Annotated in this window: 42 protein-coding genes and 1 pseudogene (1 of these 43 running past the window's edge); 22 read left to right on the plus strand and 21 right to left on the minus strand. The window is 70.7% G+C overall.

All coding sequences use genetic code 11. The annotated features are described in order from the left end of the window. Positions 1-137 precede the first annotated feature (137 nt). Both ACFQV6_RS33035 and ACFQV6_RS33040 read left to right on the plus strand, forming a co-directional pair. Positions 138-863, plus strand: a complete 726-nt coding sequence (locus ACFQV6_RS33035) for an AzlC family ABC transporter permease (RefSeq protein WP_378031571.1) — start codon at positions 138-140, stop codon at positions 861-863. Continuing rightward, positions 860-1,171, plus strand: a complete 312-nt coding sequence (locus tag ACFQV6_RS33040) for an AzlD domain-containing protein (RefSeq protein WP_378031572.1) — start codon at positions 860-862, stop codon at positions 1,169-1,171. Before ACFQV6_RS33035 ends, ACFQV6_RS33040 begins: the two co-directional genes overlap by 4 nt. A gap of 7 nt (positions 1,172-1,178) precedes the next feature. Here ACFQV6_RS33040 and ACFQV6_RS33045 read toward each other — a convergent pair whose 3' ends face one another. From ACFQV6_RS33045 to ACFQV6_RS33055, 3 genes are read right to left on the minus strand one after another with little or no spacing between them, the layout of a single operon-like run. Beyond that, positions 1,179-3,053, minus strand: a complete 1,875-nt coding sequence (locus ACFQV6_RS33045) for a hypothetical protein (RefSeq protein WP_378031573.1) — start codon at positions 3,051-3,053, stop codon at positions 1,179-1,181. Then, on the minus strand, positions 3,038-3,799 hold the full coding sequence (locus ACFQV6_RS33050; protein WP_378031574.1) for an ABC transporter ATP-binding protein: 762 nt from the start codon (positions 3,797-3,799) through the stop codon (positions 3,038-3,040). The genes ACFQV6_RS33045 and ACFQV6_RS33050 overlap by 16 nt, the downstream gene beginning before the upstream one ends. Before the next feature lie 23 nt (positions 3,800-3,822). Further along, positions 3,823-6,651: a BTAD domain-containing putative transcriptional regulator gene (locus ACFQV6_RS33055; RefSeq protein ID WP_378031575.1), complete on the minus strand. Its 2,829-nt coding sequence runs from the start codon at positions 6,649-6,651 to the stop codon at positions 3,823-3,825. 134 nt (positions 6,652-6,785) lie between these two features. Between ACFQV6_RS33055 and ACFQV6_RS33060 the strand changes: the two genes are divergently transcribed. Then, positions 6,786-7,892 carry an acyltransferase family protein gene (locus ACFQV6_RS33060; RefSeq protein ID WP_378031659.1) on the plus strand — a complete coding sequence of 369 codons (1,107 nt, stop codon included), beginning with the start codon at positions 6,786-6,788 and terminating at the stop codon, positions 7,890-7,892. Here the strand turns inward: ACFQV6_RS33060 and ACFQV6_RS33065 are convergent. From ACFQV6_RS33065 to ACFQV6_RS33085, 5 genes and pseudogenes are all read right to left on the minus strand, one after another. Then, positions 7,880-9,445: pseudogene (locus tag ACFQV6_RS33065) on the minus strand (sensor histidine kinase); the annotation flags it as partial. The gene ACFQV6_RS33060 and the pseudogene ACFQV6_RS33065 overlap by 13 nt on opposite strands. After that, positions 9,442-10,119, minus strand: coding sequence for a response regulator transcription factor (locus ACFQV6_RS33070; protein WP_378031576.1), 678 nt, complete (start codon positions 10,117-10,119; stop codon positions 9,442-9,444). The gene ACFQV6_RS33070 and the pseudogene ACFQV6_RS33065, both read right to left, overlap by 4 nt. A gap of 153 nt (positions 10,120-10,272) precedes the next feature. Then, a complete protein-coding gene (locus ACFQV6_RS33075; protein WP_378031577.1) occupies positions 10,273-11,487 on the minus strand; it encodes a nitrogen regulation protein NR(II) in 1,215 nt (404 codons plus the stop codon). Between the two features lie 85 nt (positions 11,488-11,572). Further along, complete coding sequence (locus tag ACFQV6_RS33080; protein ID WP_378031578.1) at positions 11,573-13,351, minus strand: thiamine pyrophosphate-requiring protein; 1,779 nt, start codon at positions 13,349-13,351, stop codon at positions 11,573-11,575. A 2-nt stretch (positions 13,352-13,353) separates the two neighbouring features. Then, the gene (locus tag ACFQV6_RS33085; protein ID WP_378031579.1) at positions 13,354-13,521 is read right to left on the minus strand and encodes a hypothetical protein; all 168 of its coding nucleotides are present in this window, start codon (positions 13,519-13,521) and stop codon (positions 13,354-13,356) included. A 104-nt stretch (positions 13,522-13,625) separates the two neighbouring features. Here ACFQV6_RS33085 and ACFQV6_RS33090 point away from each other — a divergent pair, with 104 nt between their 5' ends. The 5 genes from ACFQV6_RS33090 (at position 13,626) to ACFQV6_RS33110 (ending at position 19,632) form a co-directional block, all read left to right on the plus strand. Further along, positions 13,626-14,582: an NAD(P)H-dependent flavin oxidoreductase gene (locus tag ACFQV6_RS33090; protein ID WP_378031580.1), complete on the plus strand. Its 957-nt coding sequence runs from the start codon at positions 13,626-13,628 to the stop codon at positions 14,580-14,582. A gap of 76 nt (positions 14,583-14,658) precedes the next feature. Further along, positions 14,659-16,251, plus strand: coding sequence for a methyl-accepting chemotaxis protein (locus tag ACFQV6_RS33095; RefSeq protein ID WP_378031581.1), 1,593 nt, complete (start codon positions 14,659-14,661; stop codon positions 16,249-16,251). Positions 16,252-16,432: 181 nt separating this feature from the next. Then, positions 16,433-16,822, plus strand: a complete 390-nt coding sequence (locus ACFQV6_RS33100; RefSeq protein ID WP_378031582.1) for a hypothetical protein — start codon at positions 16,433-16,435, stop codon at positions 16,820-16,822. After that, the gene (locus ACFQV6_RS33105) at positions 16,819-17,214 is read left to right on the plus strand and encodes a roadblock/LC7 domain-containing protein (RefSeq protein WP_378031583.1); all 396 of its coding nucleotides are present in this window, start codon (positions 16,819-16,821) and stop codon (positions 17,212-17,214) included. Before ACFQV6_RS33100 ends, ACFQV6_RS33105 begins: the two co-directional genes overlap by 4 nt. A gap of 135 nt (positions 17,215-17,349) precedes the next feature. After that, positions 17,350-19,632, plus strand: coding sequence for a putative bifunctional diguanylate cyclase/phosphodiesterase (locus tag ACFQV6_RS33110; RefSeq protein WP_378031584.1), 2,283 nt, complete (start codon positions 17,350-17,352; stop codon positions 19,630-19,632). Between the two features lie 106 nt (positions 19,633-19,738). Here the strand turns inward: ACFQV6_RS33110 and ACFQV6_RS33115 are convergent, their stop codons facing one another. Beyond that, positions 19,739-20,359, minus strand: coding sequence for an acyltransferase (locus ACFQV6_RS33115; protein ID WP_378031585.1), 621 nt, complete (start codon positions 20,357-20,359; stop codon positions 19,739-19,741). Between the two features lie 373 nt (positions 20,360-20,732). Between ACFQV6_RS33115 and ACFQV6_RS33120 the strand changes: the two genes are divergently transcribed. The 8 genes from ACFQV6_RS33120 (at position 20,733) to ACFQV6_RS33155 (ending at position 31,852) form a co-directional block, all read left to right on the plus strand. After that, on the plus strand, positions 20,733-21,812 hold the full coding sequence (locus tag ACFQV6_RS33120; RefSeq protein WP_378031586.1) for a Gfo/Idh/MocA family protein: 1,080 nt from the start codon (positions 20,733-20,735) through the stop codon (positions 21,810-21,812). After that, positions 21,809-22,774, plus strand: a complete 966-nt coding sequence (locus ACFQV6_RS33125; RefSeq protein WP_378031587.1) for an NAD-dependent epimerase/dehydratase family protein — start codon at positions 21,809-21,811, stop codon at positions 22,772-22,774. Before ACFQV6_RS33120 ends, ACFQV6_RS33125 begins: the two co-directional genes overlap by 4 nt. 8 nt (positions 22,775-22,782) lie before the next feature. Further along, positions 22,783-23,895 (plus strand): DegT/DnrJ/EryC1/StrS family aminotransferase, encoded by a 1,113-nt coding sequence (locus ACFQV6_RS33130; protein WP_378031588.1) that lies wholly within the window; start codon positions 22,783-22,785, stop codon positions 23,893-23,895. Beyond that, positions 23,892-24,521 (plus strand): acetyltransferase, encoded by a 630-nt coding sequence (locus ACFQV6_RS33135; RefSeq protein WP_378031589.1) that lies wholly within the window; start codon positions 23,892-23,894, stop codon positions 24,519-24,521. The genes ACFQV6_RS33130 and ACFQV6_RS33135 overlap by 4 nt, the downstream gene beginning before the upstream one ends. A gap of 10 nt (positions 24,522-24,531) precedes the next feature. After that, positions 24,532-25,629: a DegT/DnrJ/EryC1/StrS family aminotransferase gene (locus ACFQV6_RS33140; RefSeq protein WP_378031590.1), complete on the plus strand. Its 1,098-nt coding sequence runs from the start codon at positions 24,532-24,534 to the stop codon at positions 25,627-25,629. A 13-nt stretch (positions 25,630-25,642) separates the two neighbouring features. After that, positions 25,643-26,890 carry an MFS transporter gene (locus ACFQV6_RS33145; RefSeq protein WP_378031591.1) on the plus strand — a complete coding sequence of 416 codons (1,248 nt, stop codon included), beginning with the start codon at positions 25,643-25,645 and terminating at the stop codon, positions 26,888-26,890. Next, positions 26,887-27,906 (plus strand): TolB family protein, encoded by a 1,020-nt coding sequence (locus ACFQV6_RS33150; RefSeq protein WP_378031592.1) that lies wholly within the window; start codon positions 26,887-26,889, stop codon positions 27,904-27,906. Before ACFQV6_RS33145 ends, ACFQV6_RS33150 begins: the two co-directional genes overlap by 4 nt. Positions 27,907-28,165: 259 nt before the next feature. Next, positions 28,166-31,852: a DUF4082 domain-containing protein gene (locus ACFQV6_RS33155; RefSeq protein WP_378031593.1), complete on the plus strand. Its 3,687-nt coding sequence runs from the start codon at positions 28,166-28,168 to the stop codon at positions 31,850-31,852. Between the two features lie 64 nt (positions 31,853-31,916). On the opposite strand, the gene ACFQV6_RS33160 is transcribed toward ACFQV6_RS33155, so the two are convergent. Genes ACFQV6_RS33160 through ACFQV6_RS33175 form a run of 4 tightly spaced genes read right to left on the minus strand, consistent with a single transcriptional unit; the run spans position 31,917 to position 35,908 of the window. Further along, on the minus strand, positions 31,917-32,177 hold the full coding sequence (locus tag ACFQV6_RS33160; protein WP_378031594.1) for an acyl carrier protein: 261 nt from the start codon (positions 32,175-32,177) through the stop codon (positions 31,917-31,919). Positions 32,178-32,203: 26 nt separating this feature from the next. After that, a complete protein-coding gene (locus tag ACFQV6_RS33165) occupies positions 32,204-33,412 on the minus strand; it encodes a pyridoxal-dependent decarboxylase, exosortase A system-associated (RefSeq protein ID WP_378031595.1) in 1,209 nt (402 codons plus the stop codon). Next, complete coding sequence (locus tag ACFQV6_RS33170) at positions 33,409-34,986, minus strand: acyl-CoA ligase (AMP-forming), exosortase A system-associated (RefSeq protein ID WP_378031596.1); 1,578 nt, start codon at positions 34,984-34,986, stop codon at positions 33,409-33,411. Before ACFQV6_RS33170 ends, ACFQV6_RS33165 begins: the two co-directional genes overlap by 4 nt. Before the next feature lie 49 nt (positions 34,987-35,035). Further along, positions 35,036-35,908, minus strand: a complete 873-nt coding sequence (locus tag ACFQV6_RS33175) for a hypothetical protein (protein ID WP_378031597.1) — start codon at positions 35,906-35,908, stop codon at positions 35,036-35,038. 406 nt (positions 35,909-36,314) lie between these two features. On the opposite strand from ACFQV6_RS33175, the gene ACFQV6_RS33180 reads away from it, so the two are divergent. After that, positions 36,315-37,457: a hypothetical protein gene (locus ACFQV6_RS33180; protein ID WP_378031598.1), complete on the plus strand. Its 1,143-nt coding sequence runs from the start codon at positions 36,315-36,317 to the stop codon at positions 37,455-37,457. 227 nt (positions 37,458-37,684) lie between these two features. Here ACFQV6_RS33180 and ACFQV6_RS33185 read toward each other — a convergent pair whose 3' ends face one another. From ACFQV6_RS33185 to ACFQV6_RS33210, 6 genes are all read right to left on the minus strand, one after another. Beyond that, positions 37,685-38,521 carry an ABC transporter permease gene (locus tag ACFQV6_RS33185; protein WP_378031599.1) on the minus strand — a complete coding sequence of 279 codons (837 nt, stop codon included), beginning with the start codon at positions 38,519-38,521 and terminating at the stop codon, positions 37,685-37,687. Beyond that, the gene (locus ACFQV6_RS33190; protein WP_378031600.1) at positions 38,518-39,537 is read right to left on the minus strand and encodes an ABC transporter ATP-binding protein; all 1,020 of its coding nucleotides are present in this window, start codon (positions 39,535-39,537) and stop codon (positions 38,518-38,520) included. The genes ACFQV6_RS33185 and ACFQV6_RS33190 overlap by 4 nt, the downstream gene beginning before the upstream one ends. After that, a complete protein-coding gene (locus tag ACFQV6_RS33195; protein ID WP_378031601.1) occupies positions 39,534-40,580 on the minus strand; it encodes a glycosyltransferase family 2 protein in 1,047 nt (348 codons plus the stop codon). The genes ACFQV6_RS33190 and ACFQV6_RS33195 overlap by 4 nt, the downstream gene beginning before the upstream one ends. A gap of 81 nt (positions 40,581-40,661) precedes the next feature. Then, positions 40,662-42,029, minus strand: a complete 1,368-nt coding sequence (locus ACFQV6_RS33200) for an O-antigen ligase family protein (protein ID WP_378031602.1) — start codon at positions 42,027-42,029, stop codon at positions 40,662-40,664. Between the two features lie 37 nt (positions 42,030-42,066). Further along, the gene (locus ACFQV6_RS33205; RefSeq protein ID WP_378031603.1) at positions 42,067-43,143 is read right to left on the minus strand and encodes a glycosyltransferase; all 1,077 of its coding nucleotides are present in this window, start codon (positions 43,141-43,143) and stop codon (positions 42,067-42,069) included. A 206-nt stretch (positions 43,144-43,349) separates the two neighbouring features. Then, positions 43,350-44,294 carry a hypothetical protein gene (locus tag ACFQV6_RS33210; RefSeq protein WP_378031604.1) on the minus strand — a complete coding sequence of 315 codons (945 nt, stop codon included), beginning with the start codon at positions 44,292-44,294 and terminating at the stop codon, positions 43,350-43,352. A gap of 389 nt (positions 44,295-44,683) precedes the next feature. Here ACFQV6_RS33210 and ACFQV6_RS33215 point away from each other — a divergent pair, with 389 nt between their 5' ends. From ACFQV6_RS33215 to ACFQV6_RS33225, 3 genes are read left to right on the plus strand one after another with little or no spacing between them, the layout of a single operon-like run. Then, positions 44,684-45,964, plus strand: a complete 1,281-nt coding sequence (locus ACFQV6_RS33215) for a glycosyltransferase family 4 protein (protein WP_378031605.1) — start codon at positions 44,684-44,686, stop codon at positions 45,962-45,964. Then, on the plus strand, positions 45,961-46,815 hold the full coding sequence (locus ACFQV6_RS33220; RefSeq protein WP_378031606.1) for a glycosyltransferase: 855 nt from the start codon (positions 45,961-45,963) through the stop codon (positions 46,813-46,815). Before ACFQV6_RS33215 ends, ACFQV6_RS33220 begins: the two co-directional genes overlap by 4 nt. A 6-nt stretch (positions 46,816-46,821) precedes the next feature. Next, a complete protein-coding gene (locus ACFQV6_RS33225) occupies positions 46,822-47,490 on the plus strand; it encodes a polysaccharide deacetylase family protein (protein ID WP_378031607.1) in 669 nt (222 codons plus the stop codon). Positions 47,491-47,684: 194 nt separating this feature from the next. On the opposite strand, the gene ACFQV6_RS33230 is transcribed toward ACFQV6_RS33225, so the two are convergent. Next, a complete protein-coding gene (locus ACFQV6_RS33230; RefSeq protein ID WP_378031608.1) occupies positions 47,685-48,626 on the minus strand; it encodes a glycosyltransferase family 2 protein in 942 nt (313 codons plus the stop codon). Positions 48,627-48,971: 345 nt separating this feature from the next. On the opposite strand from ACFQV6_RS33230, the gene ACFQV6_RS33235 reads away from it, so the two are divergent. Continuing rightward, entirely contained in the window at positions 48,972-52,133 is a 3,162-nt protein-coding gene (locus ACFQV6_RS33235) for a N,N-dimethylformamidase beta subunit family domain-containing protein (RefSeq protein ID WP_378031609.1), read from the plus strand. A 10-nt stretch (positions 52,134-52,143) separates the two neighbouring features. Beyond that, entirely contained in the window at positions 52,144-56,601 is a 4,458-nt protein-coding gene (locus ACFQV6_RS33240; RefSeq protein WP_378031610.1) for a DUF4082 domain-containing protein, read from the plus strand. 225 nt (positions 56,602-56,826) lie between these two features. Here ACFQV6_RS33240 and ACFQV6_RS33245 read toward each other — a convergent pair whose 3' ends face one another. After that, positions 56,827-57,671 carry the 3' portion of a UDP-glucose dehydrogenase family protein gene (locus ACFQV6_RS33245; protein ID WP_378031611.1) on the minus strand. It continues 490 nt past the right edge of the window, so only the last 845 of its 1,335 coding nucleotides appear in the window; its start codon lies off the right edge, out of view; its stop codon occupies positions 56,827-56,829.

The raw sequence follows: 57,671 nt of genomic DNA on the forward strand, positions 1-57,671 counted from the left end.
GCCGAGCCAACCAGCTGGCGCTCAGCGGCGCCAAAACGACCGCCGGACCCCGCTGAGCGCCAGCTGGGCCCCAACCAGCGGGAGCAAGCCGGGCGGGAGCGGGGCGTTGGATGGGGAGGGGCGGGTAAGGGAGGGTCGTGCGGGAGGCGAATGTGGATGCGCCGGTGCGGGAGCGTTTCCTGGGCGGGATGCGGGTGGGGGCGGGGCTGGCTACGGCGGGGTTCGTGCTGGCCATCACGTTCGGGGCGACGGCCCGGGAGCAAGGGTGGAGTGCGCCGGCCGCGATCGTGGCGTCGGTGGTGATCTTCTCGGGGTCGGCGCAGTTTGCGGTGGTCACGGCGCTGGCGGGGAGCAGCGGTGTGGTGACGGCGGTGGCGGCGGCGATGCTGATCAACGCGCGGTTTCTGCCGATGGGGCTGGCGGTGGGGCCGAGTCTGTCCGGTGGGCGGGTTCGGAAGGCGTTGCAGGGGCAGGCGGTCGTCGACGGGTCGTGGGTGGCCGCGCATCTGGGTGGTGGGCGATTCGATCGGTGGCGGTTGTTCGGCGCGACGGTGGTGCAGTGGCCGGCGTGGGTGGCGGGGACCGCGGTGGGGGTGCTCGGTGCGCCGTCGGAGCATCTGGTGGAGAGCCTGGGGCTCGACGTGGTCTTTCCGGCGTTCTTTCTTGCGCTGTTGCTGGGTGAGGTTCGCTCGGCGCGGGCGGCTCTGATGGCGGCGCTGCTCGGGGCGGGGGTGGCGGCGGCGCTGGTGTGGTGGCTTCCGGCGGGCGTCGCGCTGATCGGTGCCACGGTGGGCGCCCTCGTCGGGTTGCGCAGCCGGGCACCAGAACCGGACATGGCCGGGGACGAGGAGATGCGGCGATGACACTCTGGATAGCGATCTTCACGGTGGCGCTGGGCAGTTTCCTGCTCAAGGCCGCTGGACCGGCCCTGCTCGGCGAGCGGGACCTCCCCGCCTGGAGCACCGGAGTCATCGCCCTGCTCGCTCCGACCCTGCTGGCCGCCCTGGTCGTGGTCGAGGTGCTCGGGCAAAGATGGGCCGACCTGGATTGGACCGTTCCAGCAGCACTCGCCGCGGTCGTCGGAGCAAGGATGCTCCGGGTGCCACTACTGCTTTCCGTGCTGATCGGCGTAGCGACAGCAGCTGGACTACGGGCGCTGCCGGGGCTGTGAACGCCAATCAGCGACCGGCGTACTGATCGGTGGTCGACGAAGAGGCGGGCACAGCGCGAGCCACCCGAAGCTGATGCCACCCGACACCCAGCAGTGCCACCCCCAGCAGAACCATCACACCGACAACCGGCCAATGCCACACCTCCGGAACATTCCGCGCGAGGAACCACGACCGCCGCCCCGGATCGGTGTACCGCAGGATCGCCGGAACCACCCCTTGCGCCACCATCGGCACCCAGCACAGCGTGAAACACGCGATCACCACAGCTCGCCGCCGGGACGACACCCCACCGATGCCCAGATCACCGAGGTCAACGGATCCGCGGAGGTCAACGGATCCGCCGAACTGCTGCGGCCGCGACGTCGTAGCCCGCATACCGGCCAGCAGATCCGGCCCGTACGCCTCCAGCCGCTTGGCAGCCACATCACCGAGCAGCCACGCCAACCCCACACCGGTGACCAGCCCGGCAACCGGCCCCGCCCAGGCCGGCCCGTACCGGACGGTGAGACAGGCCGGCGCAACAGCCACCCCGACCAGCACAAGCATCAGCATCACCTGCGTGAAGTCGGTCCCGTTCTCCAGCAGATTCCCGCTGCGCTTGTGCGGATCAGTCATCGGCACCGGCCGCAGCACCGAGATCAGCACGATCACCCCGGCCCCGCCCCCCAGCAGAGCCGGCACCAGCGCGGCAAGCCACGGCCACGCCCAGCTCCCCTGCCCGCTCAGCAGCGTAGGCACAACGCTGAGCACCACGACCACCGGCGCGGTGAGCAGCAGCCACGCCAACTGCCGCCCCCGGACATCCTTGCGGGCCGCCCCCGGGATCAGCACGGTCTGCCAGATCACCGTCCCGTCCTCGCCGTACAGGTTGGCGGACACAGCCGCCGCCCAGATGCCGAACGCCACCCCGATGAACGGCACGAAGATCGGCAGGCCGGCCAGGAGCGGGAGCAGGCAGAACGCCAGCGCGTACACGAGCGCGAACACCAGATAGTGGAACCGCATCAGGTCACGGGACGCGGTGCGCAGGTCACGGGCGACCACGGCCCGCACCCCGCCACGACTGACGAAGCCGCTCGAGGAGACACGACCGCCGGCGGCGCGACGGCCGAGGCGGCGGACCAGCAGCGCCGACCAGCCGAGCATGGCCAGCACGCTGAGCACGGCGAGGCCGCCCAGCGCACCACCGGCAGCCGGCCAGTCGCCACGCCCGGCGGCTTCGACAGCGACGATGCCCCAGCCGGACGGGAGACGGCGCACCCAGTCGGCGAGCATCGGGGGGAAGCCGGCCGTCAGGGCGTACGAAATGGTCGGTTTGAGGACCCACCCGGTGTGGGTGAGCGCCAGCACGCCACCGCTGATCACGGCGGCCAGCACCGCGCCGATCTTGGCGCGCATCAGCGTGCTGAGCGCGGCGGTCACCACCCGGGAGGCAAGGACCACGAAGAGCAGTTGCAACGGTACGGCCGACAGCGCGACAAGCACCGCGGCGGCACCACTCGGGCGGGCGGCGACGATCAGGGCGCTGAAGGCGACCAGGCTGACCACCGGCGCCACCCCGAGGAACGCGGTGGCGAGCAGCCCGCCGGTGAGCCGGCGCGGCGCGATCGGCAGCAGCGCGAAGTGTTCCGGGCGCAGGGTCTCGTCACCGCCGCCGAACAGGACCGGGCCGAAGAGCCAGCCGACCGTCCAGAGCGCGAAGACCGCACCGGCCAGGTCGAGCGGCAGGCTGCCGACCGGCCAGTCGTGCACGGCCAGCCAGATCGTCCCGCCGGCGAGTGCCAGGCCGAGCACGCCGCCACCGATCATGTCGGCGGCACGCCGGCCGGTCATCGAGTGCCGGAGCACGGCCAGCTTCATCCGGATCAGGACGCCAACCACGACAGCTCCCCCACACCGGTCACCGGGCCTGCGACCAGGTTGACGAATCGGTCTTCCAGGGTGCTGTTCCCGCGTACGGAAGCAAGGGGTCCGGAAGCGACCACCCGCCCGCCCGCAACGACCGCGACATGGTCGCAGAGCTGCTCCACGACCGGCATGACGTGGCTGGAGAAGACCACCGACCCGCCGCCGGCGACGAACCGCTGCAGGATCACCTTGATGGTCGCGGCCGAGACCGGGTCGACCGCTTCGAGCGGCTCGTCGAGCACGAGCAGCCGGGGCGCGTGCAGCAGCGCGGTGGCCAGGCCGATCTTCTTGCGCATGCCGGTCGAGTACTCGAGGACCAGGGTGCGTTCGGCACGGTCGAGTTCAAGGACCTCAAGAAGTTCTCGGGTACGGTGCGCGACGTCCGCCGGATCCATGCCGCGCAGCAGCCCCAGGTAGGTGAGCACCTCCCGCCCGGTCAGCCGTTCCGGCATGCCGAGCCCGTCGGGCAGCACCCCGATGAGTCCCTTGGCGCGCACCGGATCGGACCAGACGTCCACCCCGAAGATCTCGGCGCGCCCGGCGTCCGGGCGCAGCAGCCCGACCGCCATCGACAGCGACGTGGTCTTGCCCGCCCCGTTGGGGCCGACCAGACCGAAGAAGGAGCCGCCGGGCACCTCCAGGTCCACACGATCGACGGCGCGTTTGTCGCCGAACGCCTTGGACAGCCCGATGAGCCGCAGTGCCACTGTCGTCGTCACGTGGAGCATTGTGGACCGGACGGCTATCGGCGCACCTTCGCAGCGCTATCGAGCAGCGACAGCGCCTGCTCCTCGTACTTCGGCACACCGATGCCCCGGAACAGCTCCAGCGCCCGCCGCAGGTGGGCGCCGGCGGGCTCCGCGGTGGTCAGGGCCAATTCACCGAGGCTCAGCGAGACCAGTGCCTCGATCAGCCGCTCGTCGGCACCGCGGGCCAGGCTCAGCGCGGCGCGCAACACCGGGCCGGCTGCCGCCGGATCGCCCGCCCGCAGGTGGGCGACTCCCAGCCCGTGCAGGGTGTACGCCTCCCCCACCCGATCCCTGATGTCCCTCGCCACCGCCAGCGCCTCGCTGAACGCACCGGCCGCCGCGCGGGGATCGGCCAGGTGCAGGTGGGCCTCGCCGATGCGGTGCAGCACCTGGGCCTCCACCCGGCGGCTCCCGGTGTCGCGGGACATCGCCAGTGCTTCCGGCAGGATGCGCAGTGCCTCCGCCGGGTCGCCCTCCTCCATCCTCGCCCGCGCCAGGTTGTGCAGGGTGTACGCCGCCTCGCCCAGGTGCCCGCCGCGGCGGAAGATGCCGAGCGCCCGCTCGTAGCGCGCGGTCGCGGAGGGCAGGTCGCCGCGGATCCGTTCGGTGAGGGCGATGTTGCGGATGGCCAGCGCCTGGCCCTTCTCGTCGCCGATCTCGCCGAACATCCGCTCGGCCGCCTCCAGGTGGCGCCGTGCCTCGTCGAGACGCTGCTCCACGATGAACAGCGATCCGGTGGAGTAGTGCATCGCGGCCTGCCCCCGCAGGTTGCCCGCGCGCTGGACGGCGGCCGTCGCGGTCCGGTTGCTCTCCCGCCAGTCGTCGAGGCGGAAGCGCAGCTCGAACAGCGTCACGCCGGTCACCGCCAGGCTCCAGCACAGGTCGCTCAGGCCGGCCGCGGCGGCCTGAGCGATGCCGGCGACGAGCGTCTGGTCCTCGCGTTCCAACCAGCTCAGGGTGGGGTCGGGTGGCAGCCCGGGCAGCGGCCGGAGTTCGGCGTCGCTGCTGATCAGCATGTGACCGCCGCCGTAGACGCCGCGGCGGGCGGCCTCGGCGAGGAAGAGCAGGGACTCGAGGAAGCGTCGCAGCGCGGCCCGCTGCTCGGCGGCCGGCTCCTCGGCGGCGAGCCGTTCCCGGGCGAACACCCGGATCAGGTCGTGGAAGCGGTACCGCGGCCCGCCGGTCACCTCGATCAGCCGCGCCTCGACGAGATCGTCCAGGATGTCCTGCGCGTCGGTGACCGGCCGGTCGAGCAGCGCGGCGCTCACCCAGCCGGAGAACGACGGGACTTCGAGGATCGCGAGCCGGCGGAACAGCTGCCGGGCGGGCGGGCGGAGGCTGTCGTAGGTGAGCGACATACCGCCCCGGATCGCCATCCCGCTGTGGCTCAGCTCGTCGAGCCGGCGTGCCTCGTCCTCCAGCCGGCCGACCAGGTGCGCCACCGTCCAGTGCCGCCGGGCCGAGAGCCGGGCGCCGGCGATCCGCAGGGCCAGCGGCAGGTATCCGCACAGGTGGGCGAGCCGGTCGACCGCCTCGGGTTCGCGTTCGACCCGGTCCGGACCGGCGATCCGGGCGAGCAGTTCCCGCGAATGGGCGGGGTCGAGGACGCCGACGTCGAGGTGGGTCGCCCCGGGCAGCCCGGCGAGGCGGACCCGGCTGGTGACCAGCACGGCCGAGCTGGGCGTGCCGGGCAGCAGCGGGAGCACCTGGCTCTCCTGCGCGGCGTTGTCGAGCACGATCAGCATCCGGCGGCCGGAGAGCAGACTGCGGTAGGTTTCGGCGCGTTCCTCCAGGGTCTCCGGCATCGCGGTGCCGGACACGCCGAGCGTGCGCAGGAAACGCTCCAGCACCTGCGCCGGGTCGGCGCGCCGTGGTCCCCACCCGTGCAGGTCGGCGAAGAGCTGCCCGTCCGGGAAGCGTGCCGCCGCCCGGTGCGCCACGTGCACGGCGAGGGTGGTCTTGCCGATGCCGGGCGGGCCGGCCACCACCACGACCGGTACGGCCGGCCCGGCCGCCGCCAGTCGCCCGCCGATCGCGGCGGCCTGCTCGGCGCGGCCGGTGAAGTCGGCGATGTCGGTGGGCAGCAGGCACGGCACGTTTCCCGGCGCCGCGGGTGCGTCGAGGTCCGCAGCCGAGGTCAGGATCGACTGTTCCAGTTGCCGCAGCCCGGGGCCGGGTTCCAGGCCGAGCTCCTCGATCAGCGCCCGCCGGGCCTGCCGGTAGACCTCGAGCGCCTCGGCCTGGCGCCCGGAGCGGTAGAGGGCGAGCATCAGCTGCCCGCGGAGCCGTTCGCGCAGCGGGTGCCGCGCGACCAGCTCGATGAGCTCCGGGACGAGGTCGCGGTGGTGGCCGAGCTCGAGTTCCCACTCGGCGCAGTCCTCGTGCAGGCTGATCCGCCGCTCCTCCAGCCGGCCGGCGGCCGCTCGCAGCACCCGGCTGTCCAGCCCGTCGAGGGCAGGCCCGCGCCACAGTCCGAGCGCCGCACGGTGCAGCGACGGGTCGGTGCGGGCTCTGGCTGCCAGGTCCGTGAAGGCCGCGAGGTCGAGGCTGCCGGCGGGCAGCCGTAACTGGTAGCCCTGGGCCCGGGTGACGATCGCGTCCGGGAGCAGTCGCCGCAGGGCGGAGACGCAGATCTGCACCTGGGAGCGGGCGGTGCTGGGCGGATCGTCGCCGTAGAGGGCCTCGGCCAGCCGGCCGACCGGCACGACCTGGCCGGTCTCCAGCGCGAGCACCGCGAGCACGATCTGCTGCCGCTGCCCGCCGAGGTCCAGGCGTCGCCCGTCGATCAGGACTTCCAGCGGCCCCAGCACCCTCACCTGCACCCACCGAGATTACGCGGCCGGGCCATCGGGTAGGGCTCCGGATCACGATGACGATCACTGCATACGACGGAAGAGATCCGCACGACGTCTTCATCGATTCCGCACAGGCGCCTCCGACCCTGGCGGCCATGACGATGACCAGGACGACCCGGCTGCACGCCCTGGACGGCTTGCGCCTGGCCTGCGCGCTCGCGGTCGCCGGCTACCACTTCTCGGCGTCGTGGCGGCTGGACGGCGTGAACCCGCCGGAGCACTTCATGCCGGTCGGCAGCCACGTCCTGATCTACGGCTTCCTCGGCGTCGAGCTGTTCTTCCTGATCAGCGGCTTCGTGATCGGGATGAGTGCCTGGGGCCGGACACCGCGCCAGTTCACCGCCGCCCGGGTCGCCCGGCTGTACCCGGCGTTCTGGGTGTGCGTGCTGATCACCGCGGCGGTGGTGACGCTGGTGCCGGTCAGCACCGGCGTGCCGGTGACCGGCGCACCGGGTCTCACCCAGATCGCCGCCAACCTGACCATGCTGGCCGAGCCGGCCGGGATGCCGCTCGTCGACACCGTGTACTGGACACTGTGGGTGGAGCTGCGGTTCTACCTGCTGTTCGCGCTGCTGGTGATGTGGGGGCCGACCTACCGCCGGGTGGCGGGTTTCGCCACCGGGTGGCTGTTCGCCGCGGCCGCCGAACCGCTGCTGCCGCTCTGGACCCACCCGATCCTGATGCCGAAGTACGCGCCGTACTTCGTGATCGGCGTGGCGCTGTGCCTGATGCGCCGGCACGGACCGACACCGTGGCTGTGGGCGCTGGTGGTCGGCGGCTGGATGCTGGCCCTGCCGCGCGTGTCGGCACGGGTGGCCGACCTGCACCCCGGTTTCGCCGTACCCGCCACTCCCGCCCTGGTGATCGTGACGCTGGCCGTCGTGGCGCTGACCGCGATCGCCCTGGGCCGAACCGACCACTGGAACGTCGGCTGGCTGGCCACCGCGGGTGCGCTGACCTATCCGTTCTACCTGCTGCACCAGCGGATCGGGTACGCGCTGATCCGCACCGCGTACGACTACACCGGCCTGCCGGCCTGGGTGCTGCTGCCGGCCGCCATCGCGGTGCTGCTCGGTGCCGCCTGGCTGGTGCACCGGCTGGTGGAACGGCCGCTGGCGCCGCTGCTCAAGTCGCTGGTCCTGGGCAGGGTCACCTCGAAGGTGGTGCCCTCGCCGGGAGTGCTGCGCACCGAGACCTCACCGTCGTGATCACGGACGATCTGCCGGACGATGGCGAGGCCGAGCCCGCTGCCACCGCTGTCGCGCCCGCGCGCCGGGTCGGCACGCCACAACCTGTCGAAGACCAGCGGAAGGTGCTCGGCGGCGATGCCCTCTCCGGTGTCGCTGACGCGTAACACCGCACGATCGGCGGCGGTTCCCGCGTACAGAATGATCTGTCCTCCGGAAGGAGTCGCCCGCAGGGCGTTGCCCACCAGATTGCCCACCGCCTGCCGGATCCGGTCGGCGTCGGCCTCGGCGAGCACCGGCCCGGCGGATTCCACCACGAGCCGGACCCCGGCGGCCTCTGCCGCCGCACCGTGCGCGGTGCGCGCCGTCTCCATCAGCTCGGCCAGGTCGATCGGATGCCGGTGGTAGACCAGCGCACCGGCCTCGGCGAGCGCCAGTTCCTGCAGGTCGTCGACGATGCGCTGGTAGAGGATCACCTCGTCGTGCAGGCTGGCGAACAGCTCCGCCGACGGCTCGAGCACACCGTCCTGCATGGCCTCCAGATAGCCGCGCAGGTTCGCCAGCGGGGTACGCAACTCGTGCGCCACGTCCGCGATGAGCCGCCGCTGGTTCTCCTCCGCGGCGCGTACCGAATCGGTCATCTGGTTGAAGGCCCGCGCCAGCTCGGCCAGCTCGTCCCGGCCGCCGTCGGGCACCCGGCTGGCCCGGTCGCCGCTGCCCAGCCGCCGGGCCGCCGCGGTGAGCGTGCCGATCGGGCTGATCACCCGCCGGCTGATCAGCAGGGCACCGGCGGTCACCAGCGACGCGACAACGGCCGCCGTCGCCAGCAGCGGCCCGATCCGCAGCACCGCCATCGGGTCGTCGGCGGCGCCGATGGTCAGCAGCAGCGGCGCCGGCGCGACCTCGGAGACGGCGATCTGCTGCCGGAACACCCACTGCAGGCAGCTGGTCAGCGAGTCGGGCGCGGCGGAACGGCACCGATCGACCTGCTCGGTGTCGCTGCGGCGCAGGTAGTCGGCGGTCGGCAGCGGTTCGCACCGCCCCTCCGTCTCCGCGTCCACGAGACCGGTCATGGCGTGCCGGGGCAGGCCGTCCGGGCCGGCCAGGGCCGTCTGCTCGTAGCCGAGCCGGAAGAGGCAGGCGGCCTTGACCGTGCCGATCCGGTAGCTCTCGATCGCCTTGAGCGTGGTCCGGCCCGGGTCGGCGTCGGTCATCGCGAACTCCAGGGTCGGCAGCGGGTCGACGAGCATGGCGACCGAACCGGGCGGCCGGCTGGCCCGCCGGTCGAAGTGGTCGGTGTCGACGACCACGTCACCGTTCGGGTCGACGATCCTGATCCGCTGGCCGGTCAGATCCCGCAGCCGGCGGATGGTCTCGTCGACACCCTCCCAGGTGCCGTTGCGCCAGGCGTGGTCGTACAGCCGCTCCTGGATCAGGCCGGTGGTCTCGCGGGACGCCGACGCGGCCTCCCGGACCTGGTTGCCGGCCTGCCGCAGGGTGATGAAGGCGGTGGCCGCGGTGGCACCCAGCGCCACGAACGCCACCAGCAGGAAGACCCGTATCCGGAAGCTCATGAGGCCAGCCGGTAGCCGCGGCCGTACACGGTCTGCACGAACCGGGAGGCGTCGTCGTCGAGCTTGCGGCGCAGGTTCATCACGTGCGCGTCGACGGTGCGCTCCAGCACGTACCTGTCGAAACCGAACGCCTTCTCGAGGATCTGGCCGCGGGTGAACGCCCGCCCGGGTGCGGCGGCGAGCACCTCCAGGATGCCGAACTCCTTGGCGGTCAGCACGATCGGGCGGCCGTCCACCCGTACCTCGAAACGCCCGGTGTCCACCTCCAGGTCACCGATCCGCAGCACCGGCTGGTCCTGTGCGCGCAGCGCGCCGGAGCGCCGCAGCAGCGCGCGCACCCGGGCCGCCAGCTCGCGCGGGCTGTACGGCTTGGTCAGATAGTCGTCGGCGCCCGCGTCGAGCCCGCGCAGGATGTCGTCCTCGGCGGTCCGCGCGGTCAGCATCAGAATCGGGATGTCCGATTCCGCCCGCAGCACGCGACACACCGTGACGCCGTCCAGCTTCGGCATCATCACGTCGAGCACCACCAGATCCGGCCGCCGGTCCCGGCACAGCTCCAGCACGGCCCCACCGTCACCGACACACGTCACCCGATGACCCTCCCGGCGCAGGTAGGCGCCGGCCAGATCAGCCTGCTTGGGGTTGTCCTCGGCGACCAATATCTCCGTGTGCATGCGCCGATAAAAACAGCCACCCGCAAATGGGTCACCCTATGTGACCAGGCCATTCTTTTTTGATCGTACGGTCGACGCGTCCCCGCCACAGCGGCCCGCGACGCCGCAGCCCACTCACGCCCCGTCCGGCGACCGCCGGGCGGGGCTGCGTGGTCACCCTGAACCCGCACCCACCTCTGCCACCCCGACGCCCCCGCCCGGCGTCTCGGCCGCGGGGAGCACTATCCGGAAGGTGGTGCCGATGCCGAGGGTGGAGTCGACCGTGATGGTGCCACCCGCGTCGCCGACGATGCCGTAGACGGTGGCCAGGCCGAGACCCGTGCCGCGGTCCGCCGATTTCGTGGTGAAGAAGGGCTCGAAGAGGCGGTCGCGGACCTCGGCCGTCATGCCGGTCCCGGTGTCGCTCACCGTCAGCCGCGCCTCGCCGTCCGGCGCGCGGTCCGTCTCGACCAGCACGACACCGCCGTCCGGCATCGCGTCGCGGGCGTTGACGGCCAGGTTGAGCAGGATCTGGTCGAGGCGGCCGCGGTTGGCGCGCACCGGCAGCGGCTCCGGATGGGTGTGGCAGACGAGCCGGACGCTGCCGCCGAGTCCGCGGGAGAGCAGTTCGGCGGCGCAGGTGACGAGTTCGTTGAGGTCGACGGTCTCCACCTGAATGGGTTCCCGCTTGGCGAACAGCAGCAGCTGGCTGGTGAGGTCCCGGGCCCGTCCGGCGGCGTCGCGGATCCGGGCCAGGTCGGCGCTGCCGGCGGGTGTGGTCTCGCCGGAGAGGAAGTCGGCGTAGTTCAGGATGACGGCGATCAGGTTGTTGAAGTCATGCGCGACCCCACCGGCGAGCTGGCCGAGGCTCTCCAGCCGGGCGGCGCGCGCCGAGCGCTCCTCCCGCTGCTTCTTCTCGGTGATGTCGCGTTCGGTGGCGGCCGCGGCGACGACGGTGCCGGACTCGTCACGAATCGGCGAGACGGTGACCGAGACCAGGAGTTCCGTACCGTCGCTGCGGATCCGGCTCGTCTCGTCGATGTGGACCTGACGGCCGGCGGCGAGGTCGGCCAGGGCCTGGTTCATGGTGTCGAAACGGTCCGGCGGCAGCACCTTGCTGAACCTGCGGCCGACCATCTCGTCCGCCCGGTAACCGTAGATCCGCTCGGCTCCCCGGTTCCATGAGTTGATGACACCGTCGAGGTTGCTCACGATGATCGCGTCGGCGGACTGCTCGGCGAACGCGGCGAGCATCTCCCGCTCACGCGCGGCGCCGGCCGCCAGCCGCGGTCGATGCCGGCGGCCGAGCGCCCAGGCGAGAGCACCGGTCGCGACAGCGGTCGCCGCGGCCACCGAAACCAGGCTCGGCGCCGGTTCCCGCACGCTCATCGGACTGACCTTCCCGCGGGACGGACCCTACTTCCCGAAGGGTAGACCCGGCCCGGCGGCGATCCCGGCGATCACGAAAAGCCGGTCAGTCCTGGAAGCCCTCGCCGGCGCGCTCCCGGCGCAGGTTCGCCTCGGCGCGGCGGGCGAGCGCGTCACCCTCGGCGGCCAGCCCGGCGTACATCGGGGCGATCTTCTCGTACGGCTGGAGGGGCGGCAGCAGCGGCGCGGCGGGGTCGACGACCGCCTCGATGAGCGTCGGCCGGTCCGCGCTCAGGGCGGTCTGCCAGGCACCGTCCATCTCGGCGGGGGAATCGACACGCAGGCCGCGCAGGCCGAGCAGTTCCGCGTACGCCGCATAGGGCACCGCGGGCAGCTGCTGCGAGCCGGCGAAGCGGGGCTGTCCCTCGGTCTCGCGCTGCTCCCAGCTCACCTCGGCGAGGTCACCGTTGTTCAGCACGCAGATCACGAACGTGGGGTCGCTCCAGTCCCGCCACCGCGCGGCGACGGTCACCAGCTCGGCGAGGCCGGTCATCTGCATCGCGCCGTCGCCGGTCAGCACCAGCACCGGCCGATCGGGGGCCGCCAGTTTCGCGGCCAGCCCGTACGGCAGTCCGCAGCCCATCGACGCGAGGGTGCTGGACAGGTGTGCCGGTACTCCGCGGGGCAGGCGCAGGTGGCGGGCGTACCAGTAGACGACCGAGCCGACGTCGACAGCGACCTGAGCTTGCTCCGGCACCCGGCTGGTCAGCGACCGGACCACGTGCTGCGGGTTCATCGGCTCGGCGGGGGCGGCGGCCCGGTCCGCGGCGATGCGGTGCCACCGGCGTACCGAGTCCTCGACCCGGTCGCGCCAGGCCCGGTCACCGGACGGTTTGATCAGGGCCAGCAGCGCCCGTACGGTCTCGCCTGCGTCGCCGACGAGCGGCACCTCGATCGGGTACCGGACGCCGATCTGCCGGCCGTCGATGTCGATCTGCACGGCGCGGGCCTGGCCGGGCGCCGGGTAGAACTCGGTCCACGGGTCGTTGGTGCCGAGCAGCAGCAGCGTGTCGCACTCGCGCATCAGCTCGGCGCTCGCCGTGGTGCCCAGGTGCCCCATCACGCCGGTGTGGAAGGGCAGGTTCTCGTCGAGGACCGGCTTGCCGAGCAGGGACGCGGTGATCCCCGCGCCGAGCCGGTCGGCGAGTTCGAGGACGTCGGCGCCGTACGCCCCCTGCCCCACCATGATCGCGACCCGCTCACCGGCCTGGAGCACCTCGGCGGCCGCGCGCAGGTCCTCGTCGTGCGGTACGACGCGGGGCGGGCGCAGCCCGGGACTGGTCACCATCACCCCGTGCTCCTGCGCGCTCTCGTCCGGCGCCGGTGCGTTCTGCACGTCGTGCGGCACGATCACGCAGGTCGGGCTGCGGGTCGACAGTGCCGTGCGGAAGGCGCGGTCGAGCAGCATGGGCATCTGCTCGGGGGTACGCGCCTCCTGCACGAACTGGGCGCACACGTCGCCGAAGAGCCGGACCAGGTCGATCTCCTGCTGGTACGCGCTGCCGAGCACCGTGGACACCTGCTGCCCAACGATCGCGACCACCGGCTTGGAGTCGAGTTTCGCGTCGTAGAGGCCGTTGAGCAGGTGCACCGCGCCGGGGCCCTGCGTCGAGACGCAGACGCCGGGCCGGCCGGTGTACTTGGCGTGGCCGACGGCCATGAACGCCGCCGCCTCCTCGTGACGGGCCTGGACGAACGCCGGTTTCCCGGCCCGCCGCAGCGCGCCCATCACCCCGTCGATGCCGTCGCCGGAGTAGCCGAAGACGCGGTCGACGCCCCACGCCGACAGGCGCTCCACGATCAGGTCGGAGACGGTGCGGCCCATCGTCAGTGCCCGGGTGCGGTGCCGGGTTCGGGCGATCCGCCGGGCGGCGTGTCGTCCTCGTGCGGGTGGTGCTCGGGTGCGGGCGCCGGGCCCGGCTTGCTGTGCGGATCGTCGACGAGGTCGATCGGGCGTTCGATGTCCGGCGTACCTGTCGGTTCGGTGACGCTCATGTTCATCCTCCATCCCTCTCGCCCTGTGCGGTGCCCGCTGAGCCTGCCGCCAAACGCTATGCAACTAGTTGCATAGAGGCGGCGACGGGCCTTAACATCCGTTCATGTCACTACCCGCCGTGCTCACGGGCGCGCTCTCGATCCCGGTGATCGCCTCGCCGATGTTCCTCTGCTCGGGACCCGATCTCGTCATCGCGCAGTGCCAGGCGGGCGTCGTCGGTTCCTTCCCCGCCCTCAACGCGCGCCCCGCGAGCCTTCTCGGCGAGTGGCTGCATCAGATCAAGAGCGAGACCATCGCGTACGCCTCCGCGAACCCCGATGCGAAAGTCGCGCCGTTCGCGGTCAACCAGATCGTCCACCGCTCCAACCGGCGCCTCGAGCAGGACATGGCGGTCATTGTCGAGCACCGGGTGCCGATCGTGATCACCTCGCTCGGCGCCCGACCCGAGATCAACGACGCCGTCCACTCGTACGGCGGACTGGTCCTGCACGACGTGATCAGCAACGAGTTCGCCCACAAAGCCATCAGCAAGGGCGCCGACGGCATCATCGCGGTCGCCGCCGGAGCCGGTGGCCACGCCGGCACCCAGTCACCGTTCGCCCTGCTCCAGGAGATCCGCGCCTGGTTCGACGGGCCGCTGGTGCTCTCCGGAGCGATCGCGCACGGCCGCTCGATCCTCGCCGCCCAGGCCGCCGGCGCCGACCTGGCCTATGTCGGCAGTGCCTTCCTGTCCGCCTCCGAGGCCACCGCCGATCCCGCCTACCAGCGGATGATCGTGGAGAGCAGCGCGAAGGACATCGTCTACAGCAACCTGTTCACCGGCGTGCACGGCAACTACCTTCGGGGCAGCATCGAGGCGGCCGGGCTGGACCCGGACGACCTGCCGGTCTCCGATCCGTCGGCGATGGACTTCGGCACCTCGGCGGCCAAGGCGTGGCGCGACATCTGGGGCGCCGGCCAGGGCATCGGCGTGGTCGACGGCATCCGCCCGGCCCGGGAACTGGTGGCCCGCCTCAAGGACGAGTACGAGACCGCCCGTCAGCACCTGACCGCCTTTTGACGGACAATTGGCACCTTCGTGCCAAGCGGTAGGTTTGGCGGCGTGACGGCCTGATACGGCCCCTACCGTGAGGGGCGTGAAAGGTGTTCGTCTTGCCGACCTGAGCGTGAAAGCCAAGATCCTCGGTGCGGTCGCCGTGGCAGGCGTGGTGGCGCTGGTCGTGGGAATCCTGGGGCTACAGGCACTGAGCGTCGCCAGCGACTCGGCAGAGCTGATCTACAAAAGCAATGTCACCAGCATCAAGGCGGTGGGGCAGATCAAAGCCGCCGTGGCGCAGAGCAGGGTGGACGTCGCCAATCAGGCGCTCTCACCCACCGAGGCCGACGTCACCAAGTTCACCAACGCGTTCACCGCCGACGTCGAGGCATTCGAGACCGCGATGGCCGCGTACCGGGCGAGCAACCCGGCGGGGAACCCGGCCACCATCGACCACCTCGATGCGCAGTGGGAGGCGTACGAGAAGGTCGCAACCGAGAAGTTGCTGCCCCTCGGCGCCGCGAACAAACTCACGGAGTGGGCCGAGGTTCGCAACGAGGAGGCTATTCCGGTCGCCTCGGCGGCCTATGCGGACGTCACGGAACTGGAGGCGGCCGAGACCGCGGACGCCGGCAAGAACGCGGCCGCCGCACGATCCAGCTACGAGTCCAGCCGTACGCTCTCGATCGCCATCCTGGTCGCCGGACTGGCGCTGGCCCTCGCCATCGGGGTCTACGTCGCCGTCCGCATCGTCCGCTCGCTCATGGCGGTCAAGAACGTGTGCGACGCGCTCGCGAAGGGCGACCTCACTCAGGCCACCGGGCTCACCTCCCGCGACGAGACCGGCATGATGGGCCAATCCCTGGATTCCGCGATGGCCTCGCTGCGCGAGACCGTCGCCACCATCGACCGTTCCGCGGCATCCCTGGCCGGGGCCTCCGAGGAGATGACGAGCACCGCCGTCCAGATCGCCTCCTCCGCACAGGAGGCCTCACAGCAGTCGCTCGCCGTCTCCAGCGCCGCCGAGGAAATCTCCCGCAGCGTCGACACCGTCTCGTCCGGCAGCGAGGAGATGGGCGCCTCGATCAGGGAGATCTCTCAGAACGCCAGCGAGGCGGCGCAGGTCGCCGCCGAGGCCGTCGGACTCGCCGCGATCACCACCAGCACCATGAGCAAGCTCGGCGAGTCGTCGGCGGAGATCGGCAACGTGATCAAGGTGATCACCTCGATCGCCGAGCAGACCAACCTGCTCGCCCTCAACGCCACCATCGAGGCCGCCCGGGCCGGCGAGATGGGCAAGGGCTTCGCGGTCGTCGCCTCCGAGGTCAAGGACCTCGCCCAGGAGACTGCCCGGGCCACCGAGGACATCTCCCGCCGGGTCGAGGCGATCCAGTCCGACACCGAGGGCGCCGTCGTCGCGATCGAGAAGATCTCGGAAGTGATCGCCCGGATCAGCGACTTCCAGACCACGATCGCCTCCGCGGTCGAGGAGCAGACCGCCACCACGGCGGAGATGAACCGCAGCGTCTCCGAGGCGGCCACCGGCACCAACGAGATCTCCCGCAGCATCACCGGTGTCGCCCAGGCCACGCAGAACACCAGCCAGGGCGTGGCGGAGACCCAGCAGGCCATCGCCGAACTCGCTCGAATGTCCACCGACCTCAGCGGCCTGGTTTCGAGCTTCCGCGTATAGCGATCCGGGCTCGCGCTTCCGGGTATAGATGTCCATCCAACGTTGCGCCGTGTTCCGCGACGTTCGGGCGACCCCTCCCGGGTCGTCCGCCCGGGGATCGCTGCTCTTCGGTCCCACCTGGCTTTGAATCAGTGCCGGAGCAAATTCTCCGTGTCAAGGTGGCCGTCGGAACCGGCTGATCATGGACGGAGCACAGGCAGTGAATATCGAGACGGCGCTCAAGGAAGCGATGTCGATCGAGGGCGCGATCGGTGTGGCGCTCGTCGACTACACCAGCGGTCTCACGCTCGGTGTGGCGGGCGGCGGTGCCACCATGGACATGAACGTCGCGGCGGCCGGCAACACCGACGTGATCCGGGCCAAGGTGCGCACCCTGGAACTGCTCGGCCTCCAGGACGGCATCGAGGACATTCTGATCACCCTCGACTCGCAGTACCACGTGATCCGCCTGCTGCAGCACAAGCGCCACGGCGACGCCTTCTTCCTCTACCTCTCCCTCGACAAGGGCCGGGCCAACCTGGGCCTGGCCCGTCACCAGCTCCGCAAGATCGAGGCGGAACTCGAAGTATGACGGCCCCCGGCGGGACATCGGCACACGCCGAGCTGGCCGCCTTGCGCCACATGGTGCCGGGCGTGCTGGGATGCGTGGTGGCCGGCGTCGACGGACTCCTGATCATGCACGACACGGTCTCGGCCACCGAACCGCACGACGTGGCAGCGCTGGCCGCCGGCGCGCACGGCATCAGCCGCACCACCGGTGCCGTGCTGAACCAGGGCGGCTTCACCGAGGTCACCATCCACAACCAGAACGGCTACCTCTCGGTCTACGCGATCGGGGACCTGGCCCTGCTGGTGGTGATCGGCGACGGCGGCCTCAACATCGCCCGCCTGCACCTGGAGGCCCGCCCGGTCACGGCCCGCCTCGCCTCGCTGCTCCAGCTCCGGACCGCCCACCACCAGTGAGCCGCCCGCGGCCCGGCCGCTGACCGGGAACCAGCGGTCTCGGCTGCCGAGCCTCGCGCTTGCCTCGTCCGCTAATGGGGGCGTGCCGGGCGCTGACCGGCTCAAGAATTTGGCGGGTCGTCCGATAGGTCGGTTATGCGGACTGTCGGGGAGCCACCGCGGCGTGCGAGCGCGCCGTGGTGGCTCCTCGGCGCCCTGCTCGCCGTGCACGCCGTGGTGTGCGTGCTCACCGACGCGGGCTCCGATGTCGGTGACAGCCTGTTCGCGGCGGGGCTCAACGCCGCCCTGTACCTGCTGCCCAGCCTGATGGTCGCGGCCCGGGCACGGCGGGCGCTGGGGCCGGCCCGCCACGCGTGGATGTTCCTGGCCGCGGGCATGCTGGCCTACAGCGCCGGCAACCTGTACTGGTACCTCGCCATCCGCCCGCTCGACCCGGAGCCGATGATGTCGGCGGCCGACCCGATGTGGCTGGCGTTCTACCCGTGTTTCGCGCTCACGCTGGTGCTGATGCTGCGCCACCGGCTGCCGAAGCTGAGCACACCGGCGCTGCTGGACGGGCTGATCGCCGCCGGTGCCGTCTCCGCGCTGGTGTCCGTGCCGGTGCTGGCGCTGATCGTTCCGGCACCGCACTCGACGCTGACCGGGATCCTGGTCAACGCCGCCTATCCGCTCTCCGACATCGCCGTGACGGGCTGCCTGCTGGGCGCCTGGGCGCTGTGCGGGTGGCGCGCCGGGCGGGTGCTGGCGCTGCTGATCGCGGGCATGGGCCTGTTCGCGCTCGCCGACGCGGCCACCATGGTGCTGCTGTGGCAGGGGTCGGGCAACGCGGCCTGGCTGGAGATCCTGTACACGGTCGGTGTGGCGCTGCTGGCGCTCGCGGCTCACCAGCCGGAACACTCCAGCGCGGTCAACGGCCGGCCCGACATGCTGCTGAGCACCGCGCTGCCGGCCGCGCTGGCGTCCCTGTGCCTGGGCCTGCTGCTCTACGCGTCCCTCTCACCGGGTTCGGTGGAACCGGTCAGCAGCATCCTCGCCGGGGTGGCGATCACCGCGGCGATCATCCGGATGATGGTCAGTGTGCGCAGCGCCGAGGCGCTCGGTACGGCCCGCCGCCAGGCGCGGACCGACGAGCTGACCGGGCTGGCGAACCGGCGGTTCTTCGTCGAGCACCTGGACGAGCAGCTCACCGGGCGCGACGACGTGGTGGCGGTGGCGTTCGTCGACCTGGACCGGTTCAAGGAGGTCAACGACAGCTTCGGTCACGACGTCGGTGACAACCTGCTGCGGCTGGTCGGCGCCCGGATGCGCGACTCGATCGCCAAGGAGGTGATGCTGGCCCGGCTCGGTGGTGACGAGTTCGGCCTGATCATGCCGGGGATGGGCAGCGCGGAGGCGGGTGTGGTGGTGGAGGCGCTGGTGCGGACCCTGCGGGAGCCGTTCGCGCTGCCCGAGGTCGACCTGCACGTGGACGCGAGCATCGGCATCGCGGTCTGCCCCGACGACGGCACCGACCGGTCCACCCTGTTGCGCCGGGCGGACGTGGCGATGTACGCGGCCAAGACCGGTCACGGCGGGCCTGCGTTCGCGACCGGGCTCGACGATCACGCGCGGGCCCGCCTCACCATGCTGGAGGAGTTGCGCGCCGGGCTGGGCCGCGACGAGCTGGTACTGCACTACCAGCCGAAGGTGACGGCTGACACGGCCCTGCGGGTGTGCGGGGTGGAGGCGCTGGTGCGCTGGCAGCACCCGGAAAAGGGGCTGATCTATCCGGACGCCTTCCTCTACACCGCGGAGAGCGCGGACCTGATGAACCGGATCACGGCCATGGTGCTGGACCTCGCCTGCCGGCAGATCCGGACCTGGCACGACGAGGGCCTGCCGATCTCGGTGGCGGTCAACCTGTCCGTCTCGAACCTGCGCGACCCGTCGTTCCCCGGTCAGGTCGCGGCCCTTCTCGACCGGTACGGCCTACCCGCGCACGCTCTCGAGCTGGAGGTCACCGAGAGCGTGCTGATGACCGACGCCGACACCGCTCTGGCCCAGCTGGGTGCCCTGCGGGAGATGGGCATCCGGCTCGCGGTCGACGACTACGGAACCGGGTACTCCAGCCTGAGCTACCTGCGGGTGCTGCCGGTGGACGATCTGAAGCTCGACCGTTCGTTCGTGAGCCGCTGTGTGACCGATCCGCGCAGCGCGGCGATCGTGCACAGCACCATCCAGCTGGCGCACCGGCTCGGCATGCGGATCGTCGCCGAGGGCGTCGAGGACATGGAGACTCTAGGCCGGTTGGAGAGTTACGGCTGCGATCTGGCGCAGGGGTACGGCATCGCCCGCCCCCACGACGCGGCCACCACCACCGCGTGGCTGCACGAGCACGAGATCGCCCGGGAGCACATGGTCCTGCCCGCCGCGGGCTGACGAGCTGACCAGCTCGACCCGGCAGCTCAGCCCGGCGGCGGCGGCACAGGCGTGAGTGGGCACACGGCCGCTTCGGCCACCCGGGGACTGTTCGTGTCTCGTACCCTCAAAGGTTCTTCTCTGCCAGTCGCCCGTCGCTCTCGGTGTATTCGGCGCCGGTCTGCGGGCAGACCCACACGCCGTCGCCTTTCGCGGTGAGCGGATGCCCCGCCCGGCCGACCCAGCCGACGCGGCGTGCCGGAACGCCCACAACCAGGGCGAAGTCGGGAATGTCCTTGGTGACCACCGCACCGGCGGCAACAAGCGCCCATCGTCCGATGGTGACCGGGGCGATGCAGACGGCACGTGCGCCGATCGAGGCACCGTCACCGATGGTGACGCCGACAGCTGTCCAGTCGTCGCCGGTCTTGAGGCGGCCGTCGGGGGTGACGGCTCGCGGGTATTCGTCGTTGGTGAGCACGGCGGCCGGCCCGACGAACACGCCGTCGCCGAGGCGGGCCGGTTCGTAGACGAGTGCGTGGTTCTGCAGCTTGACGTTGTCGCCGGCGACAACGCCGGGACCGATGTAGGCGCCGCGGCCGATGTTGCAGCCGGTGCCCAGGACGGCGCCCTCGCGGATCTGGGCGAGATGCCAGATTCGCGTGCCCTGGCCGATTTCGGCCCGCGGGTCGACGTCGGCGGTGGGTGCGACAGTCACGCCGTCGCGGGCGGGCACTGCCTCGGTCATGGTGGTCCTTCCCGGCGGTTCGACGGCCGTTCGAAGGCCGCTCGATGGCCGTGACGATGGGCCGTTCGATGAGCGGTCAGGGTAGACGTGATCATGATCGCAGCGGTGTCAGGAAGGCGACGGCGGCCGATAAGTCGGTCCGTTGGGCGGCATGCCCGCTGGCCGAGCGGTGCATCGGTTATGGCCGAAGGTATCGCGTGACCCTCCCGGCTTCGCCGGAATTCCGTCAGCAGCCTGGCGGCAGGCGGCGACGTATCGATAGCGTTCCGGCGGAGCCGCGTCGGCACCCTCCACCATGCACGATCCACTTCATGCAGGAACGACATCGACGTGGCCGAACTCCCGACGAAGCTGCGGCTTCCAGACGAAACGGATGTCTGTGACTCCTCCGCCTCCCGCTCCCGGCAACCCGATCGGTATCGCTGTCGTCGGGGCCGGTTACTGGGGCCCCAACCTCGTCCGCAACTTCCAGGGCAGCCCGGCTTTCCGGCTGCAGTGGCTGTGCGACCTCGACGTCGAGCGCGCCGAGCGGGTCCTCGGTGGCTACTCCACCGTCAAGGTCTCCGCCGACCTCGACGAGGTCCTGGCCGATCCCGAGGTGCACGCCGTCGCCATCGCCACCCCGGCCGGGACCCACCTGCCGGTCGCCGTGGCCGCGCTGAAGGCCGGCAAGCACGTGCTGGTCGAGAAGCCCCTGGCCGCCACCCACGAGGAGGGCCTCCTGCTCGTCGAGGAGGCGGACCGGCGCGGGCTGACGCTGATGTGCGACCACACCTACTGCTACACCCCGGCGGTGCTGCGCATCCGCGAGATGCTGCACGCCGGCGATCTGGGCGAACTGCACTTCCTGGACTCGGTGCGGATCAACCTGGGCCTGGTCCAGCGCGACATCGACGTGGTGTGGGACCTGGCGCCGCACGACCTGTCGATCCTGGACTTCGTGCTTCCGCCGCAGGTGCGCCCGGTCGCGGTCGCCGCGCACGGTGCCGACGGCATCGGCGCCGGACGGGCCTGCGTGGCCTATCTCACCCTGCAGCTCAGCAACGGCTCGATCGCGCACATCCACGTCAACTGGCTGTCGCCGGTGAAGGTTCGCACCACGATCATCGGCGGTTCGAAGCGGACGCTGGTGTGGGACGACCTGAACCCCAGCCAGCGGCTTTCCCTGTACGACAGGGGTGTCGACGTGGCCTCGCCGGACGAGCTCGAGGACGAGCAGCGGCGCGACATTCTCATCTCGTACCGGTCCGGCGACATGGTGGCCCCGGCGCTGACCGAGCGGGAGGCATTGCGGACCATGGTCGACGAGTACGCGCGGGCCATCACCACCGGCACGCCGGCGCTCACCGACGGCCGGTCCGGGCTGCGGGTGCTGGAGATCCTGCAGGCCGCCTCGCGCAGCCTGGCCGAAGGCGGAACCATGATCAAGCTCAACGAAGGGCACGTGGCGTGACTGGCGTACAGATCGAGGGCGCACGCGCTCTCGTCACCGGCGGAGCGGGCACCATCGGCTCGCACGTCGTCGACGAACTGGTCCGCGGCGGGGCCGCCGAGATCGTGGTCCTGGACAACTTCGTCCGTGGCCGGCGGGACAATCTGGAGTGGGCGCTGGCAAATGGCCCGGTTCGTCTCGTCGAGGGCGACATCCGCGATGTTGATCTCGTGCGTTCGGTTACGACGGACAAGGACCTGGTCTTCCACCTGGCCGCGATCCGCATCACGCAGTGCGCGGAGGAGCCGCGGCTCGCGAACGAGGTGCTCGTCGACGGCACGTTCAACGTGATCGAGGCGGCTGCCGAGGCGGGCGTCAAGAAGCTCATCGCGTCGTCGTCGGCGTCGGTCTACGGGCTGGCCGAGGAGTTCCCGACCACCGAGCGGCACCACCCGTACAACAACGACACGTTCTACGGTGCGGCGAAGGCGTTCAACGAGGCGACGCTGCGCAGCTTCCACGCCATGAAGGGCCTGGACTACGTCGCGCTGCGCTACTTCAACGTGTACGGCCCGCGGATGGACATCCACGGCCTCTACACCGAGGTGCTGATCCGCTGGATGGAGCGCATCGCGTCGGGCAAGCCGCCGCTGATCCTCGGTGACGGCCTGGCGACGATGGACTTCGTGCACGTGGCGGACATCGCGCGCGCCAACATCCTGGCCGCCCGCGCCGACGTCACCGACGAGGTGTTCAACATCGCCAGCAGCACCGAGACCAGCCTCAAGGACCTGGCCGCGGCGCTCAGCGCGGTGATGAAGTCGGACCTGGCTCCCGAGCACGGTCCGGCGCGTGCGGTCAACGGCGTGACGCGCCGGCTGGCCGACACCAGCGCGGCCTTCGACCGGCTGGGCTGGAAGGCCGAGCTCAGCCTCACCCAGGGCCTGGAGGGTCTTGTCGACTGGTGGCGGTCGTCCAAATGATCCCGGTGATGATTCCCCAGCTGGGTGAGGAAGAGGCGCAGGCCGCGGCCGAGGCGGTCCGCTCCGGCTGGGTCGCGCAGGGCCCGCGGGTGGCCCGCTTCGAGTCCGACTTCGCAACCGCCGTCGGCGCCGGTCACGGCGTCGCGGTGTCGTCCTGCACCACCGGCCTGCACCTGGCCCTGGTACTGCTCGACATTCAGCCGGGCGACGAGGTGATCGTGCCGTCGCTGTCGTTCATCGCGACCGCCAACGCAGTCCGCTACGTGGGTGCGACGCCGGTCTTCGCCGACGTCGACCTGGCGACCGGCAACGTCACCACCGAGACGATCGACGCGGTGCGCACCCCGCGCACCCGGGCGGTCATCGCGGTGCACCAGGGCGGCGTGCCGTTCGACACGGTCGCGCTGCGCAAGGCGGCCGACGACTGGGGCATCGGCCTGGTCGAGGACGCCGCGTGTGCGGCCGGCTCCACGGCGTACGGTCAGCCCACCGGCACCGGCGCCCGGATCGCGGCCTGGTCCTTCCACCCGCGCAAGCTGATCACCACCGGTGAGGGTGGCATGGTCACCGTGGACTCGCCGGACGACGCGGCCCGGCTCAAGCGGCTCCGCGAGCACGGCATGAACGTGTCCGCCGCCGACCGGCACGCCAGCAAGCAGCCGGTGCTCGAGGCCTACCTGGAGACCGCCTACAACTACCGGATGACCGACATCCAGGCGGCCGTCGGGCTCGTGCAGCTCGGCCGCCTGGCCGGTCTGGTCGCCCAGCGCCGCGAGCTCGCCGCCCGCTACCACGAGTTGCTGGCCGGCATCGACGGCCTGGTCCCGGTGCGTGACCCGGCGTACGGGCAGACCAACTACCAGTCGTTCTGGGTGCTGCTCGACGGTTTCCCGGTGAGCCGCGACGAGGTCCTCACCGAGCTGGCCGCCCGGGGCGTGTCGGCGCGGCGGGGCATCATGGCCGCCCACCTGGAACCGGCCTACGCGGGGATGACCTCGGCACCACTGCCGGTGACCGAGCGGATCACCCGCGAGTCGCTGATCCTGCCGCTGCACCACAAACTGACCGATGACGACCAGCAGCACATCGTCGGTGTCCTGCGGGAGCTGGCCGGCAGGTGAAAGACCTGGTCATCGTCGGAGCGGGCGGCTTCGCCCGGGAGACGGCCTCGGCAGCGGCCGCCGCCGGGTGGCAGGTGCGGGGCTTCGTCGACGACGACCTCGCCCTGCACGGGACCGTCCGCTCCGGCCTGCCGATCCTCGGCCCGGTCGACAGCGTGCTGACATCCGATGCCGCCGTCGTGGTGTGCGTGGGCAACCCGCGCAACTTCACCGCGCGGCAGCGCATCGTCGAACGGCTCGGCCTGCCCGACGGCCGGTGGGCCACCGTCGTGCACCCGGGCGCCGACGTCGGCGCGGGCAGCACCGTCGGACCGGGCAGCGTGCTGCTCGCCGGGGCGGTGCTGACCGCTGACGTCATCGTGGGTGCGCACGTGGCGGTCATGCCGCAGGCCGTGCTGACCCACGACGACCGGATCGGTGACTACGCCACCATCGCCTCCGGCGTCCGGCTGGGCGGCGGGGCGGTCCTGGCGACCGGCGCGTACGTCGGTGCCGGCGCCCTGATCCGCGAGGGCGTCACCGTCGGCGCGTGGTCGCTGGTCGGCATGGGCGCGGTGGTGCTGCACGACGTGCCGCCGGCCGAGGTCTGGGCCGGCAACCCCGCTCGTTTCTTGCGCAAACTTTAAAAGGAGTCCCATGAGCCGCATCCCGCTTGTCGACCTGGCCGCCGCCCACGCCGAGGTGGCCGACGAGGTCGAAGCCGGGTTCAAGCGCATCATCGCCGAGACCGCCTTCATCGGCGGTGCCGAGGTGGCCGCGTTCGAGCAGGAGTACGCGGCCTTCTCCGGCCTGCCGCACTGCGTCGGCGTCGCCAACGGCACCGACGCCCTCGAGCTGGCGTTCAAGGCCGTCGGCGTGGGCCCCGGCACCGAGGTGATCCTGCCGGCGAACACGTTCATCGCCACCGCCGAGGCGGTCGCCCGCACCGGCGGCACGGTGGTGCTGGTCGACTGCGACCCGGACACCTATCTCATCGACGTCGACGCCGCGCTCGCCGCGGTCACACCGGCCACCCGGGCGATCGCGCCGGTGCACCTCTACGGTCAGCTCGCCCCGGTCGAGCAGCTGCGCGCCGGCCTCGGTGACCGCGACGTCGTGATCGTCGAGGACGCCGCGCAGTCGCAGGGCGCCACCCGGCACGGTGCCGGCTCCGGCGTGGACGGGATCGCCGCCACCAGCTTCTACCCGGGTAAGAACCTGGGCGCCTACGGCGACGCGGGCGCGGTCACCACCGCCTCCGAGGAGTGGGCGACCACGGTCCGGACTCTGGGCAGCCACGGCGGCCTCCGCAAGTACCACCACGATTTGGTCGGTGTGAACAGCCGGCTCGACGGCCTCCAGGCGGTCGTGCTGCGCGCCAAACTGGCCCGGCTCGCCGGGTGGAACGAGCGCCGCCGGGCCGCCGCCGCCCGCTACCACGAGCTGCTGGCCGGTCTCGACGACGTGGTGCTGCCGGTGACGCTGGACGGCAACGAGCACGTCTGGCACATCTACTGCGTCCGCGTCCCGAACCGTGACGACGTGCTGGCCAAGCTCAACGCCGCGGGTGTCGGCGCGGCCATCCACTACCCGATCCCGGTGCACCGGACCGGCGCGTTCGCCGCGCTGGGCGGGTCCTTCCCGAACGCCGAGGTCGTCGCACCGCAGATCCTGTCCCTGCCGATCTACCCGCAGATCACCCCGGACCAGCAGGCCCGGGTGGCCGAGGCACTGACCACCGCTCTGCACAGCTAGTTAGGACTCCACCGTGTATGTGACGTTGCGCGACCGGCCTGGCGCAGGCGATCAACCACCGGTCGGCCGCACCGTCAAGCGCGTCTCCTCGACCGTCGTGCTGCTCGGCGTGGTGAGCCTGCTGACCGATGTCTCCTCGGAGATGGTCGCGTCGGTGCTGCCGCTCTATCTCACCGCGGCGGTCGGGCTGAGCCCGGTCGCGTACGGCTTCCTGGACGGCATGTACCAGGGCGTCAGTGCGTTCCTGCGGATCGCCGGCGGCTACGCCGGCGACCGCGGGGGTCAGCCCAAGTGGGTGGCGGTGCTGGGGTACGGCGTATCGGCGCTCAGCCGCATCGCCATGCTCGCCGCCACCGGCTTCGCCGCCATCACCGCCGTGGTGACCGCCGACCGCCTGGGCAAAGGGCTGCGTACGGCTCCCCGCGACGCGCTGATCGCCGAGGCGTCCGACCCGAAGACGCTGGGCCGCGCGTTCGGCGTGCACCGCACGCTGGACACGATCGGGGCGGCCCTCGGCCCACTGGTGGCGTTCGCGCTGCTGGCCGCCGTTCCGGGCAGCTACGACTCGATCTGGGTGGTGTCGTTCGCCTTCGCCATGGTCGGCGTGGCGGTCCTGGTCCTGTTCGTGCCGAACCTTCGCACCGCCGCCGGCACCGCCCGGATCGGCCTGCGGCGCACCATGCGCGCGGTGGCCGGCCGCTCCCTGCGCCGCCCGCTGCTGGCCGCCGGTGTGCTCGGCCTGCTGACCGTCGGCGACGGTTTCCTCTATCTCGCCCTGCAGGAGCGCGACGACTTCGCCGCCATCTACTTCCCGCTGCTCTACGTCGGCACGAACATCGCCTACCTGGCCCTGGCCGTGCCGATGGGCCGGCTCGCCGACCGGGTGGGCCGGGCCCGCGTGCTGGTGGCCGGGCACGGCGCGCTGCTCAGCGCCTATCTGCTCGCGGCCCTGCCGGCCGGCGGGATCGGCCTCACCCTCGGTGTCCTGCTCCTGCTCGGTGTCTTCTACGCGGCCACCGACGGGGTGCTGCCCGCCCTGGTCAGCCGCCTGATCCCGGCCGAGGCGCGGGGCAGCGGCATCGCGGCCGCGCAGACCGTGGTGGCGCTGGCCCGGTTCGCGTCGTCGCTCACCTTCGGCCTGCTGTGGAGCCTGCGGGGGCCGACCTGGTCGCTGTGGCTGTTCGCGGGCCTGCTGGCCGTCGCGATCCCGGCGATCGGCCTGCTGCTGCGCGGCATCGACCGGGCGGAGGCTGCCGCGTGAGTGCCCGGCTGCGTATCACCCTGCTGGCCGCGGTGCTGGTGCTCGCGCTGCTCGGCTCGGTGGGTTACGTGTGGCAGGTCCGGCAGGACCAGGCCGCCACGCTGGCCTCCGCACCGGCCGTGGCGCAGGGCGGCGACCTGGCGTCGTTGCGCACCCAGCCGCACATCGTCTTCCGCAGCACGGCGCTGGGCCAGGGGTACGGGCAGGTGGCGGCGGTGCCGCTGAGCGACCCGGCCGGGCCCCGCGCGGTCACACCGGTCTCCTGCGAGCGGGTGTACGCGACACGCGAGGACGCCATCTGCCTGTCCGCGGAACGTGGGCTGGTCACCACGTACCGGGCGCAGCTGCTGGACAGCTCCTGGGCGCCGATCCGGGACCTTCCGCTGACCGGGCTGCCGAGCCGGGCCAGGCTGTCCCGGGACGGCTCACTGGTCGCGACCACCACGTTCGTCTTCGGTGACTCCTACGCCAACCCGGGACAGTTCTCCACCCGGACGGTCGTGACCCGCACCGACGGTGAGGTCGTCGGCGACATCGAGAAGTTCAAGCTGGTCGTCGACGGCCGGGTGCTCGGCGCCGCGGACAAGAACCTCTGGGGTGTCACGTTCACCGGCGACAACGACCGCTTCTACGCCACCGCCGCGTCCGGCGGCCGGACGTGGCTCGTGGAAGGCAGTCTCAGCAGGCGCACGGTCACCTCGATCCGCGGCGACGTAGAGTGTCCCTCGCTCTCCCCCGACGGGACGCGGATCGCTTTCAAGAAGCACGGTGACCTGCCGGCCGGAAAGTGGCGCCTGGCCGTCTACGACCTTCGGACCGGAACGGAAACGGTGCTCGCGGAAACCCGCAATGTGGACGATCAGGCCGAGTGGCTCGACGATTCCACGATTGTCTATGGATTGTCGCGTACGGCCGACGGCTCGGCGTCGAGCGACGTCTGGCGGGTGCCGGCCGACGGTTCCGGAAAGCCGGAAGTGCTGATCAGCGATGCGTGGTCCCCGGCCGTCGTTCGGTGAGGTAAGAGACCACTTATAGGATCCGATGCAGCCGAACGGATGATCCAAAACATCCGGGTGGCGTCCATGTTGGAAGCCCTCACCGATGTTTGAGCAACGCTCGATCTTCTATTTTCCAGACGCACCACCGGCTACCCACCGGCGAATCGTGCGGTTTTGATTTCTTTTGAAAGGTTGGTGTCCGGCAGAAATGGACAATGTGGGGGCGAAGCCGGTGGTACCTGGGGCAGCCGGCGCCCCGATGTCAGAAGATCGACACTTGATCCGCCGACCACGACGGTGGTTCAAGAAACCGTTGCTCGCCGGCCTGGTCGCCGCGAGCCTGGTGTCGGCCTCGCTGATCGGCGGCTCCATGCCCGCCGCCGCGGAGGCCTGCGACACCAACCCGATCGTCTGCGAAAACGCCAAGGACGGCAACGCCTCCTCCGAGTGGGAGATCGACGGCGCCGGTGACCACACGATCCAGGGTTTCGCCACCGACATCAGCGTGAACTCCGGTCAGCGGATCGACTTCAAGGTCAAGACCGAGGCCTCGTCGTACACCATCAAGGTCTACCGGCTCGGCTGGTACGACGGCGACGGCGCCCGCTTCATCACCGACGTCGAGCCGGTGGTGACCACGCCGCAGCCGGAGAACTGCGTCTCCGACGAGGACCTCCAGCTGCTCGACTGCGGCAACTGGCACGTCTCGGCGCACTGGAACGTGCCCGCCAGCCAGGTCTCCGGCATCTACATCGCCCGGCTCAAGCGCACGGACATCACCACCACCGAGGCCAGCCACATCACGTTCGTGGTGCGCAACGACGCCAGCACCTCGGACCTGTACTTCAAGACCTCCGACGCGACCTGGCAGGCCTACAACCTGTACGGCGGCGCCGACTTCTACGACGCGCCGGTCAACGGCCGGGCGCTCAAGCTCAGCTACAACCGCCCGTTCGCGACCCGGGGCGCGGCCTCCGGCCGGGACTTCCTGTTCAGCAACGAATATCCGATGCTGCGGTTCCTCGAGCGCAACGGGTACGACGTCAGCTACACCACCGACGTCGACACCGACCGGCACGGCGAGCTGATCAAACGGCACAAGACGTTCCTCTCGGTCGGCCACGACGAGTACTGGTCCGGAGCACAGCGGGCCCACGTCGAGGCGGCCCGCGACGCCGGGGTGAACCTGGCGTTCTTCAGCGGCAACGAGGTCTACTGGCGGACCCGCTGGGAGACCAGCAAGGACGGCAACGGCACCCCGTACCGGACCCTGGTCTGCTACAAGGAGACCTGGGGCAAGGCGAAGATCGACGAGACCTCCCCGGAGTGGACCGGCACCTGGCGTGACCCGCGGTTCGCCACCCAGGAGAACGGCGGCGGCCTGCCGGAGAACGCGCTGACCGGCACCGCCTACATGGCCAACTACACCGACCTGGCCCTGAAGGTGCCTGCCGAGCAGGGCAAGCTGCGCCTGTGGCGGCACACCGGCCTGGACGAGCTCGCCTCCGGGACGACGGCCACGCTGGCGCCGCACACCATCGGTTACGAATCCGACGAGGACCTGGACAACGGCTTCCGCCCGCCGGGCCTGATCCGGCTGTCCACGACGACCGGGCCGACCCCGGAGTATCTGCTGGACTTCGGCAACACCACCACCGGTGGCACCACCACGCACCACCTCACGATGTACAAGGCCGCCAGCGGCGCCCTGGTCTTCGGTGCGGGCACCGTGCAGTGGGCCTGGGGCCTGGACGAGAAGCACGACGGCGTGGTCGAGCCGGCTGACAAGAAGATGCAGCAGGCGACCGTCAACCTGCTCGCCGACATGGACGCCCAGCCGCTGACGCTGATGAGCACCCTGCACGCGACGACCGAGTCGAACGACGCGCAGGCGCCGGCCGTGACCATCACGAGCCCGGCGAACAACACGAAGGTGACGAACGGCTCGCAGGTCACCCTGCAGGGCACGGCCACCGACGCGGGCGGCGGCAAGGTCGCGGGCGTCGAGGTCTCCACCGACTCGGGCGCCAGCTGGCACCCGGCCGACGGGACCACGTCCTGGTCGTACAGCTTCTACACGACCGGCGCGGGACTCCAGGCGGTCCGGGTGCGGGCAATCGACGACAGCGCCAACATCCAGGAGCCGTCGACGGTGGTGACGCTGAAGCTCAGCGGACCCACCACGATCTTCGGCAACCGGGTGCCGGCCGAGCCCGCGGTGGACGACACCGCGGCGATCGAGCCGGGCATCCGGTTCACCGCGACCGACGACGGCTACATCACCGGCATCCGCTTCTACAAGGGCGCCGGCAACACCGGTACGCATACCGGAAGCCTCTGGTCGGCCGACGGCGACCGGCTGGCCACCGGCTCGTTCTCCGGTGAGAGCAGCGCGGGCTGGCAGAAGCTGGTCTTCGAGGACCCGGAGCCGGTCACCAAGAACACCGTCTACGTCGCGTCGTACACCGCACCGAACGGGCACTACGCGGCCGACGGCGCGGCGTTCAGCCTGACCGGGGTGGACTCGTCGCCGCTGAACGTGCCGAAGGCGACGCTCACCCAGGGCAACGGCGTCTTCGCCTACAACCAGGGCTTCCCGACGCACTCCTACAACGCCACGAACTACTACGTGGACGTCACGTTCATCTCCGCCGACAAGGGCGCACCGGCACCGGTCTCCCTGTCGCCGGTGAACAACGCCACTGTCGTGCCGGTCAGCGCTGAACCGTCGGTGAAGTTCAGCCGGCCGCTCGACCCGGCCACGATCGAGTTCGGGCTGAAGACGGCCGCCGGGGTCGTCGTACCCGGCGCGTTCTCCTACGAGGCCGACGCCAAGCGGGTCACGTTCTCGCCGAGCGTGCCCCTGGAGGTGTCGACGAAGTACACGGCCACCGTCCTCGCCAGCGACACCGGCGGGACACCGAGCGACGAGCCGACGGTGTGGTCGTTCACCACCGACGCGTCCGCCGCGATCCACACGCTGTTCCCGGACGACGCCACGCCGGCCGTGGCGGCGGACAGCGACACCAGCGCGATCGAGCTGGGCGTCAAGTTCACCCCCACCAAGAACGGCAAGGTGGTCGGGGTGCGCTTCTACCAAGGACCGGGCAACGGCGGTACGCACACGGGGACCCTGTGGTCACCGACCGGTGGCGTCATGGCGCGGGCGACGTTCTCCGGTGAGACCGGGTCCGGATGGCAGGACGTCCGGTTCGACTCGGCGATCACGGTGACCGCCGGGACGACCTACACGGTGTCGTACCACGCACCGCAGGGCCGCTACTCGGCCACACCGGGGTTCTTCAACTCGCTGTGGACCCGGGGTCCGCTGACCACACCGGCGACGACCGCCAACGGCGTCTACCGGTACGGTGCGAACGCCTGGCCGACGGCCTCGTACGGCGCGACCAACTACTGGGTCGACCCGCTGTTCGTGGCTGACGCGGGCTCCGGCCCGGACCCGGATCCGGAGCCGACACCGACCGCCGGCGCCGGCACGGTCGGTATCTTCGCGCCGGACGCGACCCCGGACCACGCCAACTGGGACGACACCGACTCGATCGAGGTCGGCGTGAAGTTCACGTCGGACGTCGCGGGCAAGGTCACCGGGATGCGGTTCTACAAGGGCCCGCAGAACACCGGCATCCACACCGGCACGGTCTGGAACAGCGCCGGTACCGCGGTGGGCAGCGGGCCGTTCACGAACGAGACGGCCTCCGGATGGCAGAGCATCACGTTCAACCCGGCGGTGACCATCACGCCGGGCGAGACGTACACGGTGTCGTACTGGTCGTCCACCGGCCGGTACGCGGTGAACCTGAACCAGTTCGCCGGCCAGGGCTTCGACCACCCGCCGCTGCACGTACCGGCCAACGGTGGTGTCTTCCGCGCCGGGGAGGGGTTCCCGCAGACCGCGACGAACCACAACTTCTGGGTCGACGTGAAGTTCAAGCCGAACGACTGAGCGGGTAACTGAAGAAGGCCCGCACCCGCGAGGGTGTGGGCCTTCTTTCTCGGCGGGTGGCGCGTCAGGCGACCTTGGAGTCGATCAGGGCGGCCAGCGAGCTGAGCGTGTCGAACACCTCGGCGGTGACCTCGTCGTCGTCGACGGTCACCCCGAACCTCTCCTCCAGGGCGGCGACCAGCTCCAGCACCGCCATCGAGTCCAGCTCGGGCAGGTTGCCGAGAAGCTGGGTGCCGGCGTCGATCGTCGCGGCGCGGTCCTCGATGCCGAGGACGGACACCAGCACCGCCTTGACGTCGTCGATCGTGGTACCGGTCAGGGCCATGGACTTATCTCCTTCAGACATACGGGTCACAGGAGCACCTCGACGGGTGCCGGGTGGCTCAGGAATGCGGTGGGGCTGGCGGTCAGACCGTACGCCCCGGCCTGGTAGAGCACGACCAGGTCCCCGACGCCGGCCTCGGGCAGCGTGACGTTGTCACCGAGCAGGTCGAGCGGGGTGCACAGGCAGCCGACGACGGTGACCTGCTCAGCGGGCTCCTGGTCGATGCGGTTGGCCACCGCGATCGGGTAGTTGCGGCGGATCACCTGGCCGAAGTTGCCGGACGCGGCGAGCTGGTGGTGCAGGCCGCCGTCGACGACCAGGTAGGTCTTGCCGCGGGACACCTTGCGGTCGACGACCCGGGTCACGTAGACACCGGCCTCGCCGACCAGGAACCGGCCCAGCTCGACGACCACCCGGGCCTCGGGCAGGCGGGGACGCACCTCGTCGCGCAGCAGCTCGGTCAGGTTGGCGCCGATCGCGGCCAGGTCGAGCGGTTTGTCGCGGTCGGTGTACGGGATGCCGAAGCCACCGCCCAGGTTGAGGTAGCGGACCGGCTCCGGCGCGTCGCCGGCCAGCCGCAGCATCAGCTCTACGGTCCGCCGCTGCGCCTCGCAGATGGTCTCGGCGTGCAGGTTCTGCGACCCGGCGAAGATGTGGAAGCCGAGCACCTCCAGGTCGGTGCCGGCCAGCTCCTTGAGCAGCGCCGGAACGCGCTCGGCGTCCACACCGAACTGCTGCGGTCCGCCGCCCATGCGCATGCCGGAACCCTTGACCGAGAAGTCCGGGTTGACCCGCACCGCGACCCGCGGCCGGAGCCCGAGAGCCGAGCCGACGGTGGCGATCCGGGCGGCCTCGTTCTCCGACTCCAGCTCGATGGTGACGCCCGCGGCGACCGCCTGGCGCAGCTCGGCGTCGGTCTTGCCGGGCCCGGCGAAGCTGACCCGGTTCGCCGGCATCGTGGTGTCCAGCGCGGTGCGCATCTCCAGCGCCGAGGCCACGTCGAACGAGTCGACCAGGCCGCTCATGTGCTGCACCACGGCCGGCATCGGGTTCGCCTTGACCGCGTAGCTGAGCTGGAGGTCGGACGGCAGGGTGTCGCGCAGCAACCGGACCCGCTCGGTGAGCAGCCGCCGGTCGTACGCGAAGAACGGTGTGCCGCCGACCCGCTCGGCGAGCCGGTCCACCGGCACTCCGCCGACGGCCAGCTTTCCGTCGATCTGCTCGAATGCGGTCACGCGTCCAACTCCTGACGTAGCAGATTGCGGTCGAACTTGCCGTTGGGTGATCGGGGCAGCTCGGGGCGTACCAGAACGTCCTTGGGCAGCATGTAGAGCGGGAGTTCCTTCTTCAGCGCGGCCTTGACGGCGGCCGGGTCGAGCTCCTCGGTGCCGGCCGGGCTGACGATGACCACGATCCGCTGACCGAGTTTCGCATCCGGTACGCCCAGCGCGACCGCGTCGCGGACCAGGCCGGTGCCGTAGACGACCTCCTCGATCTCGGTCGGGCTGACCCGGTAGCCGGAGGTCTTGATCATCTCGTCGGTACGCCCGACGAAGTAGAGGAAGCCCTCCTCGTCACGGACCACGGAGTCACCGGACCAGACGGCCAGTTCGGTGGTCAGCGCGCCCTCGGCGCCCGGCAGCGGCTTGAACCGCTCGGCGGTGCGCTGCGGGTCGTTCCAGTAACCCAGGGCGACGAGCGCGCCGCGGTGCACGAGCTCACCCTCCTCCCCCGGGTCGCAGACGCTGCCGTCCGGGCGGACCACCAGGACCTCCGCGTTGGGAATGGCCTTGCCGATCGAGTCGGGGCGGCGGTCCACCTCGGCGGGATCGAGGTAGGTGGAGCGGAACGCCTCGGTGAGCCCGTACATCAGGTAGGGCCGGGCGGCCGGGAAGATCGCCCGCAGCCGGTCCAGGGTCGTCTTCGGCATGCGCCCGCCGGTGTTGGCGAAGTAGCGCAGCCGGCTGCCGGTCTCCTCCGGCCAGTTCTGCTCGGCGAGCTGGATCCACAGCGGCGGTACGCAGGTCAGGCCGGTGACACCGTGCTTGGCGCACAGCTTCACCACGTCGCGGGCCAGCAGGTAGTTGACCAGCACCACGTGCGCGCCGACCGCGAACGACGTGGTGAGCTGGCTGAACCCGGCGTCGAAGCTGAGCGGGAGGGCGGCCAGGACGACGTCCTCGCCGGTCATCTCCAGGTACTGGCTGACGCTCTCGGCACCGGCCAGCATGTTGCGGTGCGAGAGCACCACGCCCTTCGGCTTGCCGGTGCTGCCCGAGGTGTAGAGGATCGCGGCCATGTCGATGTCGATCGCCTGGCTCTCCGGCAGGCCGGTGCCGGTGCGCAGGTCTTCCCACGCGGTGACCGGCAGGCGGGTACCGGCCTCTCCCCCGCCGACTTCTCCACCGGCTCCTCCGCCGACTATGACGATCCGCTCCAGGGACTTGACCTGGTCCAGTTCGTCGCCCAGGGCCGCCAGCCGCTCGGCGGTGGTGACCAGCACGCGGACGTCGCAGTCGGCCAGGATGTAGGCGACCTGCCGGGCCCGCAGCACCGGGTTGACCGGGACGAAGACGCCGCCGGCGGCCGAGGTGGCGAACACGGCGGTGACCGTCTCGATCCGCTTGTCGAGATAGACGGCGACCCGCTCCCCGCGGGCCAGGCCGAGGCCGCGCAGCCCGGCACCGGCGGCGCGCACGTCGCGCCACAGCTCCGCGTAGGTGAACGTGTCGTCGCGATACGTCACGGCCGGCGCGTCGCCGGACCGGCCGGCGGCGCCGGCCAGCAGGTCGTGCAAACGGATGCGCATGTGTTCGGTTTCCCTCATCGGTTTCTCGAAGGTACGTCGGCCGCCGGAGTCACCAGCTCAGGCAGGTCAACTCGCTGTAGAGGTAGTCGATGTCCGGCTCGGTCAGGCCGGCGCTGCGGAACATCTTCCGGCGCGTGTCGGCGAGCATGCGGGACAGGGCGGGGCGGTGACCGATCACCCGGATCTCGGCCAGCAGAGCCGGGATGCCGTGCCGGGTCAGCAGGTGGCTCTGGAACCGGCGCAGCATCGCCCGGAACAGCTCCGGATCGCTGACGTACAGCACCGAGGCGAAGAGCGGCAGGTTCTTGCGGCGATCGGTGCGGAAGATCACGTAGCAGTACCGCCCTCCGCGGGTCAGCACCACGTGCCGGGCGGCGGCGGTGCTCGCGTGGTCCCGGTAGATCTGCAGATCGTCGCCGGTGAGGGTGCGCTCCAGGACCGCCGGGTCGGCGCTGACCCGGCCGCCGCCGGGCACCGCGGGCCACGGCAGGTTGGGTGCCACCGCGGTGGCGGTGTCCAGGAAGGAGAAGCCGAGCCGGGTGTTCATCGGTACGACGTTCCCACTGGGCGACAGATCGGTGAACTCGTAGTCCTGCTGCGCGAGCAGGGCCTTGAGCAGTTTCAGGCTGTGGAAGCGCTGCTCCGGCAGGACGCACCAGGCGCCGAGGTTGCAGAACCGCCGGACCTGCCCGCGGATCGTGCGCTCGGAGTAGAACGCGAGGTAGGTCCCCACCACGTCGCCCCGGTCGTCGCGCAGCAGGAAGCCGTGGTTGGGCGCGGACACCTTCCAGGGCACCTGCACCGCCTGCTCCCAGGCGTCGGCCGTCACGCGGCCGTTGAGATTGGTGTGGAGAAATCGAGCCACCGCGGGGATGTCGGCGGTGGTGATGGGCTCGACCCGGACTGCCATCAGGCGGCCCATCGGACAAAGCCGACGCGGTCGGTCAACGTGTACTCCCTGACATTTACCGTGGAACCTGCCGCACGACGATATCGTCCGTTCCCGCGGGGCAGGCCGTTGTGCCAGATATTGTCATAGGTTCGGTCCGATATCCGTAGGGGTCGTCCTGACTGGATGTCACGTCCGGCCCGATCAGCCGCTTGACACCGCGTTATGCGGTATGCGTAGAGCCGACATCTGTCAGATTCCGGTCACTGTGGCGCACATCAAGAATCCATGACCGACGACACGAATTGTGAAATGCCCAATTTGGCACGAGCTATCCGTGCCACTTTCCACAATGCCCAATGCCCGGGTCTCCATCGGCGCCCTGACTACGTATTATCGTCCGAGCCGGTAGGCTGACTACTCGAGGAGCCTCTCCGAAATGAAGCACCGCCGCACCTTCTTCACCGGGACCCGTTTTCGCCGGGCCGCTACGGTTTGCTCCGCCTTCGGCGTGGTCATTCTCATAGCCGTCGGATTCACCTGGTATTCGACCAGGGACAACCGTGACGGCTCGCCGGAGAACGTCGCGCAGGCCGACGCGTCGGTGCCCACCGTGGCCGGGCAGCCGAGCGGCGTGCAGTCGATCCCGCCCTCCGCGGCGACAGCGTCGGCGTCCGCCTCGGCTCCGTCCTCGGCGTCGGCGTCCCCCTCGTCGTCGGCGTCACGCAAGCCGGCCGGGTCGACGACCACCAAATCCGTGTCGAAGGGCGGCTGCGCCCTCCCCGCCTACCCGACAGCGGGCTGCACCGGGGTGCCGGCCGGCTGGTCGCCGAAGAAGACCATCGAGGGTGACCTGACCGTCACCAAGGCCGGCGCGGTCATCTCCGACCACCTGGTCACCGGGACGATCCTGGTCAAGGCCCCGGACGTGACGATCCGCCGTACCCGGATCTACGGCGGCGTCGACAACTTCCTCTCCGACAAGATCTACGGGCACCTGACCATCGAGGACACCGAGGTCGTCAACAAGCCCGGCGAGTCCGTCTCCAGCAACGAGCAATATGCGTTCGGCGTCGCCAACTACACGTGCCGGCGCTGCAAGGTGATGAACCGCATCGAGGGCTGGCGCATCGGCGCGAGCAGCTTCGCCGGCGCCGCACAGGTCACCATCGAGGACTCGTTCGCCCAGCTCGCGGTCCCGGCCGGCATGTGCCAGAGCGTCGACCCGCACGGCGACGGCATCCAGGGCTACGGCGCTCCCACAGCGGTCATCCGGCACAACACCATCGACCAGCGCCGCGACGACTGCCCGACCGCGCCGATCTTCATCCCGGACCAGGACAACGCCGGCGGCACGATCCAGGACAACCTGCTCGCGGGCGGCGGCTACGCGCTGCGCCTGACCGGTGGCAACTTCCCCGCGGTGACCGGCAACAAGATCGTCGGCGGCAGCGCGGAGTACGGTCCGGTCGAAGTCGACTGCGCGAAGATCGGCAACTGGGGCGGCAACGCGGTCGTCAACTACGACTTCGACCGCGGCGTGATCCTCAAGGAGACCAAGAAGCTCAAGGACTGCGGCTGACCGCTCGGTAACCAGCTGGCTCCCAGTGCTGCCTCCCGGCGCTCGAGGCAGCACCCACGCCCAGCCGGAGTCCTCGTGAGCGCCACCGAACATCTCCGTCTGGCGGTCATCGAGCGGGTGGACCACCTCCAGCACAGACGAATGGCCCCGGCACGATGCCGGGGCCATTCTTCTTGCCTGCTTACTGCCGGTGCCTACTCACCGTCGACGCCTGCCTTGGTGCCGGCTCAGATGCTGAGGATGCCCAGGCGCCGGGCGAGCCGCAGCGAGCGGTCGAAGACGTACAGGCCGCCGCCGAGCATGACGGTGCACATGATGCTGAGCACCACGATCGAGAGGCTGACGCTGAGCTCACCGGCGGGCGGTGTCGGCATCAGCAGCTGACGCTCGGCGCTGATCACGTAGGTGTGCGGGATCAGATAGCTGGCCCAGCGGATCCACTCGGGAAGCGTGCTGATCGGGAACAGGGCACCACCCAGCACGCTGGCGGCGAGGTGGAACAGCATGACCACCGGGTCGCCCCGCTTGAACAGGACCAGGAAGCTGGCGGCCAGCGTACCGAGGGCGTTGCAGGCCAGGATGCCGAGGAACAGCACCAGGATGCCCAGCGGGATACCGGCGGGGTCGATCGGCATGCCGAGCATCCAGCCGACCGCGATCATGAAGCAGGCCAGCAGGCCGCCGGTGAAGCTGCGCCACAGGTTCATGGCGATCGGGATCAGCACCCACGGCACCGGCTCGACCAGATAGGTCTCCAGGGTGCCGCGTTCCATGGCGAAGTTGAGCCGGGCGGTGAGCTGGGTGAGCGCGTCCTGCAGGCCGGCCGTGACCGCGGTGCCGATGAGCATCACCGCGAAGACTTCCGGACCGGCGCCGAGGAACGAGCTCTGGTAGAAGTACAGCAGCACCGGGAAGACCACGGCGATGTACCGCATGATGCTGGTCGCCGGGAACATCCGCTCCTCGACCAGATCAAGACGGATGTACGCGCCGAGCGTCTCGATCACCTTGCGGGACCGGGTCCGGTTCCGGATCGCGCTGGGGTAGATGTGCGTGGTGGTCACGGGGCACCCCCGGCGGCCGGGTTCAGCCGGTAGACGTGGGCGATGAGGTCCCGCAGGGGCATGGGTGTCTCCCGGATGTGCTGAATGGACGCGGCCGTGCCGCCGAGACCGCCGAGTACGGCGCCGATGGTCTGGTCGCCGGCGAGCTGGCACTGGACGGTGAGGCCGTCCACGACCACATCGAGCCCCTGTGCGCGCAGCCCGTCGGCCACCAGGCGGGTGTCCGACTCGTTGCTCAGGACCAGCTCCAGCTGGGGCCGGTCCCACTGCTGCCGCAGGCTGTCCAGGTCGCCGGAGTACTTGATCCGGCCGCCGTCCATGAGCAGCGCCTTGGACTGCAGCGCCTCGATCTCCTCCAGCCGGTGCGAGGAGATCAGCACGGCCAGGCGCTCCTGCTTGACCAGATCCATGATGAGGTTGAGCAGCCCGTGCGCGGCGATCGGGTCGACGGCGCCGGTCGGCTCGTCGAGGATCAGCGCGCGGGGGCCGGGCAGCAGGGCGCGCGCGAGGCGGACCCGGGCCTTCATGCCGGCCGAGAGGCTGGCGATGACCGTCTCGGTCTGCGGTGACAGGTTCACCGTCTCCAGCACGTACGGGATACGCGCCTCCAGCTCCTTGCGGGACATGCCCTGGAGCCGGCCGTGCAGCTGGAGGTTCTCCCGGACCGTGGCGCGCATCAGCAGGCTGCGGTCCTCAGCGGGCATCCAGCCGACCACCTGGCGGATCTGCTCGGATTCGCGGGCGACGTCGAGGCCCATCACGTGCCCGTGCCCGGAGGTCGCCTCGGTGAGCCCGATGATGATCCGGAACAGGGTCGTCTTGCCGGCGCCGTTCGGGCCGACCACGGCACAGATCTCACCGGCCCGGACCACCAGGTCGATCCCGTCCAGCGCCTTGATCGGCTGGGTGAGGTGCGAGCGCGCGAAGGCACGCATCCACTTCGGGGTCGGTTCGTACAGTTTCGTCAAACCGGACAGGACGATGACGTCGTCCTGGTCCCCTTCGAGGCCGGTCATGGCAACTTCACCGTGCTTTCTACTCCGGACCGCCGCCAGCGCCGCCAGGCGACGTGATGGCGTACCCGCTTGTTGAAGGCGCTGACACGGCGCGGGACGAGAGGACCCTTGCCCTCGGCCTCGCGTTGTGCCAGTCGCCCGTACCGTTGCCGCAGCCGGCTGGAGGCAGCCGGCGGATAGATCTCCTCGGCCAGCGCGACGAGCCGCGCGGCGAGTGCCTTGTCGTCGGAGGAGGGCCCCGCCTCGTAGAGGGAGCAGGCGATGGCCAGCGCCTCCCGGGCGACCGCCAGGGCGGCGGCGGTGCGCAGCGCGCCGGCGTCCGGTACCCCGCCCGCGTCCTCGTCGAAGAAGATCTCGAAAGCCTGGTACCGGCCACGCAGGTCGGTGTCGGCGCCGGCGAACTGCTGGGTGTGCATGTTCTTGCCGTGCACCCGGTAGTACGCCTGGTCCACCCCGTTGAGCCGGCCGATCCCGCCGAGCGCGGCGGCTCGCAGCCACATCAGGAAGTCACCGGCGTGCGGCGCCCGCTTGTCGTACCCGCCCAGTTTGCGCATGGTGTCGTTGCGCAGCATCACCTCGGGCGTCGCCACCGGGTTACCGCCGGACCGGCACACCCGGGCGATCCATTCGGCACCCGGCCACAGCGTCCAGCTCTTGACCTCGGTGCGCGCCGGCGGCGGCTGGTCGGTGAAGGTCCGCGTGAAGCCGTGCACCATGCCCACCTCGGGGTGCGCCTCCAGCAGCGCCGTGGCCCGCTGGAAGGAGCCCGGGGTGACCAGGTCGTCGGCGGAGAGCAGCACGACGTAGTCGCCGTCGACCGCGGCCAGGCCCTCGTTGTAGGTGGCGATGTGCCCGGCGTTCACCGAGTGCTCGATCACCCTGACCCGGGGGTCGGCCTCGGCGAGCTGCCGGGCCACGGCGGCGCTGCCGTCCGGTGAGCAGTCGTCGACGATCAGCACGTCGACGTCGACACCGTCCTGCCGCAGGACACCCTGCACGCAGTCGGGCAGGAAATGGCCGTAGTTGTAACAGGGAACCACCACGGAGACCCGTGGCCGCCCGCGAAGGGGCAACGGTCGGGTTCTCGTCACCATCGAGCTTCCATCAACCTTTCGAGATCGGTCTTACTCAAGGAGGCGTCGCACCGTGGACGTCCGGACGGTTCGAGCCGGGTGGGTCAGACGCCAGACCGCACCGCACACCCCGGAGAGCAGGGCGAGGGTGAAGGAGAACGTCGTGAAGCTCAGCGAGTCGAAGGTCAGGGCGCACAGGACCGCGAGGATCTGCGTGGAGATGAGTGCCGCGCACAGGTGGCGGTCCTCGTCCGTCGCGGACCGGCGGAAGCCCAGCACCGAGAGCCACAGGCACGTCAGGTGCAGCGCCGCCATCGCGACGACGCCGACGATCCCGCCGGTGACCAGCGTGAGCAGCCACTGGTTGTCGAGGATCATGTAGAGGTCGGGGATCAGCGTGCCCGGCCCGCGGCCCAGCCAGGGCCGCTGAGCGAACCAGGCGGACACGTGCGCGTAGTCCTCGGTGCGGCCGTCGACGCTGGGGTCGGCCTCGGCCCAGAGGAACATCGAGCGCAGCGTGCCGAGCAGACCGGGCCGGCCGACCACGAGCACGCCGGTGAGGCCGCAGGCCAGCACCAGGAAGTTGTACCGGAACCGCCAGTTCCAGGCGATCAGGAACATGATCGCCATCGCGATGCCCAGGGCCAGGATCCCGGTGCGGGAGATCGCCATCGGCACCGCGCCGGCGATGACGAAGGTCAGCAGACCGTAGAAGCGGCGGGACGCCTTGGTCCGGGCATACCGGGCGAAGTGGATGGCGTAGGGCATCACCATGGCCAGCACCGCGCTGAACTCGATGGAGTGCACCGTCGTGGAGGCGACCCGGAACCGGCCGCCCTCGCCGCGCGCCTGGAAGTCGGTGAGCGCGCCCTTCAGTTCGAGGCCGGGCACCACCAGCCACTGGGTGACGTCATAGGCGAAGATCGACTGGAGGATGCCGAGGAACGCCATGAACGCGGCGGCGCACACCAGGACCCGCAGCACCTTGCGCAGCCGGGCCCAGTTCGGGATGCCGTCGGCGGCGATCAGCACCAGGCCGAGGAACTCGAAGGTCAGCAGCAGCGTGAAGTCCTGCCGGTTCGCCTCCAGCGTGGGCAGGCCGCGCACCAGACCGGCGATGTAGGACAGCAGGATGGACACCAGATAGAGCAGCGCGACCCAGCGCAGCGGCTGGCGGCCGACCAGCAGCAGGGACGGGCTCAGCCGGGCCACGAACCACCAGGCGAACAGGGCGAGCGACAGCAGCAGGGCGGGCCGCCCGGCGAAGGTCATCTGCGGGACGATGAGCGGCGCCGGGATCGCGTACAGCAGGACGATCACCATGCTGCAGAGCGCGGCGACGTCGAGGCGCAGGTTGGCCCGGCGTGAGGAGTACAGGTTCGGTGCGATCAGCGACGGTTCGAGGTCGACCGGATGCACCGCCGGCATCGTCGATTGGCTCATATCGATCGGCTGGTCAGGCGGCCGCGGGAAGCAGCGCGGAGTAGAAGGAGGACAGGTCGCCGGTCAGGCCCGCGACGTCGTAGCGGCCGAGGATCGTGGCGGACGCCTTGAGCGCGACAGCCTCCATCTCGTCCGGATCCTCCTGGTAGCGCCGGATCGCGTCCTCGATGGCCTCGCCGAACGCGCGCAGGTCGCACTCCGGCACCGGCGTGCAGTAGGCCGGGTCGAAGAACTCGGCGCCACCGAGGGCGGTGTAGCCCACGACGTAGCAGCCGCTCGCCATCGCCTCGGCCGGCGGCAGGCCGAAGCCCTCCCGGAAGCCGAAGGCCAGGAAGATCGCGCACTCGCGCATCGCGGCGGCGACCTGGGCCTCGGACCCGCTGATCGGGGTCAGCTCCCAGTCCGCCGGCAGACCGCGGGCCCGGAGCATGTGCAGGAGCATCTCGCGCTCCTCCGACCGGCGGCCGCGGGCCAGGTAGCCGATCCGGCGGCGGCGCGGCCCCGAGCCGGGGTGGAACACCGCACGGTCCACCACGGGCCGGGCCCGGTGCACGGGAAGCGTCGGGAACGTCCAGCTCAGCAGCCGTTCACCGTCCTCCGAGACGGTCAGCAGGCCTTCCAGGCCGGGAAGATCGGCGTACGGCGCACCCGCCGCACTCTCCTCGAACGGCGTCGCGTCGAACGTGCAGTACGGCCCCTGGTTGAACACGATCTTCCGCACCCCGGCGGGCAGACTGTGCAGCCACGGCCCGTGCCACTCGGTGGTGACGAGCACGTCACGCGGTCGCAGCCGCACGTCGGCGGCCGCCTCGACCCGGGTGTCGTTGGCGAACCAGCTGCACCGGAACCCGCCGGCCGTGTGCACCACAGCGGCGTCGATGCCGAGGCCGTTCAGCACGTCGACGTGCCGGTAGATGTTGCGGACACCGCCGCTCGGCTTGTCCAGGTCGGGCGAGAGGTAGAAGACCCGCGGCGGGCCACCGGCGTCGGTGCCGGTGAGAAAGCGCGGAGGACGCCGGCCGGCGAGGTCGCGACGCGCCCGCACGGTGCGGATCATCTGCGACGCCATCGCCATGGGTGCTGGGGTCACCCGTTACCCCTTTCACGGTGCACCGCCGATCGGCGTGCACGAATTGCCGGAAGATCAGGACGAACGTAGCGTGTCCCCGGATATCCACACAGGAGCCTGTCGGTTACGCGACGTGGTCCACCGATCCGGAATGGATTGGCCGTAGTGGTTCCAGGACAGGCCGAGGATCGGTCCGGCGGTCAGCCGAATGGTTGATACCGGCCTGGTTACGCGCGCTTGCCGTGGTTGCGGTGCGAGTAGGACGGGGCGGGCAGGACGATGGTGGCGTCCACCGCCTCCTCCGGCGGGGTGACGGGCTTGCGGGCCCGGCCCTGCTGCGGGTGCACGGCGGCCCGCGACTTGATCTCGGAACCGTTGCGCTCGGCACCGGACCCGCCGGACCCCCCGGAGCCGCCGGAGCTGCTGCTTCGCTGCTGCGGCCGCAGAACCTGCGTCTTCTCGGCGTTGTCGGAGAGTCCCGTGGAGCGGATCGGCTCGGACTTCCCGGTCGCCACCGGCTCGGCGGGCGTGCCGGCGTCACTGTCGCCGTCCTTGCCACGCGAGCGGCGGCGCAGCCAGTAGTCCAGGATGATCGTGGCGGCGGTGGTGATCAGCACACCGAGGCCGGCGGCCACGATGAGCACCCGCTTGCGCATGCCGGTGTCCTGCGACGGCGTGCTGCCGTCGTTGATCACCAGAGTGGAGATGGTGTCTTCCTTGAGGGCGCCGTACTGCTTCTGCTTCGCGGCGATGTCGTCCTGCAGGAGCTTGATCACGCGCTGCACCGTCGCGGTGGCCTGCTGCTCACTGTCGCCGATGACCTCGATCTCGAAGAGCGGGGTCCGGTCGCTGAGCACGACGGTGACGCTGTCCGAGAAGCCCTCTTTGTCGAGCCTCTCGATGGTCGTCGGGTCGGTCACGGTGATGGCGGCGGCGTTGCCCAGCGCGGCGTATCCCAGGTCCAGCCAGGGGTTGGCCGGCTTGGGTTTGGCCTTGGGGTCGGGCTGCTTGCCGGCACTGGGTGCCGGAATCAGCTGCATGTAGCCCATGGCCTTGTAGTCGGGTGCCACCGACTTGGCGGCGAGCACCACCGCACCAACCGTGACCAGCAGCATCGGCACGGCGAAGTACCACCGGCGGAGCAGCAGCCTGGTGAGGTCCCAGAGGTCCACGGTCTCCCTCTCATCAACGGGTTTGCGGTGACGACCCTTCCCGACTCTAAGGCGTGCCGTCCATCCACCACCGATCTTAGGCATCTGACCAACCGGACCGTATCGGCGGCCGCTCAGCTACGTGTCTGAAAAATGACAAGGCCTTTCGCGGGGGTCAATGCCTCGTCAACGCCTATTACATTTCGGACTAAAAGAGACAGACTCACGTTCGGCAGGCCGGACAATAGCGATCATGATGATGAACTGGGCAAACCCGACTTGCCGGTAAGTGACCGCTGTTGATTGAACGGATGACTCAGCGCCGCCCGGTCAGCCGGTTGCTCCGGAAGCTGTCGATCCGACAGTGTCTGTCAGAGTCCGGTACTGGAACAAAGGAGACGGACGACACAATGGCCGGAAAACCGCACGTCACGATCCTCATCGCCAATCTCCCGGCGGAGCGGGATCGCCGGGTAATCCGGGAATGTCTGACTCTGGAGGAAAAGGGCTTCGAGGTCACGGTCATCGCGCCACGCGGTGACAAGAACCTGCGAGTCCTGCCCGGCAGCCGCAACACCCGGCTCCGGCCGTACCCGGTGAAGGTCTACGGCAGCGGGGTGCTCACCTTCGCCGTCGAGTTCGGGTGGTCCTTCCTGTGCATCGCGGTGCGCCTGATCGGCGAGATCCTGGCCGGCCGCGCCCACGCCGTGCAGGTCTGCAACCCGCCGGACGTCTACTGGCCCCTCGCCCTGCTGCTGCGCGCGATCGGCCGGCCCTGGGTCTTCGACCACCACGACCTGTGCCCGGAGGTCTACATCTCCCGCGGCGACGGCGAGCCCAACAAGTGGGTGCTGCGGGTCCTCAACGCCCTGGAGTGGCTGACCCTGCGCACCGCTACCGAGGTGGTCGCCACCAACCAGTCGTTCAAGGACAACGCCGTCCGCAAGGGCGTGCACCCGGACAAGGTGACCGTGGTGCGCAACGGCCCGTCGCTCAAGGAGATCGCGGTCTCCGGCGACCCCGAGGAGCCGGTCGCCGCCGACGGCGTGGACAAGATCGTCTACCTGGGCGTCTTCGGCCCGCAGGACAACGTCGAGGGTGTGGTGCTGGCCGCCGACGAGCTGATCCGGATGCGTGGCCGGGGCGGCTGGCGGGTCGTGCTGGCCGGTGACGGCGAGAGCATGCCGTCGGTGCGCAACCTGGTCGCCGAGCGCGGCCTCGGCGACGTGGTCGAGCTGACCGGCTGGCTCGACGGCCAGGCCGTCGACGCCGTGCTGCGCGACGCCACCGTGGCCGTCCAGCCCGACCTGCCGACCCGGATGAACCAGCTCTCCACGATGGCCAAGACCGTGGAGTACGTGGGCCGGGGCCTGCCGGTGGTCGCCGCCGACGGGATCGAGACCCGCCGCACCCTCGGTGACGCGGGCGCCTATGTGCCCAACGGCACCCCGGAGGAGTTCGCGGCGGTCCTCAACGAGCTGCTCGACGACCCGGACCGGCGCCGGCAGATGCGCAAGCTCGGCCGTGACCGGTTCCTGAGCATGCTGTCCTGGGAGCACCAGGCCGGCCCGTACGCGGCGGTGTTCCAGCGGCTGCTGGCGAAACGCCTCCCGAAGCAGGCGCCGGCCGCCGGGCACATCCCGCGGCAGCGCACCGGCTCGCACGAGGACACCCGGGCGGACAAATCGTGACCAGTATCGTCATCGCCGCCCACAACGAGGCAGCGGTCATCGGGCGCTGCCTGGACGCGATCCTGGACGAGGCGAAACCCGGCGAGTTCGACATCACGGTGGTGGCAAACGGCTGCACCGACGACACCGTCCGGATCGCGGGGGCGCGTCCCGGCGTACGCGTGCTTGATCTGCCCCGGCCCGGCAAGGCCGCCGCGCTCAACGCCGGCGACGACGCGGCCGTGGGTTTCCCCCGGATCTACCTGGACGCCGACATCGTGCTCACTGCACCGGCGATCCGCGCCCTGGCCGAGGTGCTGGCCGCCGGCGCACCCGCCGCCACGGTCGGCCGGCGGCTGGTCCTCACCGGCCGGCCGCTGCTGGTCCGGGCCTACTTCGCGGTGCACGGCAAGCTGCCGGTGTTCCGCGACGGGCTGTTCGGGCGCGGCGTGGTGGCGCTCTCCGAGCAGGGGCGGTCCCGTTTCGACCGCTTCCCCGAGCTGGTGGCCGACGACCTGTTCCTCGACTCCCAGTTCGACAGCGCGGAGAAGAAGCACGTCACGTCGTACTCCGCCCGGGTCGCGACCCCGCGCCGCACCGGCGACCTGATCCGGCGCCTGGTCCGCGTCCGCGGCGGCAACTCCGCCATGCGCGCCGCGGCCGCCAACGGCCAGATCACCGTCAAGGTCCGCCCGGCGGCCCGGATGTCCTGGCTGCGCGACGTGGTACTCCCCCGGCCCTGGCTGGCACCGGCGGCGGTCTGCTACGTCGGTATCACCGTCTATGCGGGGATGGCAGCGAAACGGGTGGGCGACGGCGGCGCGGCCTGGGGCCGCGACGAGTCCTCCCGGACCGAGACGGCGAGGCGATAGGACGTCATGCAGAACGGCGACATCATCAACATCTGCTTCCACGGCATCGGCACACCGCAGCGGGAGCTGGAGATCGGCGAGGACCGATACTGGATCAGCGAGGAGCTGTTCCACGCCGTCCTCGACGAGATCCGCACCTGGCCGTCGGTCCGGATCAGCTTCGACGACGGCAACGCCTCGGATGTCGAAATCGGTCTGCCCGCGCTGCTGGAACGCGGCCTGACAGCCGACTTCTTCGTGATCGCGGCGCGTCTCGACAAGCCGGGAAGCCTCGGCACGGAGGACGTCCGGCTGCTGCACCGCAACGGCATGGGCATCGGCACGCACGGCATGTGGCACCGGCCGTGGCGCGGCATGGACCCGGCGACCAGCGACGACGAGCTGGTGGCCGCCCGCGACCGGATCGCCGCGGCGGTGGGCGTGCCGGTCTCCACGGCCGCGTGCCCACTCGGCCGCTACGACCGGGAGCTACTCGGCAGGATGCGCGGGCTCGGCTACACCCGCGTCTTCACCAGCGACCGCCGCCGCGCCCGCGCCGACGCCTGGCTCCAGCCCCGCTACAGCCTCCGCACCGACGACACCATCGACTCCCTCCGCGCCGAAGCCCTCGTCGGGCCGGGCGTTTTGACCCGCCTCAAGCTCGAAGCGGTGGGTGTCGCCAAGCGCTTGCGCTGAGCTTCAAGCTTTTTTGGTACGGCCGACGGGGCCCGAGAACCAGCTACGGGGCTCTCGAGAGACGCCAGCGACCATCTGCCCACTCACGGCCGTGCGGCCCCTTCCGGGCGTGAGTGGGTGGTTGCGCTCACAGCATCTGTCCTGAGCCAGGTGGACGCGCACGGACCCGATGTGCGCGTCCACCTGGCCCGGGTTCAAGCTCGAGCGGCGTCGCGCTGCACGGTGTGGGGTCCTGGGGTCTCCCGCAGGCGGGACGGGCTGATCAGGGCGAGGGCGGCCATCCGGCTCGGCGTCTTGCCGAGCGCCGCACGACTTGTCTCGCGCAGGAGCAACGCGGCCCAAAACGCGGTGGCCAGCACTTTGCCGTGGCGCCGGCCGTAGAGGCGGACCTTGTTGAGGGTCAGCAGCGTCCACAAAGCGGGCGAAACCTTCGAATCGCCCTCCAAATGCACCGCTTTGGCCGCCGGGGTGAAGCGGGTGACAAGCCCCGCATCCCGGGCGCGCAGGGCGAAATCGGTCTCCTCGGAGTAGAGGAAGTACGACTCGTCCCACGGCGCGATCCGGTCCCAGCACTCCGCACTGATCAGCACGGTGGAGCCCTCGGCCCAGTCAGCGACCGTCTCCGACGTGTACCGCCCCTCGTCGGTCACCATCTCACCGAACGCCGGATACCGCCCCGCGCGGACCGCACCGAGCAGCGCGTCACCGAGCACCCGGCGAACCGTCGGATCCCGGCGCATCGTGTGGATCAGCTCGCCGTCACCGTCCTCCAGCAGCGGCACGGCGATCCCGGTGCCCTCGGTGCGCAGCACGCCCAGCAGCGTGCGGATGCAGCCGGGCGTCAGGCGGACGTCCGGGTTGAGGACGAGGACCGCGGTGAACGGGCCGGCCTTGGCGACGGCCGCGTTAATCCCGGCCGCATACCCGGCATTGCGCCCCATCTCGACCACTGTGGCGTCCGGGGCGAGCCGCCGCACGGCGCCCACCGAATCGTCCGCGGAGGCGTTGTCGGCGACCGTGAGATGCCAGTCGACGCCCTCCAGGCCCGGGCCGAGCGAGGCGATGAGGTCCGGAACCAATCGCTCGCTGTTGTACGTGACGACCACCACCGCCACGGTCTCGGGCGTTCTGTCCAACTTGTCCTCCCCTGTTGACACGGACGGATTCATCCTGCCGTGAGCCCATGTCAGCCGGTACGGCCGGTCGGCCGACTCGACTGTCGGAAACCGGCTCACCCGTGCGGCCCGACCCGTCACGCACATCCGAAAGGACGGTCCCGTCCGCCCGTTCGGCGACCCGGTCGATCAGTCGGTCCGGCGAAGCATCCGCCGACAGGACCGAATCGCGGACGGTTCTGTCGGATGTCGGTACGTCGATAGCTTCGATCGATCTTGTTGAGCAGGATCTCCTATGTCCGGGCTCACACGTCCCGGCTCACCGACGGCCGTGACGCGGGGGCGCGCGGCGGGGAGGCGATTGCCTTGCGGACTCTCAGGTCCCTGTTCGTACTCACTCTGGTCACGGCGGTGCTGTCGGTACCGTCGGCGGCTTCGGCTGCCGACCCGTGCGCTCCGGTCGTCAACCCGGTCGCCTGCGAGAACTCCAAGCCGGGCACTCCGCGCACCACCTGGGACGTCACGGGTTCCGGCAGCGCGGCGCTGCAGGGCTTCCCGACGGAGATGAGCGTCAACGCCGGCGAGACGGTGAACTTCAAGGTGGATTCCAGCGCCACGTCGTACCGGGTGGACATCTACCGGATGGGCTACTACGGCGGCAGCGGCGCGCGGCTGATCACGACGGTCAACCCGGTCGGGCGGCAGAACCAGCCGGACTGCATGTCGGTTCCCGCGACCGGTCTTGTCGACTGCGGCAACTGGGCGGTCTCCGCGTCCTGGCCGGTGCCGTCATCCGCGGTCTCCGGCATCTACTTCGCGCGGCTCGTGCGCACCGACGGCACCAGCGGAGCGAGCCACGTGATGTTCGTGGTCCGTGACGACGCGAGCCGCTCGGACCTGGTGTTCCAGACCTCCGACACGACCTGGCAGGCGTACAACACGTACGGCGGGAACAGCCTCTACCAGGGTTCACCGGCCGGGCGCGCCTACAAGGTGAGCTACAACCGCCCGGTCACCACCCGCGGCACCGGCGCCGAGGACGCGGTCTTCAACGCCGAGTACCCGATGGTGCGATGGCTGGAGTCCAACGGGTACGACGTCAGCTACATCTCCGGCGTCGACACCGACCGGCGCGGCTCGCTGCTGCGCAACCACAAGGCGTTCCTGTCCGTCGGCCACGACGAGTACTGGTCCGGGACCCAGCGCGCGAACATCGAGGCGGCCCGCGACGCCGGTCTGCACCTGGCGTTCTTCAGCGGCAACGAGGTGTTCTGGAAGACCCGCTGGGAGACCAGCGTGGACGGCTCGGGCACCCCGTACCGGACCCTGGTCTGCTACAAGGAGACCCACGCGAACGCGGCCATCGACCCGAGCAGCGAGTGGACCGGCACGTGGCGCGATCCCCGGTTCAGCCCGCCGAAGAACGGCGGCCGCCCGGAGAACAACCTCACCGGCACCTCCTTCGAGGTCAACTCAGGCACGGTGAACCTCCAGGTACCGGCCGCCGACGGCAAGATGCGGCTGTGGCGTGGCACCACCGTCGCCACCCAGGCCGCCGGCGCCACGGCCACCCTGGGCACCGGCGTGGTCGGCTACGAGTGGGACGAGGACCTGGTCAACGCCGCCCGGCCGCAGGGGCTGATCCGGCTCTCCAGCACCTCCGCCAGCGGTGTCGAGATCCTGACCGACCACGGCTCGTCGTACACCTCCGGCAGCGCCACCCACAACCTGACGCTCTACCGCGCCGCCAGTGGCGCCCTGGTCTTCGGCGCCGGCACCGTGCAGTGGTCGTGGGGCCTGGACAGCAACCACGACCGCGGCTCCGGTGCGGCCAGCACCCCGATCCGCCAGGCGACCGTGAACCTGTTCGCGGACATGGGCGCCCAGCCCGCCACCCTGCAGAGCGGCCTGACCGCCGCGACCGCCTCCACCGACACCACCGCGCCGTCCACGGTCATCACCGCGCCGGCGGCCGGCGCGACGGTGTCAGCCGGTGCCCGGGTGACCGTCTCCGGCACCGCGTCCGACGTCGGCGGCGTGGTCGGCGGCGTGGAGGTCTCCACCGACGGCGGCACTTCCTGGAAACCGGCGAGCGGGCGCGGCACCTGGACCTTCGCCTTCACCGCCACCGGCTCGGGCGCCATCGAGATCCGGGCCCGCGCGATCGACGACAGCGCGCGCATCGGCGCCGCCGCCACCCGGTCGATAACGGTCGGCCAGCGGGCCTGCCCGTGCAGCCTGTGGACCCTCGACGATGTGCCCGGGGTGCCGAGCGACCCGGACAGCACCGGCACCGAGGTCGGCGTGAAGTTCCGGGCCGACGTGGCGGGTCAGGTCACCGCGCTGCGCTTCTACAAGGGCCCGGGCAACGGCGGCACCCACGTCGGCAAGCTGTGGAGCTCGACCGGCACCCAGCTCGCCACGGTGACGTTCCAGAACGAGAGCGCCACCGGCTGGCAGACGGCGAACCTGTCGGCTCCGGTCACGCTCACCCCGGGCGCCACCTACGTCGCGTCCTACTACGCCCCGAACGGCCGGTACGCCGGCGACGTCGGATACTTCGCCGCGAACGGTGTCGACAGCGGACCGCTGCACGCGCTGCGCGACGGGGTGGACGGCGCGAACGGCGTCTACCGCTTCGGCACCGGCTTCCCGACCGTGTCGTGGGAGTCCGCCAACTACTGGGTCGACGTGGTGTTCGCCACCGGCGCCGGCACTCCGGACACCACCGCGCCGACGGTCAGCAGCCGCACACCGGCGCAGAACGCCACAGGCGTCTCGACCGGCACCGCGGTGTCGGCGACGTTCAGCGAATCCGTCACCGCCGCGGCCGTCACGCTGACCGGGCCGTCCGGTGCGGTCGCCGGGAACACCAGCGCGTCCGGCAGCACGGCGACCTTCACCCCGTCGGCCGCCCTGGCCGCCGCGACGGCCTACACGGCCACGGTCAGCGGCGCCCGCGACGCCGCCGGCAACACCATGACGGCGACGTCGTGGACGTTCACCACGGCCTCGGCGCCCACCGGCCCGAACTGCCCGTGCTCGGTGTGGCCCGCCTCGGCGACACCCGGCACCGCCAGCGACTCCGAGACCGCCGCCGTGGAGATCGGCATGAAGTTCCGCTCCGACGTCGCCGGCCAGGTGACCGGGGTGCGGTTCTACAAGGGCGCGGCCAACACCGGCGCCCACGTCGGCAGGCTGTGGAGCTCGACCGGCACCCAGCTCGCCACCGTGACGTTCGCGAACGAGAGTGCCTCCGGCTGGCAGCAGGCCACCTTCTCCACGCCGGTCAGCATCACCGCCGGCACCACCTACGTCGTGTCCTACTACGCGCCGAACGGGCGGTACGCGTTCGACGGCGGTTTCTTCGCCACGAACGGGGTCGACAACGGTCCGCTGCACGCGTTGCGCAGCGGGGTCGACGGCGGCAACGGCGTCTACCGGTACGGCACCGGCGGCGGCTTCCCGTCCAGCAGCTGGGAGTCGAGCAACTACTGGGTGGACGTCGTGTTCACCCCGGGCACCTGAGGAGCGCACTTTGTCACCAGCGAGATTCCGGCCGTTCCTCCTATGTCTGACCCTGGTGGCGACGCTGCTCGCCGTCGTCGCTCCGACGGCGGCGTCGGCCGCCACCTGCCCGTGCTCGATCTTCGACGCGTCAGCGGTGCCCGGCACCCCGGCTGACTCCGACAACTCGGCCGTCGAGGTGGGCGTGAAGTTCCGGTCGGACACGGCCGGCCAGGTGACCGCGGTGCGCTTCTACAAGGGCACCGGCAACAGCGGCACCCACGTCGGCCACCTCTGGAACTCGGCCGGCACGAACCTGGGCACCGTCACGTTCACCAACGAGACCGCCACCGGCTGGCAGACGGCCACGTTCGCCACCCCGATCGCGATCACCGCGGGCACCACCTACGTCGCCTCCTACTACGCCCCCAACGGGCGGTACGCCGTCGACGAGGGCACCTTCGCGTCGAGCGGGGTCGAGAACGCCCCGCTCACCGCGCTGCGTGACGGGGAGGACGGCTCCAACGGCGTCTACCGGTACGGCAGCGGCGGCGGCTTCCCGTCCAGCAGCTGGCAGGCGAGCAACTACTGGGTGGACGTGGTGTTCACCCCGGGCGCCGTCGTGCCCGACACCACGCCGCCGGCGGTGACCGCCACCAACCCGGTTTCCGGTGCGTCCGGCGTCGGGGTCACCAGCACGGTCAGCGCGACGTTCAACGAGGCGCTGCAGACCGGCACCGCCGCGCTGAGCGTCTCGGCGGGCGGCACCGCGGTCAGCGGGACCACCGCCTACAACGCCACCACCCGGATGGTGACCTTCACACCGGGCTCGCTGGCGGCCTCGACCAGCTACACCGCGACCGTCTCCGGCGCGCGGGACACCGCCGGGAACCTGATGGCCCCGGTCTCCTGGTCGTTCACCACAGCGGCGCCCGGCGGATCGGGCTGTCCCTGCTCGATCTGGGCCGCGACCGCCACCCCGGCCACCGCGGCCGCCAGTGACAACTCCGCGGTCGAGGTCGGTGTGCGGTTCCGCAGCAGCACAGCCGGCTACATCACCGGCCTCAAGTTCTACAAGGGCAACGGCAACTCCGGTACGCACACCGGCTCGGTCTGGACCAACACCGGCACCCGGCTGGCGACCGTGACGTTCACCGGGGAGAGCGCGTCCGGATGGCAGACCGCCACCCTGCCGGGCCCGGTGCCGGTGGCCGCGAACACCACCTACGTGGCGTCCTACTACGCTCCGGCGGGCCGCTACTCGGTCACCGCGAACGGCCTCGCCTCCGCGGTGACCCGCAGCCCGCTGACCGCTCTGGCCAGCGGCACCGACGGCGGCAACGGCGTCTACCGGTACGGCGCGAGCGGCTTCCCGACCGGCACGTTCCAGGCGACCAACTACTGGGTCGACGTCGTCTTCGACTCCAGCGCGGTGGATACCACGGCACCGACGCTGTCCGCCCGGGCTCCGGCAGCGGGCGCGTCCGGCGTACCGGCCACCGGTGCGGTCACCGCGACGTTCAGCGAGCCGGTCACCGCGGCGAGTTTGACCCTGGCCGGGCCGTCCGGCGCTGTGGCCGGCACGACCTCGTACGACGCGGTCACCTCGAGCGCGGTCTTCACCCCGGGTGCGGCACTCGCCTACTCCACCGGCTACACCGCCACGGTCAGCGGCGCCCGCGACGCCGCCGGTAACGTGATGACGCCGGTGACCTGGTCCTTCACCACCGCGGCACCGCCTCCGCCGCCGCCGGACCAGGGACCGGGCGGACCGGTTCTGGTGATCAAGTCGGCGGCCTCCGGTGCCAGCGGGTTCACCCCGTTCGCCGCCGAGGTGCTGCGGGCCGAGGGCCTCAACGAGTTCGCCACCACCGACCTCGCCGCCGTCACCCCCGCCGTCCTCGGCCAGTACGACGTGGTGCTGCTGGGCTCCACGCCGCTGACCGGCGCCCAGGTCACCATGTTCACCACCTGGGTCACCGGCGGCGGCAACCTGGTCGCCTTCCGCCCCGACAAGCAGCTGGCCGGCCTGCTCGGCCTGACGTCGAGCACCGCCACCCTGGCCGACGCCTACCTGCGGGTCGACACGTCGGCCTCGCCGGGAGCGGGCATCACCGGCCAGACGATCCAGTACCACTCGGCGGCCGACCGTTACACCCTGGCGGGCGCCCGTGCGGTCGCCACCCTGTACTCCAGCGCCACGACCGCCACCACCAACCCGGCGGTCACCCTGGCCGACGTCGGCACCGCCGGGGGCCAGGCCGCGGCGTTCACCTTCGACCTGCCCCGCTCGCTGGTCTACACCCGGCAGGGCAACCCGGCCTGGCAGCAGCAGAACCGCGACAACCAGTCGCCGATCCGCTCCAACGACCTCTACTTCGGTGCCGGCTCCACCGACTGGGTGGACCTCACCCGGGTGGCCGTCCCGCAGGCCGACGAGCAGCAGCGACTGCTCGCCAACCTGATCGGCGCGATGAACTCCGATCGCAAGCCGCTGCCCCGGTTCTGGTACTTCCCGCGCAGCCTCAAGGCGGTCGTCGTCGGTACCGGTGACGACCACGCGACGGGTGGCACCGCGGGACGCTACGACCAGTACCTCGCCAACAGCCCGGCGGGATGCGCGGTCGACGACTGGCAGTGCCCGCGCTTCACGTCCTACATCTATCCGGACACACCGCTGAGCAATGCGCAGGCGGCGAACTACCAGTCCCGCGGGTTCGAGACCGCCCTGCACCTCAACACCAACTGCTCCGACTACACCCCGGCGTCGCTGGCCGGGAACCTCACCAGCCAGCTCGGCAGCTTCCGGGCCAAGTACACCTCTGTGGCGGCTCCGGCCACCAACCGCACGCACTGCATCGCCTGGTCGGACTGGTCGACGCAGGCGTCCAGCTCGGTCGCCAACGGGATCCGGCTCGACACCAACTACTACTACTGGCCCGGTGCCTGGGTCGCCGACCGGCCCGGGTTCATGACCGGCTCCGGGATGCCGATGCGGTTCGCCGACATCAACGGCGGGCTGATCGACGCGTACCAGGCAGCGACCCAGATGACCGACGAATCGGGGCAGAGCTACCCGTACACGTCGGACGCTCTGCTCGACGCGGCGCTGGGAACGCTCGGCTACTACGGTGCCTTCACCGCCAACATGCACACCGACAAGGCCACCACCTTCGACAGCGACCAGGTGCTCGACTCGGCCCAGCGGCACAACGTGCCGGTGATCAGTGCCCGCCAGTTGCTCACCTGGGTCGACGGGCGCAACGCGTCGTCGTACTCGAACATCGCCTGGTCCGGTGACACCCTGTCGTTCTCGGTCAACGTCGGCTCGGGAGCCAACGGCCTGACCGGCATGGTGCCGACCGCCGGACCGGGCGGCCGGGCACTGGCAACGCTGACCCGCGCGGGCAGTACGGTGCCGTTCACCCGGACCACGATCAAGGGCGTCGAGTACGCGATGTTCACCGCCACGTCCGGCGCCTACACGGCGGGATACGGCGCGGCGGTGGCCACGGCGGCGCTCAAGGTCACCGCAGCACCGGAGGCCGGCGGCACCAGCGCCGGTGTCACCGTCACCGGCGCCACCGCGGCCCGGACCGAGGTCGAGTTCGGCAGCCGGCCGGAGGCGCTCTCCCGCAAGGCCGTCGACGGTACGCAGGCGGGGAAGCGGACGGTGCGGCTTGCCGGCCTCAGCCCCGACACCACCTACTGGTACCGGGTGCGGGTGACCACAGCGAGTGGCAAGACGCAGGTCGGCCCGCTGCAGAAGGTGACCACCGGCGCCGCCGATTACCGGGCGCCTGGCGCGTCGCGGGTCACCGTGACCGCCCGGCCGGACGGCACCGCGCAGGTGCGGTGGCGGACAACCGAGTCGGCGGCGGCCGCGTTGCTGGCCGGGAAGAACGCGGACGAGCTCACCGCGTGGCCGGGCAACCGCAACGGCAGGAACCACAGTGCGGTGGTGACCGACCTGGAGCCGCGGACCACCTATCACTACCGGGTCCGCAGCGTGGATGCGGCGGGCAACGTGTCGGTCTGGCCGGCGCTGGACCGGGCACCGGCGAAGTTCGTCTCCTCGGCGGTGGGCGTGGCCGACTTCACCGGGCCGCAGTTGCGCACCGGTGTGGAATCCCGCACCACGGTCACCGGCGACGGACTGCGGCTCGCCGGCGGTGCCCGCTCCGGCAGCCACGTCTCGCGGGTGCTCGACGCTCAGCAGATGGTGACGTGGGACCGCCTGTCCTACCAGGCCGACGTGCCGGCCGGGGCGAGCCTGCGGGTCTTCGTCCGCACCGGCAGCACAGCGACTCCGGACGGTTCGTGGAGCGAGTGGACCGCGGCCGGGCAGAGTGACCGGGTGAAGGGCAGCTCCCGGTATGCCCAATACCGGGTCGAACTGACCCGGGCCGGTGGCGGCGCCTCGCCGACCCTGCACGGCGTCGGAATCACCTCCGACGGGCGACTCCTGGAGCACCCGGGCGAGAAGTAGAAACACCGGCGGCCCGCCATCCCTTCCGGGGTGGCGGGCCGATTGTTTGTCATTGAGCTTGACCCGGCAGGTCAGCCCGGCGGGCGCGCAGCGGCCCGGTGTGGGCAGTCAGGTCGCGTGGGCAGAAGAGAGCTTTGCGTCGACCGTACAAAAAATGGTGTTGAAAGAAGAGTGACTGAAAAACCGGCCTCGACCCATGACGGGTTCGAGGCCGGTTCGGTGGGATTATGGGCGGCCGAGGGCTCGGTATTCCCAGCCGGCGGCGCGCCAGTCGGCGGGGACGAGGGCGTGGCGGCCGTCGACGATTTTCTGGCGGGTGACGACTGCGGCCATGGCTGACGGTGCGATGTCGCGGAATTCGGTCCACTCGGTGAGCAGGACGACGACGTCGGCGTCGCGGGCGGCGTCCAGGGCGCTGGTGCCGTAGTCGAGTTCGGGGTGCACGCGGCGGGCGTTGTCCATGGCGGCGGGGTCGAAGACGACCACGTCGGCGCCCATGGTGTGCAGCGTGGCGGCCACGTCGAGGGCGGGTGCGTCGCGGATGTCGTCGGAGTTGGGCTTGAAGGCGGCGCCCAGGGCGGCGATGCGCTTGCCGGTCACGTCGCCGTCGCAGAGTTCGACGACCAGGTCGACGGTCCGGGCGCGGCGGCGGCGGTTGATGCCGTCGATCTCGCGGAGGAAGCCGACGGCCTGGCCGACGCCGAGCTCCTCGGCCCGGTGCGCGAAGGCGCGGATGTCCTTGGGCAGGCAGCCGCCGCCGAAGCCGAGGCCGGGGCGCAGGAACTTGCCGCCGATCCGCTCATCGTAGGCGAGCGCCTCGGCCAGGTCGTGCACGTCGGCGCCGGTCGCCTCGCAGATCTCGGCCATCGCGTTGATGTAGGAGATCTTGGTGGCGAGGAACGAGTTCGCGGCGACCTTGACCAGTTCGGCGGTCTGCAGGTCGGTGACCTTCACCGGGACGCCCTGGGCGAGCACCGGCTGGAACGCGGAACGCAGCTGCTCCTCGGCCCACGCGGAGGTGACGCCGAAGACCATCCGGTCGGGTTTCATGGTGTCGTCGACGGCGAAGC

This window comes from Actinoplanes sp. GCM10030250 (assembly GCF_042666575.1).
Lineage (GTDB): Bacteria > Actinomycetota > Actinomycetes > Mycobacteriales > Micromonosporaceae > Actinoplanes.

Coding starts and splice junctions, on each gene's coding strand:
- ACFQV6_RS33075 (WP_378031577.1), bottom strand. CDS start 11,487: ATGAGCGTGCGGGAACCGGCGCCGAGCCTGGTTTCGGTGGCCGCGGCG.
- ACFQV6_RS33225 (WP_378031607.1), top strand. CDS start 46,822: ATGCAGAACGGCGACATCATCAACATCTGCTTCCACGGCATCGGCACA.
- ACFQV6_RS33060 (WP_378031659.1), top strand. CDS start 6,786: ATGACCAGGACGACCCGGCTGCACGCCCTGGACGGCTTGCGCCTGGCC.
- ACFQV6_RS33170 (WP_378031596.1), bottom strand. CDS start 34,986: ATGCGCATCCGTTTGCACGACCTGCTGGCCGGCGCCGCCGGCCGGTCC.
- ACFQV6_RS33160 (WP_378031594.1), bottom strand. CDS start 32,177: ATGGCCCTGACCGGTACCACGATCGACGACGTCAAGGCGGTGCTGGTG.
- ACFQV6_RS33120 (WP_378031586.1), top strand. CDS start 20,733: ATGTCTGTGACTCCTCCGCCTCCCGCTCCCGGCAACCCGATCGGTATC.
- ACFQV6_RS33175 (WP_378031597.1), bottom strand. CDS start 35,908: ATGGGCCGCCTGATGGCAGTCCGGGTCGAGCCCATCACCACCGCCGAC.
- ACFQV6_RS33085 (WP_378031579.1), bottom strand. CDS start 13,521: ATGAGCGTCACCGAACCGACAGGTACGCCGGACATCGAACGCCCGATC.
- ACFQV6_RS33140 (WP_378031590.1), top strand. CDS start 24,532: ATGAGCCGCATCCCGCTTGTCGACCTGGCCGCCGCCCACGCCGAGGTG.
- ACFQV6_RS33110 (WP_378031584.1), top strand. CDS start 17,350: ATGCGGACTGTCGGGGAGCCACCGCGGCGTGCGAGCGCGCCGTGGTGG.
- ACFQV6_RS33215 (WP_378031605.1), top strand. CDS start 44,684: ATGGCCGGAAAACCGCACGTCACGATCCTCATCGCCAATCTCCCGGCG.
- ACFQV6_RS33105 (WP_378031583.1), top strand. CDS start 16,819: ATGACGGCCCCCGGCGGGACATCGGCACACGCCGAGCTGGCCGCCTTG.
- ACFQV6_RS33130 (WP_378031588.1), top strand. CDS start 22,783: ATGATTCCCCAGCTGGGTGAGGAAGAGGCGCAGGCCGCGGCCGAGGCG.
- ACFQV6_RS33190 (WP_378031600.1), bottom strand. CDS start 39,537: ATGACCGGCCTCGAAGGGGACCAGGACGACGTCATCGTCCTGTCCGGT.
- ACFQV6_RS33180 (WP_378031598.1), top strand. CDS start 36,315: ATGAAGCACCGCCGCACCTTCTTCACCGGGACCCGTTTTCGCCGGGCC.
- ACFQV6_RS33115 (WP_378031585.1), bottom strand. CDS start 20,359: ATGACCGAGGCAGTGCCCGCCCGCGACGGCGTGACTGTCGCACCCACC.
- ACFQV6_RS33100 (WP_378031582.1), top strand. CDS start 16,433: ATGGACGGAGCACAGGCAGTGAATATCGAGACGGCGCTCAAGGAAGCG.
- ACFQV6_RS33070 (WP_378031576.1), bottom strand. CDS start 10,119: ATGCACACGGAGATATTGGTCGCCGAGGACAACCCCAAGCAGGCTGAT.
- ACFQV6_RS33090 (WP_378031580.1), top strand. CDS start 13,626: ATGTCACTACCCGCCGTGCTCACGGGCGCGCTCTCGATCCCGGTGATC.
- ACFQV6_RS33040 (WP_378031572.1), top strand. CDS start 860: ATGACACTCTGGATAGCGATCTTCACGGTGGCGCTGGGCAGTTTCCTG.
- ACFQV6_RS33080 (WP_378031578.1), bottom strand. CDS start 13,351: ATGGGCCGCACCGTCTCCGACCTGATCGTGGAGCGCCTGTCGGCGTGG.